The organism is Streptomyces sp. NPDC026301 (assembly GCF_055567935.1).
Window position 1 is genome coordinate 1 of sequence record NZ_JBVHPN010000017.1, and the last position, 57,671, is coordinate 57,671.

Consider the following 57,671-nt stretch of genomic DNA (forward strand, 5'->3'; position numbering starts at 1 on the left):
CGCTTCCCTTCGGTCTTGCGTTTCCGACTCTATCAGATCCTTGCGGGCCCGATTTTCGCCGGTGCGTTTCGGCCTTTCGGCTTCTTCGCGGTTCCGATCTTACCAGATCCTTTTCAGTGATCCGGCCCCCTGTCGGAGCGGGGTTGCTTTCCGGTCCGGCCCTTTCGGGCTTTCCCTTCCGGCGAGTCCGACTCTATCAGATCCTCATTCTTTCCGTGCTTCTCGAAAGTCGCAGTCGGTCCGAATTCGTTTCCGATCCCCGTCGGCGGGGTTTTTCGCGCCTTCCGGCGTGTCCACTACTTTAGCGGTTTTCGCTGCCGGTTCATAATCGAGCCGGTCGGTCGAATTTCGGCATGCCGAAATTGTTCCCGAAGGAAGGCCGTGCAGTAATGGGTTGCCGTCGGTGCGGCGCGAGTGGCTGCCGCAAAACCGTTACGGCTGTGTGGCAACTCGGAGAACACTACGGATCGGGGTGGGCCGTGTCAACCGGCTCCCGGCCCGTCCGTGGGCGCCCGTGACCACCGCGGCCGGACACCCGTGACCACCCTCGTCAGTCGAGGTCGGTGAGGCGGCCTTCCGCGTCGGGCTGGGCGTCCTCCACCCGGCGCAGCAGGCGCGTCAGTACGTCACCGAGAAGCCCTCGTTCGCGTGAATCGAGGTCCTGTAGCAGGTCCTCTTCGAATACGGACGCGAGGCGCATGGCCTCCAGCCACTTCTGGCGGCCCTCGTGGGTGAGCTCGACGATGACGCGCACCCGGTTGTTCTCGTCGCGCTCGCGGTTGACGAGCCCCTCGCTCGCCATGCGGTCGATGCGGTGCGTCATGGCGGCCGGCGTGAGACCCAGCCGCTTGGCGAGCTCGCCGGGGCCGAGGCGGTACGGCGCTCCGGAGACGACGAGGGCCTTCAGTACTTCCCACTCGGCATTGCTTATCCCCAGCGTGCCGGTCTGCCGCCCGTAGGCGACGTTCATCCGGCGATTGAGGCGCTGGAGTGCGGAGACGACCTTCTCCACCTGTGGGTCGAGGTCCTGGAACTCGCGCTGGTAGGCCGCGATCTGTTCCTCGAGGCTCGGCTCGGCCGGCCTCGGGACCGCGTCTGAGGGCTCTGACATGCGGCGCAGTATGGCACGTAACTCATTGGCGTCGAAGTCCTTGGTCATGTAGTCTTTAGCTTCGAACTTTAGAGTTGAAGTCTTCAGCTTGTGACTGTCCGGTCCCGTCCGGGCACGTTGCGCCGCTCCTCTTCCTCTGAAGTCCGCCAGTGCTGGGGGCACCAGGCTCAGGGGGTCCGAATTTCCTCGTACGCCTCATCCCGCCATGCACACTCGTACGAATCTGACGACCCTCTCGACCTAGGTAGGTGAGTGTGACCACCGCAATGGGCGCCGCGCTGCGCCGGATCCAGCTGGGCAACGCGCTGAGCGCGTTCGGCAACGGCTTCACGGTTCCGTATCTGTACGTCTATGTGGCGAAGGTGCGTGACCTTGGAGCGAGTACGGCAGGCATCGTGCTCGCGATGCTGGCCGCCGCCGCGCTCGTCGTGCTGCCCTTCACCGGTCGTGCCATCGACCGGCGGGGTCCGCTGCCGGTGGCCGTGGTGGGCACGTTCGCCGCCGCGCTCGGCTCGCTGGGCCTGGGCCTCTCGGACAATGAGCCGATGGTCATCGCCTCGACGGTGGCGCTCGGCGCGGGCATAGCGGTCATCCAGCCGGCGCTGGCGACGATGATCGTCTGGTGCTCGACGACCGTGACGCGGTCGCGCGCCTTCGCCACCCAGTTCTTCATGAACAACCTGGGCCTGGGCATCGGCGGGCTGATCGGCGGCCTGCTGGTCGACGAGCACGACCCCGCGAGCTTCGTACGGCTTTTCGCCATTGAGGCCGTGATGTTCCTGGTGCTCGGCGCGGCCGTGGCGACCGTACGGCTGCCGAAGGTGCCCAAGGTCGAGGACGAGGTGCCGGTCGAGGCGCGGGCCGAGGGCGCCTGGCGGGCGCTGCTCGCCGACCGCCGGATGATGTGGCTGTGCGCGCTGGGCTTCGTGCTGTTCTTCGCCTGCTACGGGCAGTTCGAGTCGGGCCTGGCCGCGTACGCGACCGAGGTCACCCGCATCCAGCCGTCGACGCTGGGCATCGCGCTGGCGGCCAATACCGCGGCCATCGTGCTGGCGCAGTTCGTCGTCCTGAAGCTGGTCGAGCGGCGCCGGCGCAGCCGGGTCATCGCGGTGGTCGGGCTCATATGGACCGTGGCCTGGGTCGCGGCGGGCCTGTCCGGCCTGGTGCACGGCGCGCAGGCGCTGGCCACGGGGCTGCTGATCTCCACGTACATGCTGTTCGGCGTGGGCGAGTCGATGCTGTCGCCGACGATCTCGCCGCTGGTGGCCGACCTGGCACCGAGCCGGCTGATCGGTCAGTACAACTCGGTGTTCGCCCTGGTGAAGCAGCTGGCGCTGGCGGTCGGTCCGGCCGTGGGCGCGCTCATGGTGGGTCACGGCGCGTCGGCCGCGTACATCGTGATGCTGATCCTGTGCGCGCTCGGCGTCTCGGCGCTGGCCCTGCGGCTGGGCCGGATGCTCACGGCCGCGCAGGACAACCCGCAGGCCGTGGCCGCGCCGGCGGAGGTTGCGGAGGTTCCGGTGCGCGACGAGGTGGCCTGCGTCGCGTAAGCGGCGTGACCGGCGGGGCCGGGTCCGTACATCCGTACGGACACGGCCTCTTCCGTACGGGCCGTCAGGCCCGGACCGCTACTCCCGGGGCAGTGCGAACTCGCACCAGACCGCCTTGCCGCCGCCCGGTGTGCGGCGCGAGCCCCAGTTCGAGGCGATGGTGGCGATGATCGAGATGCCGCGGCCCGCCTCGTCGACCGGCTCGGCGCGGCGGCGGCGCGGCAGGTGGTCGTCGCCGTCGGTGACCTCGACGATGAGGCGGCGGTCCGTACGCCGTAGCCGCAGCCGCATGGGCGGCGTCCCGTGCTGGAGCGAATTGGCGACCAGCTCGCTCGCGGCCAGGACGCCGAGGTCGTGCAGCTCCGGGGAGAAGCGCCAGGAGGCGAGCACTCCGGAGGCGAAGGCGCGGGCGCGCGGCGCCGCCTCCGTACCGCCGTGCAGTTCCAGTGCGGCGTTGTGGAAGAGCTCGGCCTCTGGACCTGTGCGGTCCGGGTGCTGGAGGACCAGGACGGCGACGTCGTCGTCGTGGTCGTTGGAGATGCCGAGCGCGCGCAGCAGGCGGTCGCAGATGATGTCGGGCGCGCCGGTGGCGCCCGCGACGGCGTGCTCCAGTGCGGCGATGCCCTCGTCGATGTCCTTGTCGCGGCGTTCGACCAGGCCGTCCGTATAGAGGACAGCGGTGGAGCCGGGGACGAGCGGGACGCTGCCGGAGGTGTGCAGCCAGCCGCCGGTGCCGAGCGGCGGTCCTGTCGGCTCCTCGGCGCGGTGGACGGTGCCGTCCTGGTCGCGCACGAGGATGGGCAGATGGCCCGCCGAGGCATAGACCAGCCGGCCTTCGTTGGGGTCGTGCACGGCGTACACGCAGGTGGCGATCTGGCTCGCGTCGATCTCCGCGGCGAGGCCGTCCAGGAGCTGCAGGACCTCGTGCGGCGGGAGGTCGAGCCGGGCGTAGGCGCGGACGGCCGTACGGAGCTGGCCCATGACGGCGGCGGCGCGCACCCCGCGGCCCATGACGTCGCCGATGACCAGCGCTGTGCGCCCGGCGCCGAGGGTGATCACGTCGTACCAGTCGCCGCCGACCGCGGCGTCCGTGCCGCCGGGGTGGTAGATCGCGGCGACTCGGAGGTCGTCGGGCTGCTCCAGCTCCTGGGGCAGCAGGGAGCGCTGGAGGGTGACGGCGGCCTCGCGCTGGCGGCGTTCGGCGGCGCGCAGCCGCTCGGCGGCCTCGACCTGGTCGGTGACGTCGGCGGCGAAGACGAGGACGCCCTTGTGCGGCGCGACGCAGGCGATCTCGGGGTCCGGGGCCGGGGTGCTGGTGGCGGCGACCTCGATGGGCGTGCAGGTGAAGGTGTAGTAGCCGTCACGGCTGAGGTCGGATCCGGCGCCGCCGGGGACCTTGCGCGCCTTGACCGTGCGCGGCTTGCGGCTGCGCAGTACCTGGTCCATCAGCGGCAGCAGGCCCAGCTCGGTGAGCTCGGGGAGGGCTTCGCGCGCGGTCAGTCCGGCCGGGCGGGCGCCGAAGACCTTGGCGTACGCGCCGTTGACGTACGCGATGCGGTGCTCGGGGCCGTAGACGACGGCGACCAGGGCGGGGATCGTGCCGAGGATCTCGTGTGCCGAGAGCACGTCGACGGTGGGCGGCTGCGCACCGAACGCGCTGCCGAGCGCGGTGCCCGAGGGCGGGGTGTGCGCTTCGGGGCGCTCGGCGCGGGCGGCGGGGACCGCGCTTGCGGGGGCCGCGCCCGGTGGCGCGCCCGTGCCGCCCGATGCGGTGCCTGCCGTGGTGGGCGCCGCGGGGTCGGCGTCCGGCCGCTCCGCGTCGTCGGCGGGCGGGGGTGCGGGGGCGCCGGAGGGCGCTGCGGGCTGCGCGGCTCCGGGGGCGGGGGATCTCCGCGGCGGCTTGGGGGACGACGCGCCCGGCGCCGCACCGCGGTCGGACCGCGCGGCGCGGCGCTGCGTGCCGGGGAAACGGGCGCTCCAGCGAGTGAAGTTCACGGAGGTGTACCTCTTACTTCGCGTCGCGGCGCCGAGTCGGTCCGGCGGCCAGAAGGTACCTCCCGGCCGTTGGCTGGCGGAAGGTCGGGCGGGGGCGCGCCGAGCGCCCTCTGGCGTGATGCAGCAAACGTCCCAATTCCTCGCGCTTGTCACTCTTTGCAGATACGAGCCCACCCATGGTCACACGTCCAGTGTGGCCGACCGGACTGACATACGTCAGACGCCGGGGTGGCGGGTGGAGTTCCTGACCGCGTACTTGACCGCCCGTTCGACTGAACGCAACGGTGAACGTATGACCGACGGGGGCATATGGTCCAGGGCCATGCCCGGCCGACACCGTACGCGCGGCATCCCTGCACCGCGCTCCGGGCCACCCGAAGGGGCGTCGGCCCCGCGTCAACCCCGCGCCGGTCCCGCCGTCAACTCGCTTCGTTGTGGCGCCCCGTGCCCGCCGCGAGTTCGAACTCCGCCCTCGGGTGCTCCAGCGAGCCCAGCGAGACGATCTCGCGTTTGAAGAACGCGGCGAGCGACCATTCGGCGAGCACGCGGGCCTTGCGGTTGAAGGTCGGGACGCGGCTGAGGTGGTAGGCGCGGTGCATGAACCACGCCGGATAGCCCTTCAGCTTCCGCCCGTACACGTGCGCCACGCCCTTGTGCAGCCCCAGGGAGGCGACCGAGCCGACGTACTTGTGGGCGTAGTCCTCGACGGGCTCGCCCCGTATGGCCGCGGCGATGTTCTCCGCGAGCACCTTGGCCTGACGGACGGCGTGCTGGGCGTTGGGCGCGCACTCCTTGCCGGGCTCGTCGGCGGTCACATCCGGTACGGCGGCGGCGTCACCGGCGCCCCAGGCGTGCTCGACGCCCGCCACCCGGAGCGCGGCGGTGCACTTCAGACGGCCGCGCTCGTTGAGCGGGAGATCGGTCGCGGCCAGGATGGGGTGCGGTTTGACGCCGGCCGTCCACACGAGGGTGCGGGTCGGGAAGCGTGACCCGTCGTCCAGTACGGCGACGCGGTTCTCGCACGTCTCCAGGCGCGTGTTCAGCCGCACATCGATGTTGCGGCCGCGCAGCTCCCGTACCGCGTACTCGCCCATCTCCTCGCCGACCTCGGGCAGGATGCGGCCGGTCGCCTCGACCAGCAGCCACTTCATGTCCCCGGGGCGGACGTTGTGGTAGTACCGCACCGCATAGCGGGCCATGTCCTCCAGCTCGGCGAGCGCCTCGACGCCCGCGTAACCGCCGCCCACGAAGACGAACGTCAGCGCGGCGTCCCGGACTGCCGGGTCGCGAGTGGAGGAAGCGATGTCGAGTTGCTCCAGTACGTGATTGCGCAGGCCGATGGCTTCCTCGACGGTCTTGAAGCCGATACCGAAATCGGCCAATCCCGGCACGGGCAGGGTGCGCGAGATCGAGCCGGGTGCCAGCACCAGTTCGTCGTACCGCGTCTCGACGGCGCCGGTGCCCTCCTCCTCGGTGGCCAGCGTCTTCACCGTGGCCGTGCGCTTGGCGTGGTCGATGCCCGTGACCTCGCCGATGACGATGTGGCACAGGGGCAGCACACGGCGCAGGGGTACGACCACATGACGCGGCGAGATGGAGCCGGCCGCCGCTTCCGGCAGGAACGGCTGGTAGGTCATGTACGGCTCCGGACCGACCACCACGATCTCGACCGTGCCGCCCTGCAGTTCCTTCCTGAGCTTCCGCTGCAGGCGGAGGGCGGTGTACATGCCCACATAGCCGCCGCCGACTACGAGAATGCGCGCCGGGTGCTTCACAGAGGATCTCCTCGCGACGTCGCCCGTGGCCCGTGGGGTGCGTCCGGAGCCGTCGGTCCGGCCCGCGGCGGAGCCACGATCAGGTGCCGTGTACCCGCTTCGGGACACAGCATTTCTCCATGACGCACCCCCGCCGCCTCTTTGTCCACAGGACAGGCGAAATACGGTCGGTGCCCGGCACCCCCTGTTGGAACCTCCCCTTCCGCCGTTGTGGAATGAGGTCCGCAGGTCAGGCGGGGGGTGCGAGATGGTGGGAGTGTACGGAAACGGGATGGAACGGGCGCGTACTCCGTTCGAGGGGCGGACTGTACGGAACTGCCCCCTTCATTCTTGACCTGCGCTCAACTATGTTCGTACCTCGTCGGGGTGGAGCCTTTGTCGGCTGCCCCGGCAGTCAGGGCGGGGAGTCTCCGGGGGGAGACGTCATTACCGGGGGATCATCTATGCACATGCAGAGTTCTCATTGGCCGGCGGCTGTGGCGCCCGTGCCGGGTGACCGGACCGGCGGCGTGGGCGAGGCCGGCGTGTCCGGCCGGACCACACCGCTCCGGGTGGACGCACAGCGCAACTTGGAACATGTTCTGCGAGCTGCCCGTGAAGTCTTCGGCGAGCTGGGATACGGCGCGCCCATGGAGGACGTGGCCCGTCGGGCCCGGGTCGGGGTGGGCACGGTCTACCGCCGTTTTCCGAGCAAGGACGTGCTGGTCCGCCGGATAGCGGAGGAGGAGACCGCACGGCTGACGGACCAGGCGCGCACCGCGCTCGGGCAGGAGGACGACCCGTGGTCGGCCCTCTCGCGCTTCCTGCGCACGTCCGTGGCGTCCGGCGCCGGCCGCCTGCTGCCGCCCAGCATCCTTCGGGTGGGCAGCGGCGTGGACGGGGCCGACGGGCTCACGGGGGCGCGGGTGCCGCAGCAGCGGACGGCTCCCGAGCCGCCCGTCGCGCCCGGCGAGCTGCGCATCGTCGCGCAGCGCACGGCGCCGGACGACGAGCCGGCCCAGTCGCACTCCAACGGGCAGGCCCCGGACGGGCCGACGGCGGACAGCGGGGCGCCCAGGCGCTCCTGGACGTCGTCGGGCAGCTCGTGGAGCGGGCGCGCGAGGCCGGGGAGCTGCGCGCCGACGTCACGGTGTCGGACGTGCTGCTGGTCATCGCGACGGGCGCGCCCTCGCTACCGGACGCGGCGCAGCAGCAGGCCGCCTCCGCGCGGCTGCTGGAGATCCTCCTGGAGGGTCTGCGGTCACGGCCGATGGCCTGACGACGGCTTGCGGGGCCGGCCGGGGCAGTGGCCCCGGCCGGCCCTTTGCCTTGCGGCCCGCAGGTCACAGTCCATACACGCTTCGGCGTACCCCTAAGCCTGCAAGCATGCCCCGAAAGGGCGAGGGCTAGAGCTGTTAGACGATAAGTCAATCCGGATGAGTGATTGCGCCGCTGCCCCGTAAGGGTTCGGCCATCCTTGTGACAGGCTTGCGCGATGTTCAGATGCGGGAGCGTGGTCCGGGGGCCTCGGCGATGACATATGAGGGGCGCGACGAGCGCGACGGCGGCGGCGTCGGCGCGGAATCCACCGCCTCCGGCAGCGACAGGAACCGACCGGAAGCCGTGCCGCAGCAGCGCGTGCCCGAGGACGTCGGTGCCCAGGCGGCCGGGCAGCATCCTTCCGGATCTTCCGGAGCTTCCGCAGCGGAGCCCGGTACGCCCGGTACGCCCCCGTCCGACGCCGAGCTCATCGCCCGTATGCGCACCGGTGACGACAGCGCGTACGAAGAGCTGTACCGCCGGCACGCCGACGCGGTACGCCGCTACGCCCGCACCTGCTGCCGGGACGCGCACACCGCTGACGACCTGACCGGCGAGGTCTTCGCGCGCACGCTGCAGGCGGTGCGCCGCGGGGCCGGCCCGAAGACCGCGGTGCGCGCCTACCTGCTCACCACCGTGCGCCGGGTGGCCGCCAGCTGGGGCAAGACCGCCAAGCGCGAACACCTGGTCGAGGACTTCGCGGTCTTCGCGTCCTCGGCGGCCGGCTCCTCCATGGACGACGACACGCTCGACCTGGGGGCCGACGTGCGCGCCATGCACGAGGCCGAGCAGACCATGGCCGTCCAGGCGTTCCGCAGCCTCCCCGAGCGCTATCAGACGGTGCTGTGGCACACGACCGTCGAGGAGGAGTCCCCGAGCGAGGTCGCGCCGCTCCTCGGGCTGTCCGCCAACGCCACGGCCGTCCTCGCGCACCGGGCCCGTGAGGGCCTCAAGCAGGCGTACCTCCAGGCGCACGTCAGCCAGTCCCTGACGGCGGGCGGCGACTGCGCCCGGTACGCGGACCAGCTGGGCGCCTACGCGCGCGGCGGCCTCCGGATGCGGGCCGAGCGCGGGCTGCGCAAGCACCTGGAGGAGTGCCCGCGCTGCCGGCTGGCGGCGCACGAAGTCGCGGACGTCAACCAGCGCATCCGCGCGGTGCTGCCGGTCGCGGTCATCGGCTGGTTCGCCGCCGGGTACGCGGTCAAGGCCGCGGCCGCGGTCACCGGGATCGCCGGAGCGGGCGCGGCGGCCGGTGCCGGGGCCGCCGCGGCCGCCGGGGGCTCGGGGTCCTCCACGGGGGCCGGAGCGGCCGCCGAGGGGCTCGGGACGCCCGCGAAGGTCGGTATCGGAGCCGGCCTGACGGTCGCCGCCGCCGGCCTGGCGCTGGCGCTGGCCGGCACCCAGGAGCCGCCGAAGCCGCACGCCGAGCGGCCCCGCCCCGCCCCGTCGAGCCCGCTGCCCCAGAAGCCGAAGCCCTCGCCCACCCCGAAGCCGGCGCCCAAACCCGCGCCGCCCGCTCCGAAGCCCGCGCCGCCGGCTCCGAAGCCGACGCCGACCCCCAAGCCGAAGCCCGCGCCCCCGAAGCCCGCACCCACGCCGAAGCCGAAGCCCACTCCGACCCGGACTCCGAAGCCCCCGAAGCCGAAGCCGGCGCCCCCTCCGCCGCCGGCCGCCCCGTACCCCGTCAACACCCTGAAGTGGGACTTCACGGGCAACGGCAGCGATCCGGAGGTGCGCACCACGGAGAGCAGCTTCCTGTGGCAGCGCCAAGGGGGCGTCAGCATCGGGGGCAAGCAGTACTCCCACGGTGTGACGACGCACGCCCCGTCCTCCGTGACGATCGACCTCAACCGGGAGTGCACGGCCTTCGACGCCTTCGCGGGCGTGGACGACCTGGCCCTGGGGCGCGGCGCGGTGCGCTTCTCGGTGTACGCGGACGGGGTGCGGCAGTGGCGCTCCGGTGTGGTGCGGGGCGGCGACCAGGCCGTACCGGTCCACGTTCCGCTGGCGGGCCGCACGTCCCTCCGGCTGGTGGCCGACCCTCAGACGCCCGCTGACGCCCTGACGTTCAGCGACTGGGCGGAGTCACGGATCAGCTGCCGCTGAGGCGCTGAGGGGGCCGGGCGGGCTACAGCGCCAGCCGTTCGACGCCCGTCGACACGGCGCGCTGGCGGGGTGCCGCCGCGCCCGTCCAGCACGTGCCGCGCCGGGCGAGCAGCCGGCGCAGCCACAGCTCCGTGGAGACCAGCTCCGCCAGGCCGTCCAGGGGCAGCGGCGCGCCGTCGGCGGCGGCACGCAGCGCCTTGCGTACGACGCGCGCCTCCACCAGCCCCGCGTCGGCGAGCAGCGGCGCGTCGAAGAGCCGCACGAGGTCGTCCACGGAGGCGCGCAGCCCGGCCCGTACGGCCGCCGCGTGCGTCACGTGCGAGGTCGCGCCCCAGCCCGGTGGCAGGTCGCGGATGCCCGCCCCGGAGAGTACGGCGCGCAACACCGAGGCACGCGCCCCCGGTTGCACCCTGAGCGTGTCCGGGAGCGCGCGGCAGGCGAGTACCACCTGGTTGTCCAGGAAGGGCGCGTGCAGTCGCTGGTTCCGTACCTCCGCGGCCTGCTCGAAGACGCGGTGATCGGCGGCGTGCCGGGCGAGCGCCGCGCGGGCCCGGCGTTCCCCGGGGCGGCCGACGGCCGGCGCCCGTAGGGCCGCGTCGCTCAGCCGAACCGATACTTCAGCGAGCGCTTCCCCCGTGAGCCAGCGCGCGGCGGGCCCGGGGCGGCACCACGCGAGCGCCGCCAGCGAGGCTTCCACGGCGCTGCCCGCCACCGGCTCGTCCGCGAACTCCCGCCCCAGCAGCCGCGCGGCGGCAGCGGAGATGCCCGCCCCGTAGGGCGTGCGGGCCAGCTTCCGCGCGGCCCGGTAGACCGTGAACGGTATGAACACCGAGTGCGTGGCCGCGCCGTCGGCCTTCGCCAGCGCCGTGACCGGGCGCAGCAGGTGCCTGCGCCGCCGGTCGAGCAACAGGTCGGCCAGGCGCGCCGGATGGGCGTCCAGTACCTGGCGCGCGCCGTGGCCCACGAAATGGTCGGCGCTCCCGGAGAGCAGCCTCCTGCGGTGCCGTTCGGCGGCGACCATCGAGGGCCCCGGCTCGTCCGTGAGCGGCCCCGCCCCCAGGTCCGCGTACGGGAGCGCCTCTTCGCCCGCCGCGACCACCACGTGGTGCAGCCGCGGGTTGTCCGCGATGCTGCGGGCGCGCTCCAGTTCGGCCTCCCGGTACGGCTGGCCCCCGTTGCCGGCCCGGTCGTTGAAGGTGACCGCGAGGAGCCGCTCGCCCTGCCCGTTGAGCCGCCCGGGCTGGCCCGGCAGGCCGGCCGCGAGCAGCGCCAGCGTCCCGGAGGCGCTGCCGCCGGACAGGTCGGCGCCGACGCCGGGCGCCGGTGCGCCGCGCGCGGCCCGCCGGTCCTCCGGGCCCATGCCGGGCACCGGGCCGGGGTCGAGGCCGCCCGCGGCGCCCGGGCCGCCGTGCGGGTCGGGCGCGTGCCGCGGGGCCGCCAGCCGGGCCCGTACGGCGTCCACGAGCGCCTCCCGCACGCCGTCCACGGCCTGTTCGGGCGCGAGCTGCGGCGCCGAGACGGCGAGCGAATGGGTCTGTTCGTACGAGGTGATCTCGCTGGAGCCGCCGCGCAGCACGAGGGCGTGGCCGGGCGGCACGCGCCGCACGCCCATGTACGGCGTGCCGGTGCCGAGCGCCTCGGGGGCGTCCGGGCAGGCCAGCAGTGCCGCGAGGTGCCCGACGTCGAGGCTCGCCTCGATCAGGTCGGCGAGCGGCAGCGCGGCGGTCGCGTAGGCCGTGCCGCCCGCCCACCGGGTGTGGAACACCGGGCGCGCGCCCGCCAGATCGCCGGTGACCGTCAGCCGCCGGCCCACCTGGGCGACGGCGGTGTAACTGCCGGGCCAGGCGGTGAGATGGCGCAGCGCACCGCCTCGTGCGGCGAGGAGGCCCACCCGCAACTGGTCGTCGGTGGCGCCGCACACCCCGAAGACCGCGATCCGGGTCTCGGGGTCGGCCTGCACGATGCGTACTTCATCGGGGCGCCAGTCGCCGACCGCCCACAGCGGATCGGGGTCGCCCCACAGGAGTTGGGCCCCTACGGGGAGCACCGTACGGCTGTCGTCGATGGGGTCCGGGCCCGTGGCGGTACTGCTCCACCCCACCAACCAGCGCATCGCGGCCTCCGCCCGTCTCCCCGTCGCTCCGTACGCCGGTCACGGGGCACTCGTCCGCCCCGCACAGCGCGTGGCACAGCAGTTGTGCGGACCACTCTGCCACGACAGGGGCGGGTGGGAGGCGGCATGAGGACGGCGTGTACGCGCGGGCGCCCTCTGGAGCCGCGACACCGCTCCGAAGAGCAGCGCGCACCCACCTTCAGGAGCCGCGCGGGCCGCTTCTGGGGGCTGCGCGGTCCGCTTCCCGGGGCTGCGCGCCGCCTACGGCGGAAAAACGGCGGGTGACGGTATTCAGCCAAAGTCCGTTCCGTACCGATACGTTGCGGGCGGAAGCGCTCTCGGCGCGTACCCGGCGCATTCAGGGGCGGCCGTTGGGGCGCGCGACCCGGGCGGCGGACCGTACGGACCGCCTGGCGGTCCCGTTCCGATGCGTTGCGTAAGTGATCGCGACAGTCCGGGAGGTGGGACTCACCCCCCGGACCGGACCGCCACCCGCGGGGAATGAGGTGGCGGTGTCCCCCAGCCCACTGGATCCAGTGCAGCGGGCCGACCCACGCAAGTCCCATGGAAACGTGCCCGCCATGGAGCGGCCAGCGCGCACGGACGGGCGCACGGCAACACGTACCCGGAGCACATGCCCACGCGCGTCCTCCTCTCCAGACACGAATCTCGCCATCCGGGACACCGGCCCTTAACGGTCGGGATTCAGCGAACTACTCTGGGTGGACGCATGCCCCGGGGAGTACGGGGTGGCCGTCGCTTGGTCGAGGGGTGCGCATGTCCAGGGATACTCGCGGGCCGAACGAAAAACTCGGCACCGTTCTCGCCCTCGCGGGGATCAGTAACGCCGGGCTCGCCCGCCGGGTCAACGACCTCGGTGCGCAGCGTGGCCTGACGCTCCGCTACGACAAGACTTCGGTCGCCCGGTGGGTGTCGAAGGGCATGGTGCCGCAGGGAGCGGCGCCGCACTTGATTGCGGCTGCGATCGGCAGCAAGCTCGGCCGGCCGGTGCCTCTGCACGAAATCGGGCTGGCCGACGCCGACCCCGCGCCCGAAGTGGGCCTGTCCTTCCCACGCGACGTGAACGCGGCCGTACGGTCCGCGACCGAGCTGTACCGGCTGGATCTGGCCGGACGGCGGGCGGGCGGCGGCGGCATCTGGCAGAGCCTGGCCGGTTCCTTCTCCGTCAGCGCATACGCCACTCCGGCCTCCCGCTGGCTCATATCCCCGGCCGACAGCTCGGTGGCGCGGGGCGTTCCCGAGGCGAGAACGGGCCGGGGCGGACCGCAGGACACGGAGGCGGACGCGGGCCCCGAGGGCAGCCCTTCGGGCCCGGTCGCCGCACCTGGTGGCGCGCCGACGGCCTCCGGGGTCCCCAGTACGTCCGTCCCCTCGGGCAAGGACCCGGCCGGCAAGGACGACCCGAAGGACGCGGCGGTCGCCGGCGGCGAGCCGCTGCCGCAGCACGTCGGCCACAGCGACGTCTCCAAGCTGCGCGAGGCGGCCGAGGACGCGCGCCGCTGGGACTCCAAGTACGGCGGCGGCGACTGGCGTTCCTCGATGGTGCCCGAGTGCCTCCGGGTGGACGCGGCCCCGTTACTCCTCGCCTCGTACAGCGACGAGGTGGGACGCGCGCTGTTCGGGGCGACGGCCGAGCTGACCCGGCTGGCCGGCTGGATGGCGTTCGACACGGGCCAGCAGGAGGCGGCGCAGCGGTACTACATCCAGGCGCTGCGCCTCGCCCGCGCCGCCGCCGACGTACCCCTGGGCGGCTACGTCCTGGCCTCGATGTCGCTGCAGGCGACCTACCGCGGCTTCGCCGACGAGGGCGTCGACCTCGCCCAGGCCGCGCTGGAGCGGAACCGGGGGCTGGCGACCGCCCGCACGATGAGCTTCTTCCGGCTGGTCGAGGCGCGCGCCCAGGCGAAGGCCGGCGAAGGCCGCGCCTGCGAGGTCGCCCTGAAGGCGTCCGAGGGCTGGCTCGAACGGTCCCGTGAGGGCGACCCGGACCCGTCCTGGCTGGACTTCTACTCGTACGAGCGGTTCGCGGCCGATGCCGCCGAGTGCTACCGCGACCTGAGACTTCCGCGCCAGGTACGGCGCTTCACGGAACAGGCCCTGTCCCGCCCGACCGAGGAATTCGTGCGCTCGCACGGCCTGCGGCTGGTGGTGTCGGCGGTGGCCGAGCTGGAATCGGGCAATCTGGACGCGGCCTGCGCGGCGGGCACCCGCGCGGTCGAGGTGGCCGGGCGCATCTCTTCCGCCCGCACCACGGAGTACGTGCGCGACCTCCTGCACCGGCTGGAGCCGTACGGCGACGAGCCACGCGTGGTGGAGCTGCGGGAACGGGCGCGGCCGTTGCTGGTGGCGCCGGTCTAGGCGGTCGCCCGCCTGCCCGCCCCCTCCCGGTGCGCTCTTTCGGGCGGCTCTTCCCGGTGCGCCGCCCTGGTCAAGGCCCGGGCGACGGAGCCGGTGCGGGACGGATGTCAGTGCCCCCCGTCATGATGGGTATGTCGGTCGTGACGTGACGTTGCTCGTGATGGGGAGGTGCTGCCGCGATGACGTTCGAGCAGGCGGAGGGGCGGCCCGCGGGGCAGGCCCCGGGTGAGGGCGCGGGGGCCGCGCGGCGTGCGGAAACAGGGGCGCCGGAGCCCGCGGGCGCAGGAGGGGACGACGCGCGGACCGTCGGCGATCCCCGGCCCGCCGACGCCTCCAGGCCTGTCGACGCCTCCTGGCCCGCCGGGACCCCCGGCACCGCTCCCCGCTCCGACTGCGACGTCGTGATCATCGGCGCCGGCATCGTCGGCCTCTCGACGGCGTACGCGATCACCCGGGAAGCGCCCGGCACCCGAGTCGTCGTACTGGAGAAGGAGCCCGGCCCCGCCCGCCACCAGACGGGCCGGAACAGCGGCGTGATCCACAGCGGCATCTACTACCCACCCGGCTCCCTCAAGGCCCGCTTCGCGCTCGAAGGCTCGGCCGAGATGGTCAAGTTCTGCGCCGAGCACGACATCCCGCACGACATCACCGGCAAGCTGATCGTCGCCACCGACCGCGCCGAGCTGCCCCGCCTGCACTCCCTCATCCAGCGCGGCCGCGAGCACGGCATCCCCGTCCGCGAGCTGGGCCCCGCGCAGATCCAGGAGTACGAGCCGGAGGTGCGCGGCCTCGCGGCCATCCATGTCGGCACGACCGGCGTGGCCGACTTCGGCGCGGTCGCGGAGCTGCTGGGCCGGCTCGCGACGGAGGGCGGCGCGCGCATCGAGTACGGCGCGGACGTGCGGACGATCGGCCGGCGCGGCGGCCGCGTCGCGGTGCGTACGGCCGGCGGCCGGGTCGTCCGCGCCCGCACGCTGGTGAACTGCGCGGGCCTGCACTGCGACCGCGTCGCCCGGCTGGCCGGTGACGCCCCCGGGATGCGCATCGTCCCGTTCCGCGGCGAGTACTACTCCCTCTCCCCCGCGCGCGACTCCCTGGTCCGCGGCCTGGTCTACCCCGTCCCCGACCCGGCCTTCCCGTTCCTCGGCGTCCACCTCACCCGCGGCGTACACGGCGAGGTCCACCTCGGGCCGAACGCCGTCCCGGCGCTGGCCCGCGAGGGGTACGACTGGCGGACGGTCCGGCCCGGCGAGCTGGCCGGCACCCTGGCGTATCCGGGCGCCTGGCAGATAGCCCGCCGCCACTGGCGGTACGGCGTGGGCGAGCTGCACCGCTCCCTCTCCAAGCGCGCCTTCACGGACGCGGTGCGTCGCCTGCTCCCGGCGGTCACGGCCGACGACCTCACTCCCTGCCCGGCCGGCGTGCGCGCCCAGGCGGTGCTGCCCGACGGCACCCTCGTGGACGACTTCCTCATCACCGAGGGCCCGCACACCATCCACGTCCTCAACGCCCCGTCCCCCGCGGCCACGGCGTCCCTCCCCATCGGCCGAGAAATAGCAGCCCGAGCACTGCGGTCCCTCGGGTAACCAGCGCACTACCACTGTGGGCCGCCCGCTACCACTGCGGACTGCCCGCCGCCGCTGCGGACTGCCCGCCGCCGCTGTTGGCCCCGCCGCCGCTGTGGGCAGTCGTGCCGCTAGGGGCGGCACGGGTGGGCACAGCGGCACCCGGCCACCGGCGGGCAGCCGGACAGCCCTCCCCGGCCACCGACCACCGACCCCGTCGGCCCCGCTCCCCCGCCCGTAGAATCGACCCACTGTGTCCGAGAACCCCGTCACCCCAGCCGACGCCGCCCCCACCGCACCCGAGGGATACGCGGGCGCCTCCGCCATCCCCCAGACGCACCCCGTCGCGCCCCAGACGCCCCCCGTGCGCCAGGCGCACCAGGCGCACCAGACGCGCCACCGCGGCGAGCCGATGTTCCCCGACGGGACCGGACCGGCCGCCGACCCGGCGGGCTCGCACCACGAACGGCGCATCCGTTCGTTCCAGCCTCGCCGCAGCCGCGTCTCCCCCACCCAGGCCGACGCGCTCCGCCGCCTGTGGCCCAAGTGGGGCCTGGACATCGACGGCCTCTCCCGGATCGACCTGAACGAGCTCTTCGACGGTCACGACCTGCCCGTCGTCCTGGAGATCGGCTTCGGCATGGGCGAGGCGACCGCCCAGATGGCCGCCGCCGACCCGGACACCGGCATCCTCGCCTGCGACGTCCACACCCCCGGCCAGGGCAACCTCCTTGCCCTGGCCGAGCGCAACGGCCTGTCCAACGTCCGGGTGGCCAACGGCGACGCGATCATCCTCCTCCGCGAGATGCTCGCGCCCGCCTCCTTGGCCGGTCTGCGCGTGTACTTCCCGGACCCGTGGCCGAAAAAGCGCCACCACAAGCGCCGCCTGATCCAGCCGGAGTTCCTCTCCCTGGTCAGCACGCGGCTCGCCCCGGGCGCGACCGTCCACTGCGCCACCGACTGGGAGCCGTACGCGGAGCAGATGCTCGAGGTCCTGAGCGCCGAGCCGACCCTGGAGAACCTCCATCCGGACTCCGGCTACGCACCCCGCCCGGAATTCCGCCCCCTCACCAAGTTCGAGGGCCAGGGCCTGGACAAGGGCCACGTCGTCCACGACCTCCTCTTCCGCCGCCGCACGGACTGAGCCGACGGACGCCGGAGTCTCCGCGATCCGTACCGGCCCAATCCGTACACAGGTACGGGCAAAACTGGCCCGTACCGACCGCCCCACCCATCGGCTCTCAGCCCCGGTGCACGACTGCGCGCGCCGCCGCCACCTCGTGGTTACTGTCGAAGAGTGCACCCGTCCAAGCCGTCACCGGACCGCCCCTCGGGCCCCCAGTACGGACCCCCGAGCGGTCCACCGCCTCTGCCCCAGCCCCCCGCCGGCGCAACGACGGACACCCGCCGCAGAGGCATACAGGAACACGGCAGAGGCATACACGAACACGGCAGAGGCGCGCTCGAGCACGGCAGCGGCGTACGCGTAGGCAAGCAACGCGCCCCCCGCCGGGCGGTGCTCCGCATCGCTTCCCTCATCACCCTCATAGCCCTGCTGACGCTCTCCGGCATAGCCATCCTGACCCTGGTCCGCCGCCAGACCGGCACGGAAGGGTTCCTGGTCGGCTTCGCCCTCGCCGTCTTCCCGGTACCGATCCTCGTCACGGCCTTCCGCTGGCTGGACCGCGTGGAACCGGAACCCTGGCGCAACCTCGCGTTCGCCTTCGCCTGGGGCGCCTGCGCCGCGACCCTCGTCGCGATCACCGCCAACGGCTTCGCGACCCAATGGCTGAGTACGAACATCGCCAGCGTCTCCCCGACCGACGCCGAGACCTGGAGCAGTACGGTCGTCGCCCCGGTCGTCGAGGAGACGGCGAAGGCGGCCGCCGTCCTCCTCCTCTTCCTCTTCCGCCGCCGGCACGTCGACGGCATCACGGACGGCATCGTCATCGCCGGCCTCACCGCCACCGGCTTCGCGTTCACCGAGAACGTCCTCTACCTCGGCAACGCCGTCGGCCGCGACCTCTCGCTCGGCTCGTTCAGCCTGCACTCACTGGCCGGCCTCGCCGACTCGCTCACCGCCGGCACCTTCTTCGTACGCGTCATCATGTCGCCGTTCGCGCACCCGCTCTTCACGGTCCTCACCGGCCTGTCCTTCGGCATAGCTGCGACCCATTACCCCCACCACCGCTCGCTGCGCCTGGCGCTCCCCGCCCTCGGCCTCACGACGGCGATCCTGCTCCACTCCATATGGAACAGCGCCTCGTCCCTCGGCAGCTTCGGGTTCCTGGCCGTCTACGGGCTCTTCATGGTCCCGGTCTTCGCCGCTCTCTCCTGCCTCGCCGTCTGGTCCCGCCGCCAGGAGCTGCTCTCCTTGCGCACGTACCTCCCCCCGTACGCGGCCGCCGGCTGGCTCACCCCGACCGACCCGCTCACCCTCTCCTCCCTCAGGACGCGCGCCCTCGCCCGCTCGATAGCCCGCCGCACCCACGGCCCGGCCGCCGCCCGCGCCGTAACGGAATACGCCGCCCTGGCCACCTCCCTCGCCTTCCTCCGCCGCCGCGCCCACCGCACGGGCCCCACCCCCGACTTCCACACCCGCGAACGCGCCCTCCTCCACCACCTCTGGCAAACCAAACCCCTAGCCCACCCAGCCCTCACCCACGCCCACCAGCACATCCACCGTCCCCACTGATGGGCCCTCTGATTGCACGACAGCGCGCGCTATGACGCGGAAAGCTTCTTGTCCCACCACTTCCGGTGGTACTCGGTGTAGTCCGTGCCAATGTTGTGTTCAGGGAATCGGGTGAGCTCAGGGAAGACCGCACCCGGTTGCAAGACAGCCCCTCGTTCCACAACACGCCAGTCATCGGAAATGTAGATGGCGCCCTTATCGAGACGCACGTGACAGTTGGCGCAGAGACAGAGGACGTTCTGCTCTACGTCGGGTCCACGATGCAGCTTCCCCAGCGGGCGAATGTGGGCCCCTTCGCTGTACGCCTTGCCATCGCCGCCCACCAGGCGGAAGCCACACACCTGGCATTCGTGGTCGTACATGCCCTTCACTCGCCGTACGACCGCGGTGTCCCGCACGATGCGCTGCACGGTCGTCGTACGCGTTTCGGGGAACTTCTCTTCCGCGTCGAAGTCAAAGAGCGCGGCGATCTTCTGCTCGGGCTCCGTAAGCTCCTGCTTCGAGTCCGTCAGGCGATGCAGATCGAACTGGCAGATCTGCCACCCAGACTTCCCTTCCACCATGCGGATGTCTGTGATTCCGTAAAGGCCGTCATAGCGGTAGCCGTTCTTCGGCGAGTACCGCTTATCGCCTTCATGCCCGCGGATGATGCGGATGGGGTGACCACGCTCGTAGCTCAGCTTCAACGCCGCATTGGTCTGCTGCTCCCAGTCCTGGTCAGCAACTTGATTCTTCTTGGAGTCGTTCCGACCGCCAGCACCGGTGTAGCGGATCCAGTGCCAGTGATCTTCGTCGTCTTCGTATCCACCGTTGAGGACGATCGCATTTGCCACCCGTTGGCCGTCCGAGTCCTTGTTGGTGGAAATCCCCGCCTGATTCTGCGAGTGCAGATTCGCCGCCTTTACGGCATCCCTGCTCTCGAAGGAGGAGCCTGGGATCGCCCCGTCCACATGCCCAATGAACGTTTCATTCGCCATCGACCCATCGTGGCAACCTTTGATCACTTTCGATCGAACCTAGACGCAAAGTGATGGGCGTCACTCAACCCCCTCGCTGCCGTCAAGGCGCTTAGTCATAAGGTCGATTGAAAGATCCCTTGATGTGGAGGTTGTCGTGATGGCTCGGGTTCCGGCGGGTGTGGTGGCGGCTGCGGGGCTGGTCGCGGGGTATGGGGTGGCTCGATGGACCAAGAAGCGGCCGCTTGGTGGGGTGGCGTTGGCGGCGGCCGGGGCTGTGGCTGCTCGGGAGTGGCAGCGGAAGGGTGGGAACGGGACGGCGGCGGCGTTGAGCGGGCTGTATGTCGCGGCGTTCGCCGGGTCGCATCCGTTGGCGAAGAAGGTGGGGGCCTGGCCGTCGGTGTTCGCGGTGGCGGGGGCCGTGGCGGCGGCTTCGTGGGTGGTCGTCGACCGGAAGTGAGCATGGGGGAGGGAGAAGACGAGGGCGGCTGCGTACTACCCGTACGCAGCCGCCCTTGGTGTGTAGCGCGGGTCTCGTGGACTACGCCGAGGCGTCCGTCAGGAGGGTGAGGTCCTCGTGGGTGAGGGGGAGGGTGCCGAGGGCCAGGAGGGCCGGGAGCTGGGCGACCGTGCGGGCGCTGGCGATCGGGGCCGTGACGGTGGGCTGGGCGGCGAGCCAGGCGAGGGCGACGGTGGCCTGTTCGGCGTCGTGGCGGGCCGCGACCTCGTCCAGGGCGGCCAGGACGCGGCGGCCGCGCTCGGTGGCGAGGTGTGCGGCGGCCTTGCCGGAGCGGGCGCTGTCCACGTCGGTGCCCGGACGGTACTTGCCGGTCAGGAAGCCGGAGGCAAGGCCGTAGTACGGCATGGCGCCCAGACCGTGGCGGGCGGCGATGTCGCGCAGCGGGCCCTCGTACGTGTCGCGGGAGACGAGGTTGTAGTGCGGCTGGAGGGCGACGTACTTGGCCAGGCCCTCGCGTTCGGAGAATTCGAGTGAGGCCTGGAGCCGCTCGGGCGAGATGTTGGAGGCGCCGATCTCGCGGACCTTGCCGGCCTTCACCAGGTCGTCGAGGGTGGAGATGATCTCGGAGACCTCGACGGACTCGTCGTCGTAGTGGGTGTAGTAGAGGTCGATGTGATCGGTGCGGAGGCGGGTCAGGGACTCGTCGACGGCCGCCTTGATGTTGGCGGCGGACAGGCCCTTGCGGTCGGGGAGGGCGCCGACCTTCGTGGCGATGACGAGGTCGGAGCGGTTGCCGCGGGCGGTGTGCCAGTCGCCGATGATCGTCTCGGATTCGCCGCCCTTGTTGCCGGGGGCGAAGACGGAGTAGGCGTCGGCCGTGTCGATGAAGTTGCCGCCGGCCCCGGTGAACGCGTCCAGCACCTCGAAGGACGTCGCCACGTCGGCGGTCCAGCCGAAGACGTTGCCGCCGAGGGAGAGGGGGGAGACCGTGAGCGAGCCCAGGGGCTTGGTGGCGGCGACGGGGACGGGGCCGTGGCCGGGCGTGGGGGCGGAAGAAGCGGAAGACGTGGACATGTGAGCGTCAGCGGGGTTGGGAGGCGGAGTTATTCCGGGACGTGACGGGGCGTCACTCGAATGCCGACTGCCTGCCGCCCTAGCGGTTACTGAGCGGGGACGGTGCCTCCTGGACCGTCCAGCCGTTGCCGTCGGGGTCCTTGAAGAACATGAAGGAGTTCCACGTCTCGCCGCGGCCTTCGGCCCAGCCCTCGGCGCCGAGATGCTGTACCGGACCGACCTCCACCCCGCGCCGTACCAGCTCCGCGTGGGCCGCTTCGATGTCCACCACGCACAGCTGCAGGCCCTGGAGCGAGCCCGGGGCCATGGCGGACTGGCCGGGTGCCGGCGGCAGGCCCTGGATGAGGGCGATCGAGCAGCGCGAACCGGGCGGGGTCAGCTGGATGATCCGTACCCCTTCGGCGACTTGCGAGTCCACGTCGGCCTTGAAGCCGCACTGTTCTTCGTAGAAGCGCTTCGCACGGTCCTGGTCGGTGACGGGGACGGTGACAACTTCGAGGGTCCACTCCACTGGGGCCGTCCTTGGCTCGGCGCCGTTCTTCTTGGGGCGCGGTGGCGGGGGCCCGTTCATTCTGCGGGAGCGGGATGGGTTGCGCTCGCCGGACGGCCGAAGATACGCCCGGCGGCCCGATGGCCCCCGCGGTGTGCGGGTGGCCATCAGGGCCGCCGTGGTGTGCGGGCCCGCGCTACGCGGAGACCCGGCCGTCGGCCACCGCCTCTCCCCTCCTGCTAGTACGCCCGGTTCCCGGTCGCGGCGGAGCGGGGCGCACGAGGCGGCGGCGACGGCGGACAAGTGCCCCGGACGGGCGGACGGAAGCCCGGCGGGCGGAGGATGGCCCGAAGGCGCGCCCGAAGACGACCCCGAAGGCGACCCCGGAGAGCGGGCGTTCTCAGACCTTCACGCCATCGTCGTCATCAGACGTCGTCATCAGACGTCGTCGTCAGGCGTCGTCGTCAGGCGTCGTCGTCAGGCGTCGTCGTCAGACCTTCAGCCCGTGGTCGCGCAGCCACGGCATCGGGTCGACCGGCGTGTCCGGGCTCGGGCGGACCTCCAGGTGGAGGTGCGGGCCCGTGACATTGCCAGTGGCGCCGACCCGGCCGATGACGTCGCCGGCGTTCACCTTGCCCGAGGTCTTCACCATCGAGGAGAGGTGGCAGTACCAGAGCTCGGTGCCGTCGTCGAGGGTGACGACGATGCGGTAGCCGTACGAGCCCGCCCAGCCGGCCTGCGTGATCGTGCCGCCGTGCACGGCCTTGGCCGGGGTACCGGTCGGGGCGGCGAAGTCCAGCCCTGTGTGGTCGGCGGCCCAGCGGTCGCCGCCCTGTCCGAAGGTGGCGGTGATGGTGAAAGAGGAGACCGGGAGGGTGTAGCTCTTGGCCAGTTCGGCGAGCTCGGCGGCGCGGGCGGCGGCCGCCTTCTTGCGCGCCTCTTCCTCGGCCTTGGCCTTGGCTTCCGCCGCGGCCTTCTTCTTCGCGCTCTCGGCGTGCTTCTGGCGCTCGGCCGCGTCCGCCTCGGCCTGCTGGACCGCGGCCTGTTCGGCGGTCTCGCGGGCCTCCTGGTCGGCGGAGCTCTGCGCCTGTTCGGCCTGCTCCAGGATGCGGGCGCGGAGCGCCTCGCCGCCGCCCTGCGCGGACTCGCCGCCGCCCGCCCGGGTGAACGGGCCGCCCTGCGCACCGTCCGCGCCCGTACCGGAGGAGTCGTGGGAGACCAGACCGCCGATGCCCGGCAGGCTCTCCGCCGCGGGGAGTTTCTCGGATACGTGTTCGGCCATGCTGCCCAGGTCGGGCATGGATATGGAGACCTGCGGCTTGCCCTGCGCGGAGGCCATGCCGCCCGCGCCGACCGCCGCGATGACGCCGACGCCCAGGACCGTACTGCTGCGGGCGAGGCCGCCGCCGCGCTGCTTGGCCACGCGGTGCCGGCCGCGTACGGGGCGTACGGACTCCTCGGTGGGGTTCCACTCCTCCCACGGGCCGCCCGCCGCACCCGGATCGCTCACGGCGGGGAAGGTGGCGGTGTCGGCGGGCGCCGGCTCGGCGTGCGTCCTGGGGGACTCGTGGGTGCCGTGCGCCGCGTACGCATCGTGGGTGCGGTACGAGTCGTGCGCGAGGTGCGGGGACCCGGGAGACGGGTCGGGGGCAGGCTTGTTGGACGCCACGGGGGCGCACTCCTTTCCTTCCTTCTCGCCTACCGGGTTAGCTGACGGGTTCGGAGCAGGAAGGTCTCCTACGGGCGGCTCCGGGGGGAGTCGTCCGATTCACCCCAAGGTGGTGGTTCCCCGGTTCCCTGGGCAGGTGGTGCGGTGGTGAAGTGCGCTTATGGGATTCGGCGTCGGCCGCGCGGTGCCGCCTCTTGCGACGGCTGGTCCGACCGCGCTGCGTTATCGGACAGTAATGGACGGGACGGCCGGATTCCAAGCGTTCCCCGGAATCCGTACGCCCGCTGAGCTGGACTTATGCCACCAGTCATGACCAAATGGGGGCGAGTTGACCGGGCATCGGAAACCCGTAGCGGACTGATCGTTTGTCAGTTGTTATGCGGAGGGGTGCGCAGCGATTACGTACAGTGAGAGCAGTAACGTCTGATCATGGTCGTCAACAGCGCGCAGGCAGTGGCGGATCGGTACGCGGAGTTCTCGTGGCAGCAGGCGCGGGGCGAGTCCGAAGCGCATGAGGAGCTGACCGCCCGCATCAGCCAGGACCCGGAATTCTGCGACTTCCTGGGCGCCTCCCTGCCGCCCGGCAACAAGCAGCAGCCCAATCTCCTGCTCGCCGCCGTCCGTTACCTCGACGGCCCGCACGCCGACCAGGGGCCGCGCGGCGACTTCGCGTACCGCACGTGGCGCGAGTGGACGATCCGGCACTGGGACGACGTACGCGACGTCATGATGCGGCGGCTCACGCAGACCAACGAACCCGCGCGCTGCGCCACACTGCTGCCGCTCCTCGCCCGGCTCCCCCAGCCGCTCGCGCTCCTGGAGGTCGGCGCGTCGGCCGGGCTGTGCCTGCACCCGGACCGGTACCGCTATCGCTACGACGACGGACCGGAGTTCGGCGCTCCGGACAGCCCGGTCGTCTTTTCCTGCCGTACGTCCCCGGGCACGCCGGTACCGACCGGGCTGCCCCGGATCGCCTGGCGGGCGGGGATCGACCTGAACCCGCTCGACGTGGCCGACGCCGACGACGTGCGCTGGCTCCAGGCGCTGATCTGGCCCGGGTCGACGCCCGATGCGGCGGAACGTCAGCGGCGTCAGCGCGACGCCATCGAGGCCGTACGGCAGGCACCGCCGGCTCCGCTCGTGCGCGGCGACCTCCTGGACGAGCTGCCCGCGCTGGCCGCGCGGGCGCCGCGCGACGCGACGCTGGTGGTCTTCCACACGGCCGTGCTGACGTATCTGCCGCTGGAGCGCCGCGAGGAGTTCGCCCGGGTCGTACGGTCGGTCCTGGTGGACCGGGCCGGGCACTGGGTCTCCAACGAGCACCACAGCGTGCTGCCGTGGCTGCCCGGACCGCGCCCCGCCGACGCGCACCAGCTCACCCTCGCGCTCGACGGCCACCCGGTCGCCCTCACGGGCCAGCACGGACAGAGCGTGCAGTGGCTGGAGGAGGCACCGTCCCTACCCCTCCGGTCTTCGTAGCGCCAGCAGGGCCATGTCGTCCGCCGTCTCCCCTCCCGTGTGCCGTGCCACGTCGTCCACCAGGGCGTCCAGCAGCGCGTCGGGACCGGTGAACAGCCGGCCGGCCAGCCGGACCGCCGGCTGGTAGAACACGCCCCCGCTGTCCCGCGCCTCGGTCACCCCGTCGGTGAACAGCAGCAGCATCGCGCCGGGCGGGAAATCGGCCTGGTCGGCCCGGTCCGGCCAGCCCGCGACCTCGCTCAGCCCGAGCGGCAGCGCCGGGGCCCGCGGCTCCAGCTCGCGCAGCGTGCCGTCCGCGCACAGCAGCAGCGGCGCCGGATGGCCGCGGTTCAGCACCCGCAGCACGCCGCGATGCTCGGACGGCACCTCGGCGAGCACCGCCGTGGTGAACCCCTCGAACTGGTCCAGCCCCGCCCGCCGGCTCCCCTCGCGCTGCAGCGCCCGCTCCAGCCGCCCCGCCACCGCCTCCAGCGTGGCCTCCTGCTCCGCGGCCTCCCGGAAGGCGCCGATGACGATCACGGCGGCCTCCACCGCCTCCAGGCCCTTGCCCCGCACGTCGCCGACGATGAGCCGTACGCCGTGCGGGGTGTCCTGCACGGCGTACAGATCGCCCCCGATACGGGCATCCGCCTGCGCCGCTTCGTACCGCGCGGCGACGTCGAGCCCGCTGATGCGGTCCGGCGGCAGCGGCAGTACGGCCCGCTGGGCGGCCTCCGCCACGTCGCGCACGGAGGCGAGCCGGGCGTCGGTCATCCGCACGGCCCTGTTGATACCGAGCGCCAGGAGGGCGACGACCAGGACCGTCACCGCTTCGGTGTACGACTCGTAGCCGCCGGTCCGGCCGTGGAAGACGGCCACGCCCAGCTCCGCCAGTACGGACAGGACGCTGACCAGCGCCGTGTTCCGCAGCGAGTACAGCGGCGCGGCGACCAGCGGCGCCGCCGAGAAGAACGGCGCGGCGGTGTACCGGGTCGGCGTCAGGAGGTCGAAGGCCAGCCCGCCGATCAGGAGCACAGCGGGCAGCCAGCAGACCAGCCGGCGGCTGACCGGCGACAGCCCGTCCCGACGGGCCCGCCGCTCCCGGTCGCCCGGCACGCCCACTCTGCCTCGCCCCATCCGCACCGGCCTCCTTCCCCCACCGCTCTCCGTACCGCCGTACCGCCGTCCCAGGGTGTCCGCCGCGGCACCGCGCGGCGACTCTTCGAGGGCCGGACGGGTCACGGTCACGGTCACGACCACGAGCCCCCTCCGGATGCCACCGATGCGTTCGGATACCTCTGGATGTGTCTGGACACTCTTTCAACTCCTGACCGGCGTACAGGCGTTCCCGGCCGGCGGAAGATCCGCGGAAGAAGGGTGTGCGCAGCTGCGGCGCGCGCCCATCCATCACGGGCGCGCCCCGACCATCACGGGCGCGCCCCGGCCTTCCGCCGGGCAGCCGGAGCCGGGTTCAACGCCCGCGTCGGACAGCAGTGAGGCCGTCGTCCATACCGCTCTCCAGGCCCTTGCGGAAGGCTGCCTCGTACGCCGCTTCGCCAAGGGCTCGCCGGGCGCGGTCCTCGCAGGACCGGCGAACGGCGGCGAGTCCCGGCGAATCCATCTGCGCGCTGCCGACGACCTGCCAGACCTGCTGGCCAAGGCCCAGCAGCCACGCCGACTGCTCCCCGTCGCCGTCGGCCAGGACCGCCGAAGCCAGCGCGTCCAGGGCCACCGCGGTTCCCGTGGTGTTGTGGAGCGCCCAGTGCCCCCTCATCGCCTGGCGGGCATGGCCCGTCGCCGAGTGCGGGTCTCCCTGCGCGAGGTCCACCAACGCCCGCATGTAGTCCGCGTAGGCACACACCCAGCGCTCGCCGTATCGCCGGCATTCCGCCCGCAGCTCATCGGCCACGACCCGGGCGTGGGCGAACTCCTTCATCAGCACGTGGGTGAACAGGCGGCACAGGCGGACCTGGAGCTCGGCGATCTCGTAGCGTGCCTCCCGGACGCGTCGGTGCAGGACTCCGTCGAGTACCTCGGCCGCGCGGACAAGCTCTCCCCTCATCGCAAGGCTCATCCCCAGGACCCCGGCACCGGCGGCGACAGCTCCGGTGTCCTCCTGGCCCGGCTGCAACGCGGCGGCCGCACAGGCCGCTCCGCAGCGGCCCGCCGCCTCCAGGTCTCCTTGGGAGAAGGCGATGGATCCGCGGGCGAAGAGCGCCCAGGTCCGCGCCGGGCCGGGCTCGGGTTCCGGATCGAGTACCAGGTCCAGGTACCGCTGTCCGTCCCGGCTGAACCCGCAGTAGCGCCAGAGGAAACCCAGACACCCGGCCATCTCCACGGCGGTGTGGCGTTCCTGTCCGGTCAGGCAGAAGTCCATGGCGGCCCGCATGTTGGCGTGCTCGGCGATGACGCGCTCGCACCACAGCACCTGGTCGGGCCCGACCCACTCGTCGCAGCCCCGCCGTGCCACACGCAGGTAGTGATCACGGTGCCGACGGCGCGTCTGCCGCTCCTCGTCCAGCTCGTGCAGCCACTGCCCGCCGTACTCGCGGACGGTGTCGAGCATCGCGTACCGGGGGCCGTGCGGGGTCTCCGTACGCTGCAGGACGGACTTGTCCACCAGGCGGGACAGGAGCTCCGGCACCTGGTGACCGCTGAGCGGACCCCCTTCGCAAACCCGTTCGGCCGCCTCCTGCTCAAAACCGCCGGCGAACACCGAGAGCCGGGCCCACGCCAGCCGCTCCAGCGGGGCACACAGCTCGTGGCTCCAGCCGATCGTGGTGCGCAGCGCCAGGTGCCTGCGCTCGCCCTCGCCGTGCCACGGGTCGGGGGAGGTCAGGGTCTCGAAGCGGGCGTGCAACCGCTCACGGAGCCGGTCCAGGGGCATCTCCGGCAGCCGGGCGGCAGCGAGTTCGATGGCGAGGGGAATGCCTTCCAGGCGTGCGCAGATCTCGGCCACCGCCGCGCCGTCCCCCGCCGCGAGGACCGTACCGGGTGCGGCTTCGGCGGCGCGCTCCATGAACAGCACCGTCGCATCGGACAGCACCGTCGCATCGGACAGCACCGCAGCGTCGGACAGCACCACCGCATCGGACAGCACCGCAGCATCGGGCGGTACCGACCCGTGGGAGCTTCCCGCCGTACTGACGGGCAGCGGCGGTACGGCCATCACGCGCTCCCCCTGGGCCTTGAGGGGGCAGCGGCTGGTGGCCAGGAAGTGCGCCCCGGGAGCCGCGGCCAGCAGCGCCTCGACGAAGTCGGCGCACCCGGCGGCCAGGTGTTCGCAACAGTCCAGGATCAACAGCAGCCGCTTGTCGGCCAGCCATTCGGCCACCACCTCGATCGCCGGCCGCGTGGTCTGGTCGGCCAGCCGCAGCACTTCATACACAGCGAGCGGAATCGAGGTCGCCTCGTGCAGCGGTGAAAGTTCGACCAGCCGTACCCCGTCGGGGAAGGCGTCCCGCATCTCGGCCGCGGCGCGCTTGGCCAAGCGGGTCTTGCCCACTCCGCCCACCCCGGTCAGCGTCACCAGCCGAGCGCCGACCACCAGGTCCGTCAAGGCGCTCAGTTCCCTGCCGCGCCCGACGAAACTCGTCGCTTCGGGCTCTGGGCTCCCCGCCGCTCGTCCCGGCCCCGTCTCCTCCACGGTGGGCTCCCATCCGGTACTCCGGCCGCTGTCCGCCGCCCGCGCCCGAGTCTCACCCCGGCCACCGCCCCGTACCCGTGAATGCCATGAGCTGCCCGCTTCTTCCTGCGGGACGGACATACGACCGCACCACCGGGACACACCTGGTCATCTCCCGCCCCGCTTCGATCAACGGAGGTGTACGAGCCTGATCCCCGAGGCGGAAACGACCCTGAGGCGGAAACGACCCTGAGGCGGAAACGACACAGCGCTCCGGCCGGCCTGAGCCGACGGAGCGCTGCACTACAGGTCGGAGGGGCTTCCTCCGACCCACCACGGTGGGCCATCAGGGGCTCGAACCCTGAACCAATGGATTAAAAGTCCACTGCTCTGCCAATTGAGCTAATGGCCCGCACCGAGCAGCATAGCCCGCGCTCGCACCACAACTGGAAGGCATCAGGGGTCGGCGGGGTCGGAGTGGCTCGGAGAACTCCGTTATGAGGGTGCGCGGGACGGTATGAACGCGCCGGTGGGCCCGTCCTGGGGAGGACGGACCCACCGGTCTGTCAGCGGCGCACGGACGTTTCAGCGGTACGTGCTGCGCTTCTTGGATCAGCCGTTGCGCTTCCAGCGCGGCTTGTCGGCGCGGCGGTCGAAGGAGCGGCCACCGGCGTTGCCGCCGCGGTGGTCGTCCCGGCGGCCGTGCGGGCGACGGTCGTTGTCGCGGTCACGGCCGAAGGACGACGGGCGGTCGTCGCGGCGGTCGCGGTTGAACGGGCGGTCGCCGCCACGGTGGTCACGGCGCTCGAACGAACGGCCACCGGCGTTGCCGCCACGGTCGTCACGGTTGAAACCGCCTCGGTCACCGCCGCGGTCGTCGCGGCTGTTGAAGGGGCGGCCACCGCGGTCGTCCCGACGGTCACGGTTGAAGCCACCACGGTCGCCGCCACGGTCGTCGCGGTTGAAGGGGCGGCCGCCACGGTCGTCCCGACGGTCACGGTTGAAACCGCCCCGGTCGCCACCGCGGTCGTTACGGTCGTTGCGGTCGAAGGAACGGCCGCCACGGTCGTCCCGACGGTCACGGTTGAAGCCACCACGGTCGCCACCGCGGTCGTTACGGTCGTTGCGGTCGAAGGAACGGCCGCCACGGTCGTCGCGACGGTCACGGTTGAAACCGCCCCGGTCGCCACCGCGGTCGTTACGGTCGTTGCGGTCGAAGGAACGGCCACCACGGTCGTCCCGACGGTCACGGCGCTCGTAGTTGCCGCGGTCGTCGCGGTACGAGGAGCGGCGCGGCGCCTCGTCGGACTCCGGGGTGCGCGCGGCCTGGGCCGGCAGCGACACCTCGGCCTGTGCGGCGCCCTCCGCCTCGGCGGCAGCGTCCGCCTCGGCCTTGGCCTGCACCGCGGCCTCCGGGTCCTCGCCCCGCTCGCGCGCGGCACGGGCGGTCAGCCGGTCCGCGTCCTCGCGCAGCTCGACGGCGCGGCGCTGCAGCCGCTCCAGCTCGCGGGTCAGCTCGGCGACCTCGCGCTCCGCCTGCTTGGCGGCGTTCGCGGCCGAGTCGGCCTGCACCTCGGTCAGCGAGCGGGCGCCGGTGATCTGGGCGACCTCGTCGTCGAAGACGCCCGCGCCGCCGACGATGTGGCGCGAGGCGTCCACGCCCGCGTCCTCCATCAGGCGGAAGATCTGGCGACGCTGGTGCGGCAGGGCCAGGGAGACCACCGTGCCGGACTGGCCGGCGCGGGCGGTACGGCCCGAGCGGTGCAGGTAGTCCTTGTGGTCGCCGGCCGGGTCCACGTTCAGGACCAGGTCGATGCCGTCGACGTGGATACCGCGGGCGGCGACGTCGGTGGCGACGAGCGCGTTGACGTAACCGTCCTTGAAGTCCGCGAGGACGCGGGTACGGGCGCCCTGCGTCATGCCGCCGTGCAGCGCGTCCGCCTGCACGCCCGCTTCCACGAGCTGCTCGGCGATACGGTCGGCGCCCAGCTGCGTACGGACGAAGATGATCGTGCGGCCCTTACGGGCGGCGATGGCGGCGGTGACCGGCGCCTTGTCCTTCGGCTTCACGACGAGGACGTGGTGCGTCATGGTCGTGACGTTGCCCTGGGCGCTGTCGACCTCGTGCGTCGCCGGGTCGGTCAGGTAGCGCTTGACCAGCGTGCCGATCTCGTTCTCCATCGTGGCGGAGAAGAGCATCCGCTGGCCGCCGGCCGGCACCAGGTCGAGCAGCTCGGTGACCTCGGGCAGGAAGCCCAGGTCGGCCATCTGGTCGGCCTCGTCCAGGACCGCGACCTGCACCTTGTCCAGGGAGCAGGCGCCGCGGTTGATGATGTCGCGCAGTCGGCCCGGGGTGGCGACGAGGATGTCGACGCCGCGCTCCAGGGCGTAGATCTGGTTGCCCATGGACGTGCCGCCGCAGACGACCTTGATCTTGAGGCCGAGGACGTCACCGTACGGCTGCAGCGCGTCGGCGACCTGCATGGCCAGCTCGCGGGTCGGGGTGAGGATGACGCCGCGCGGGCGCTTCTTCTCGGTGGAGCCGCCGGACAGCTGGGTCAGCAGCGGGAGACCGAAGGAGAGGGTCTTGCCGGAGCCGGTGCGGCCGCGGCCGAGGATGTCGCGGCCCGCGATGGCGTCCGGGATGGTCGCCGCCTGGATCGGGAACGGGGTGGTGACACCGTTCTGCGCCAGCTTGCGGACGATCTTCTCGTCCAGACCCAGGTCCGCGAAGGTGACCTGCGGCTCTTCGGGGGCCTGCGGCTCGTCGGCGACGGCCTCGGTGGACTCGACGGCCTCGGTGCCCTCGACGGCGGCGGTGGCCTGCTCGTCCTGGTGCACGGCCTGGTCGTCGGTGCGGGGGGCCTGCTCGTCGTGTGCGGGCATGGCGGACTGGTCAGTGGAAATGGACATGCGAAATGCGAAACCTTCCGGAGTCTCGGCACGCGCCCAAACTCCGTGTTGTTTCACAAAAGACCGCCTCTATGCGGTCAGCCACGGCAAGGAGAGAACGCGCCACGCGACGCGCTTCGTCCTCTTCGACGAAGAGGATCCGGTGGGCGCCGGGCAAATGGGATCAAACGATCTACCACCATACGCACCCCATCCCCCCGAAGGCAAATGCGGTACCGGGCGGCCCTGGCCCGACACCGCCGGCCGTCCGCCGATCGGCCGGTTTTCGCCGGTCAACGGCCGGTCCCCGCCCCTGCGGCGCTGCGGCCCAGGAGGCTGCCGACCACCCAGTCGTGATGACGAAGCCGATGACGAAGCCGATATCGAAGCCGACTACGAAGCGTCGCCGCCGCCGGGCTGTGCGGAGTCCGGGGTGCCCGACTGCGGGTCGGTCTGCGCGGGGCTGCTCGGGGGCGGGTCCTGGCTCGGCGTGGGCGTCGGGTCCGGCGCCGGGGTCGTACGGGAAGGGGTGGGCGTCGGCTTCGGGTAGCCGGACGGCCGGGGCGGGGCCGGGCGGGGCGGGCTGCCCTCCGTGGGGCTCTCCGACCCCGGACGCCCGCTGCCCGTCGTCCCGCCGCTCCCCGGGGCCGCCGGAGTCCGCTCCTCGTCCGCCGACGGGTCCGCGCCGTCCGAGGGCGCGGCGCGACTGCCGTCCTCCATCGGGCCCGAGGACCGGCCCATCCGGCGCGGCCCGCCACCGGGCGCGTCGGCCGATCCGCCGTCCGGCTGGGCGTCGCTGCCGTGGTGCCCGTCGACGCGGCCGGAGGGCTTGGGCTTCGGCGCGTCCTCGCTGACGCTCATGCAGCCGGTGAGCGAGACGGCGAAGGCGGACGCGGCGGCGACCGCGGCGGCCGTACGGGCCAGGGAGCGGGCCGTGCGCGCCGCCGTACGGGGCGAGACCGAGCCGTCGGGGGACGCGGGCGAGGAGGCGGAGGACACGGAGGGCGGGGGCGGGGCGTGCAGGGCGGGGGGCGGCACGGTGGCCGGGGCGGCGGGCTGGGACGGGCGACTGGCGGGGAGCGGGCGACGCACGGGCGGGACCTCCGGATCCGGAGCGGACACGCGGGACAGGTGCACTGCCCAACTCCCGCCGCCCACCGGAGGACACGCGCGGGACGCCGGCCGTCGTACGCGCCCGATCGCACGGCCCGGCCGCTAGGGGGTGTCTTACGGATCAGGCCGGATCAGGGAGCGGGGTCTGGTGCGTGCAGATGCAAGGCGGAGGAGGGAGTCGACGCGGAGCGATGGGGGTCCCCCCGCGCCGTTCAGGCGTGGGGGAGAGTGACGACAACGCCGCAGATGTGCGTGCCAGGCCACACGAGCCCGGCCTGATCCGTAAGACACCCCCTAAGCCCTCAGCCGCACCCGAGCACGTACAGCCGCCGCCCGCCGCGCCTCACCCGAGCACGTACAGCCGCGGCCCGCCGCCCCTCACCCGTACCCGAGCGCGTGCAGCCGTTCGTCGTCGATGCCGAAGTGGTGGGCGATCTCGTGGACGACCGTGACCTCGGTCTCGGCGACCACGTCCTCGCGGCTGTCGCACATCCGGAGCGTCGGGCCCCGGTAGACGGTGATCCGGTCCGGCAGCACGCCCGCGTACCACTCGCCCCGCTCCGTCAGCGGCGTCCCTTCGTAGAGCCCGAGCAGGTCGGGGTCGTCCGCCGGGGGCTCGTCCTCGACGAACACGGCAACGTTGTCCATCAGTCGGGTCAGCTCCGGCGGAATCCGGTCCAGCGCCTCGCCGACCAGTTCCTCGAACTCCTCGCGCGTCATCTCCAGCACGCGCCCATTGTGGGTCACGGAGCCGCTCGGAGCGGCCGCCCTCGCGCCGGCCGCGTCCACCACGTTCCCGCGCGCACTCCGGTACTCCACCCCCGCCCGCACTCCGGCACGCCACCACCGCGTACGCCCCGGCACGCCCACCCGTTCCGCATCACCACCCCACGTATGCCCCAACCCCCGGCATAACGGGCCCGGCATGTGGGCATACGGGCACAATGGCCCGCACCGCGCCGTCCGGGGGGCCGCCCCCCGTCTCCTCCGTGCTCCGGCTGCTCCGCGCCGCGTACGACCGCGTCCGGAGCGCCCCAGCCGCCGCCCTGCGTCACTACCGCGCCCACCACCAGGCCCCCACCTTCACGCTGACGCGCCCGCCGCACCCGTATGCCCGCACCCTCGGGCTGATCGTCGTGACCCTGCTCGGCGCCTGGCTCGGCCTGCTGATCGTCGGCAGCGTCCGCGCCCCGGTCGGGCCGGTGGACACGACCATGACGCTGCGTCCGTCGCTCAGCGGCGGCACAAAGATCAGCGTTTCCCCGCTGGGCGCGCTGGAACTGCGGAGCCACCACGCCCCGATACGGCTGGACGTGGACGTGGACCAGCTGGACCCGGCGCGCGCGCAGGCCCTGGTCGACCACCCGGAACGGTTCTCCGGACTGCAGGCCGAGGTCACCCGGGACGTCGAGCGCGGCACCGCCGACCTCGCCTTCCGCTCCTGCGTGGCCGTGGTCTCCGGCGCGACCGCGCTGGGCCTCGCGGTCTACCGCAGGCCGCGCCGCGCGCTGGCCGCCGGCGGCCTCGCCCTCGCGCTGCTCGCCGCCTCCGGCGGAGCCGCGTACGCCACCTGGAACCCCAAGTCCGTGCTGGAACCGCGCTTCTCCGGACTGCTCTCCTCCGCGCCGTCCGTGGTCGGCAACGCCCGCAGCATCGTGAGCGAGTTCAACGTCTACCAAAAGGAGCTGGCCCGCCTGGTCACCAACGTCACCAAGCTCTACGACGTGACCTCCACGCTGCCCGCCTACCAGCCGGACCCCACCACCGTCCGCGTCCTGCACGTCTCCGACATCCATCTGAACCCGGCCGCCTGGCAGATCATCAAGTCCCTGGTGAAGCAGTACGACATCGACGTGATCATCGATACCGGCGACACCATGGACCACGGCACGGCCGCCGAGAACCACTTCCTGGACCCGATCGGCACGCTCGGCGCCCCGTACGTCTGGGTGCGCGGCAACCACGACTCGATGAAGACGCAGAAGTACCTCGCGCAGGGCACGAAGCAGAGCAAGAAGCTGAAGAACGTGAAGGTCGTGGACGAGGGCACCTCGGTACGCGCCGGGGGGCTGCGCATCGCGGGCGTCGGCGACCCGCAGTTCACCCCGGACCGCTCGGTGGCCGCCTCCGGGGACGGCGCGGAGCGCGCCGCGGGCCGGCGGCTGGCCGAGTCCCTGCGCACTCTCTCGCGAGCCCGCACCCCCGCCGACATCGCGCTCGCGCACAACCCGGTCGCCGCCGCCGAGACCGACGGCCTGGTCCCGCTCGTCCTCTCCGGGCACGTCCACCACCGCGACAACAAGACCCTGCCGCACGGCACCCGGCTGATGGTCGAGGGCTCCACGGGCGGCGGCGGGCTGCGGGCTGTCGAGGGCGCGACCCCCGAACAGGTGCAGGCGTCGGTGCTCTATCTGGACCGGGAGACCCGGCACCTGCAGGCGTGGGACGAGATCACGCTCGGCGGGCTGGGCCTGTCGAAGGCCGAGGTCAGCCGCCATCTCCCGGCCGACAACCGGCCCGGCGCCACCCCGTCGCCCACCCCTTCGCGGAGCTCACCGACCCCCCGTTCGTAAACCGTTTTGGCGAACCGTCCCCCCATCCCATATGCTTCTCACGTCCCCGACGGCGCCGACAAAGCGCCCAGGTGGGCCATCAGCCCTCATCGTCTAGTGGCCCAGGACGCCGCCCTTTCAAGGCGGTAGCACGGGTTCGAATCCCGTTGGGGGCACGCAACACCATGTGCGAGACTAGTGCTCGCACAAGCTTGGTCCTGTGGAGCAGTTTGGAGTGCTCGCCACCCTGTCAAGGTGGAGGCCGCGGGTTCAAATCCCGTCAGGACCGCTGCAGCCTTTCTGAGGCTGCGTGGCTGGGTAGCTCAGTTGGTACGAGCGTCCGCCTGAAAAGCGGAAGGTCGCCGGTTCGACCCCGGCCCCAGCCACTCCGCGAGAACCCCGGAAAGTTCGCTTTCCGGGGTTTTTCTGTTTCTTCTCCGGGCCCGGCTACGTGGCCGCGTGTGCGGGGCCCGTGGGGCGGCCGCCCGGGTGGTGGTGGCGCCAGAGCCAGAAGACCGTGCAGGAGAGCAGGGACCAGCCGACCAGCACCAGGTACGGGAAGAGGTGCTGGTGGCCGGGGAAGTAGACGGCCGTGTGCTGGGCGTTGACCGAGGCGCCCGGGGGCAGCCACTGGCCGATGTGGCCCAGTACGGACGGCAGCAGGGGCCAGGAGACCGCGCCGCCGGACGAGGGATTGCCCAGCAGCACCATCAGGCCCCAGGTCGGCACCATCGCCCAGCGCCCGATCAGGGTGTTGAACATCGTGAAGACCATGCCGGACGTGAACATCGTGAACGCCAGGATCAGCCAGGACTGTACGAAGGGCAGCCGCAGCGCCCCGAGCAGCCAGTCGACCACCGCGGCGATGGTGAACGCGCCGAGCAGGCTGTACGCCGCGGTGAAGGCGATCCGCTCGGCCGGATTGAGCGCGCGGGCGTGCACGCTCAGCTGGATGGCGCCGACGAAGCCGACGATCACCGCGGCGAGCGAGATGTAGAAGAGCGCCAGGCCGCGTGGGTCGCCCGGCTGCACCGGCTTGATGTCCTTGATCGTGACGGGGACGCCGGTCTTCTTGCCCACCTGCGGCGCGGCCTGCTGGAGGAGCTGGGCCACCGAGGCGCCGGTGGCGCTGGAGAGGTCCATCCGCACGCCGGACCCGTCCACGCTGATGATCGAGAAGACCTTCTGCTCGTCGACGGCCTCGCGGGCCTGCGCGTACGTCCGGTACTCGTGCAGCCGCAGCGAGGCGTTCAGGGCCTGCTCCATGCCCTGGACGAACTTCTTGCCGTGCGCGTCGTCCGGGGGGCCGACCAGGGCCGTGGGGACGCGGTGCGGGGTCGGGTCGGCCATGGAGAAGGTGTACGAGCCGGCGAAGAGGCCCGCGGCGGCCGCCAGGATGAAGATCAGGACGGTCGCGGGCAGGAACGGCGACTTCTTGAAGGCCTTCCACTTCTCGGCCGCGGTCCGCTGCCGGGCGTGCGCGCCGTGTGCGACGGGCGCGTCGGGGTCGGCACGACCGGCGGGGCCGGCGGGGTCGGCACGATCGGCGTGCGCGGCGTCGTGATCATCGGACATGGAAACACGCTAAAACACTCATCGGAGACATTCTCCTCGGCCACCGCTGGGCTCCCGCCGAGCGGCCGCAGAAGGTGCAGATCCGGCCGTACCCGACCGCCTCCGGCCCCTCCCGGCCGCAATTCGTTCGCCAGTCGTTTCGGCGAGGTGAGATCCTGGATCGCGTATGTCCAGTCAGCCTGCCTCCGCCGCGGCCCAGGGCGCCACGCCCCAGGGCACTTCGCCCACCCTGTCCGCCCTGGGAGCGCAGCTCCCCGAGCTGATGCTGCGCGACCAGCAGCGGCTCGGCCGCCGGCTCGACGGCGCGCGCAGGATCCGCAAGCCCGAGGCCCGGGCCGCCGTGCTGGCCGAGATCGCCGAGGGCGTCGACGAAGCCCGGCTGCGCGTCGAGCAGCGCCGGGCCGCCGTTCCGGAGATCACGTATCCCGAGCAGCTGCCGGTCAGCCAGAAGAAGAACGACATCCTGGAGGCGATACGTGACCACCAGGTCGTGATCGTCGCGGGTGAGACCGGCTCCGGCAAGACCACCCAGATTCCGAAGATCTGCCTGGAGCTGGGCCGTGGCGTGAAGGGCCTGATCGGGCACACCCAGCCGCGCCGGATCGCCGCCCGTACGGTCGCGGAGCGGGTCGCCGAGGAGCTGAGGACCCCGCTGGGCGAGGCGGTCGGCTGGAAGGTCCGCTTCACCGACCAGGTCGGCGGCGACACGCTCGTGAAGCTGATGACGGACGGCATCCTGCTCGCCGAGATCCAGACGGACCGCGAGCTGCGCCAGTACGACACGATCATCATCGACGAGGCGCACGAGCGCAGCCTCAACATCGACTTCCTGCTCGGCTATCTGGCGCAGCTGCTGCCGAAGCGGCCGGACCTGAAGGTCGTCATCACGTCGGCCACGATCGACCCGGAGCGGTTCTCGCGGCACTTCGGGGACGCGCCGATCGTCGAGGTCAGCGGGCGCACGTATCCGGTGGAGGTGCGGTACCGCCCGCTGCTGGAGGAGGGCGGCGACGACGCCGACCGGGACCAGATCACCGCGATCTGCGAGGCCGCGGACGAGCTGCAGGCCGAGGGCCCCGGCGACATCCTGGTCTTCCTCTCCGGCGAGCGGGAGATCCGGGACACGGCGGACGCGCTGACCAAACGCCTGAACAGGGGCGGCGCGGTGGCGCAGAACACCGAGGTACTGCCGCTGTACGCGCGCCTCTCGCACGCCGAGCAGCACCGCGTCTTCCAGCGTCACTCCGGCCGCCGCATCGTGCTCGCGACGAACGTCGCGGAGACCTCGCTGACGGTCCCGGGCATCCGGTACGTCATCGACACGGGCGTGGCGCGCATCTCGCGGTACAGCTACCGCACGAAGGTGCAGCGGCTGCCGATCGAGCCGATCTCGCAGGCCAGCGCCAATCAGCGCAAGGGCCGCTGCGGCCGGCTCAGCGACGGCATCTGCGTCCGGCTGTACTCGGAGGAGGACTTCGAGTCCCGGCCGGAGTTCACGGACGCGGAGATCCTGCGGACGAACCTGGCGTCGGTCATCCTGCAGATGACCGCGGCCGGCCTCGGCGACATCGAGAAGTTTCCTTTCATCGACCCGCCGGACCGCCGCAACATCAAGGACGGCGTGCAGCTCCTGGAGGAGCTCGGCGCGGTCGACCCGAAGCAGAAGGACCCGAAGAAACGGCTCACCCCGATGGGCCGGAAGCTCTCCCAGCTGCCGGTGGACCCGCGGCTCGCGCGGATGGTCCTGGAGGCCGACAGCAACGGCTGCGTACGCGAAGTCATGGTCATCGCCGCGGGCCTGTCCATCCAGGACCCGCGCGAGCGGCCCGCCGACAAGCAGCAGCAGGCCGACCAGCAGCACGCCCGCTTCAAGGACGAGACCAGCGACTTCCTGGCGTACCTGAATCTCTGGCGGTACGTCAGGGAGCAGCAGAAGGCGCTGTCCTCCTCGGCGTTCCGCCGCATGTGCCGCAATGAATTCCTGAACTACCTGCGGATACGCGAGTGGCAGGACATCTATACGCAGCTGCGCACGGTCGCCAAGACGATGGGCATCCATCTCAGCGAGCAGGACGCGGCGCCTGATCACATCCACACGTCCCTGCTCGCCGGTTTGCTCTCGCATATCGGGCTCAAGGACACTGACGCCAAGAACGAGTACCTGGGCGCCCGCAGCGCCAAGTTCGCGGTCTTCCCCGGCTCGGCGCTCTTCAAGAAGCCACCGCGCTGGATCATGTCGGCGGAGCTGGTCGAAACGTCCCGCCTGTGGGCGCGGGTGAACGCGAAGATCGAGCCGGAGTGGGTCGAGCCGCTCGCCCAGCACCTGGTGAAGCGGACGTACAGCGAGCCGCACTGGGAACAGAAGATGGCCGCGGTGATGGCGTACGAGCGGGTCACGCTCTACGGCGTACCGATCGTGGCCCAGCGCAAGGTCAACTACGGCCGGATCGATCCGGAGATCTCGCGCGACCTGTTCATCCGCAACGCCCTGGTCGAGGGCGACTGGCGGACCCACCACCAGTTCTTCCACGACAACCGCAAGCTGCTGGGCGAGGTCGAGGAGCTGGAGCACCGGGCCCGGCGCCGCGACATCCTCGTGGACGACGAGACGCTCTTCGACTTCTACGACCAGCGCATCCCCGAACACGTCGTATCCGGGGCGCACTTCGACTCCTGGTGGAAGAAGAAGCGCCAGGACGAGCCGGAACTGCTCAACTTCGAGCAGTCGATGCTCATCAACGAGACCGCCGAGGCCGTCACCAAGGACGACTACCCGGACTCCTGGCGGCAGGGGAAGCTGAAGTTCAGGGTCACGTACCAATTCGAGCCGGGCGCCGACGCGGACGGCGTGACCGTCCACATCCCGCTCCAGGTGCTCAACCAGGTGTCCGCCGACGGCTTCGACTGGCAGATCCCGGGCCTGCGCGAGCAGGTGGTCACCGAGCTGATCCGGTCGCTGCCCAAGCCGATCCGGCGCAACTACGTGCCGGCCCCGAACTTCGCGGCCCGCTTCCTGGACGCGACCGTGCCTCTGCAGGGCCCGCTGACCGCCTCGCTGGCGGCCGGGCTGCAGCGGATGGTGGGCGTGCCCGTCGAGGCGGCCGATTTTGACTGGTCCAAGGTGCCGGACCACTTGAAGATCACCTTCCGAGTGGTGGACGAGCGGCGGCGCAAGCTCGCCGAGGCCAAGGACCTCGAAGCGCTGCAGCTGAAGCTCAAGCCCAAGACCCGGGCGGCGATCTCCAAGGCGTTCGAGCAGGCCGCGCAGAAGCAGGGCGGGCAGCCCGGCAAGGCCGGCGCGGACGCGGGCCCGGCGGGGCCGGAGCAGCGCACGGGCCTGACCTCCTGGACGATCGGCACGCTGCCGCACACCTTCGAGACGCGGCGCGCCGGCCAGCCCCTGAAGGCGTACCCGGCGCTGGTCGACGAGGGCACCTCGGTGGCCGTACGGCTCTTCGACACCGAGGCGGAGCAGCGGAGCGCGATGTGGGCCGGCACCCGCCGCCTCGTCCTGCTCAACATCACCTCCAATCCGGCCAAGTTCGCGCAGAGCAAGCTCACGAACCAGCAGAAGCTGGCGCTCTCCCGTAATCCGCATGGCTCGATTCAGTCGCTCTTCGACGACTGCGTGACCGCCGCGGCGGACCGGCTGATCGCCGCGCACGGCGGCCCGGCCTGGGACGAGGAGGGGTTCAAGAAGCTCTTCGACGCAGTGCGGGCCGACCTGGTCGACGCCACGATGAAGACCGTGCAGCAGGTCCGCGAGGTACTGGCGGCCTGGCAGGCGTGCGAGCGGCGGCTGAAAGACACCACCTCGCCGGTGCTGCTGGCCTCGGTCGCGGACGTCAGGGAGCAGCTGGCACGGCTCATCAAGCCGGGCTTCGTCACCGAGCACGGCGCCAAGCGGCTGCCGGACCTGATGCGGTATCTGGTCGCCGCCGACCGCCGGCTCCAGCAGATGCCCACCAGCGCCGAGCGGGACCGCTCCCGGATGGCGAAGGTCAAGGAGATGCAGGACGAATTCGCCTGGCTGCTGGAGCAGTTCCCGGCGGGGCGGCCGGTGCCGCAGCAGGCGCTGGAGATCCGCTGGATGATCGAGGAGCTGCGGGTGAGCTACTTCGCGCACGCGCTGGGCACCGCGTATCCGATCTCCGACAAGCGGATCGTGAAGGCGGTGGACGCGGCCGCTCCGTAGGCGGCCGGGGCCCGTTCCGGTGTGCGCCGGGTCACCGCCGGGCGCCGGCCAGGGCCTCCCCCGGCAGCGAGTTCGACTCACCCCCTGACCTGCTGTAGAGTCTTGCTTCGCAGCCACCGCGCAAGCGGAGGAAGCAGCAAGGTCCTGTGGAGCAGTTTGGAGTGCTCGCCACCCTGTCAAGGTGGAGGCCGCGGGTTCAAATCCCGTCAGGACCGCAGCAGAAAGGGCCCGCATCCGATCCGGATGCGGGCCCTTTCGTCGTACTCGGCTCGCAGTCGGCGCTCGTACTCGGCCGTACTCGGCGACCGTTTCCGGCCCCCGCCGCCGGCGGCCGGTTCCCGTCCCGTCTCGTGGCGCACGCCCGATCCGGCTCCTTGACTGCGCCTCCCACCGCCGGTACCCACGAAGCAGGGGCGGGCTGCGGAGGTGCGGGCGATGGCGGCAAGGGGGAGACACGGGACCGGCCCACCGTTCCGCGCGGCCCGGCGACCAAGATCGTCTCTGCGGGGCCGCCAGCGGCCGCTCCACGCACTGGCCGCTCTTCGGCACTCGGGGACGCCTCCGCGGCCCGTACGCGGCGCGTGACGGCCTCTTCGCGTCCATCGGCGCCGAGACCGGCCCCCCGCGTCCTCATTTCCGCGCCCGCGATCCGCAGTGAGGACGAAAGTCCGCTGCCGAGGTGACCAATGACGCCTCCCTCATCGCCCGTGCGGTGAGAGGCTGTTGAGGAGCGGGATGACCGCTGTGCACTACCGCAGCGGCCGCCAATGGGACAACCACTGGCGGCTGTGACGGGTGTCACCGCACGAGTTTTGGGATCAGGGGAACTTACGCCCTGCCTACAGGCAGTCAATTTAATATGTGCAATTGCACCGCCCACCCGGTGGCCTTCCGGCCGTACCGGCGAGTACGGGGGCCCGGGTTCCGGAGCCCCCGTGGGCGGTGACCACGAGCGACGCTCCGGCCTGCGGGAGCGGCGTCCGCGACACGCCCGGCCGGCGGGGGCGGACGAGCGGCCCAAGGGCACATGAGCGCACAAAAAAGATCGCGCTGGACCCGGCGGAGTCCAGCGCGATCGATGACGTACCTCTGTGCCGCAGGTGCGGCGCCTGTTGGGGCAGGCGCCTCGTCATATGGAGCTTTGTGGTGCTCTATGGGCATACCGCGGGTTGGGGGACCCGGAAATGCCCGGTCATGCGTGTTTTCAGGCCTCGCTGCGCTGCTGGGGGATGCCCGCCAGCAGTGCGCGGACCTCAGCCTCGCGGTAGCGCCGATGTCCACCGAGAGTCCGGATGGACGTGAGCTTGCCTGCCTTGGCCCAACGGGTCACCGTCTTGGGGTCGACACGGAACATCGTGGCAACCTCGGCAGGGGTCAGCAGCGGCTCGGCGTCAGGGGTGCGAGCGGTCATGAGCGGCCTCCTCGGGAGAACCGAACCATCACGGTTCTTTCCTCTAAATTCTGCACCTTGACCCGCGTTGCCCGAAATGGCGGACGCGGGCCGAGTCGGTTATAGGACGAACGGCTTGTCCTCGGCACTACAACTACACCATCTGTCCAGCCGCGTCGGCCAAACCGATGGAATTGCCCTCTCAGGTGTTCAACCTCGGCGGAAGCCGATGGACCGTGCCATAGCGGACAGTCACGCCCCTGTGACGATCAGTCACATCGTGATCAGGCGTCACCAGTCCCACCAAGGAGTGCAATACCGATCTATCCGCCCTTAGTTGGACGGAAGGAGCCCCAGTCAGGCTCCTTGTCCTATTTTGGCACGAGGGTGGTAGTTGGTGGCAAGGCCCGAAGTCAGTGCTTTAGGTCACTGTTGTGCGAAAAGACCGGATCGGGACCTACGTCCCCTACATCCGAACCACCGCACCGTGATCACACAGCACCGCACAGAAAACCCTCAACCACCGCACAGGGATCGCCTGCAGCCCACCACCCGTAGGCACGCGCCGGTACGCCCGCCGGGGGCGCACAACGGAGGCGCGCGTCATGGCGACACGTGCCTCCGAAGATGATCACCCAAGCCCGCGGTCAGCTCGCGTACTGCCGCTCCCGGACCGCACGCCAGCGGTCCGACAGCTTCTCGTACGCCGCGCCGGCGCGCTCCCCGTCCCCCTCGCGCAGCGCCGTGAGCCCCTCCGCCACCTCCGCGGCGGAACGGTCCTCGGCGAGCTGCCCCTCGGGGACGGCGTGCACCAGCCCCCCGTAGTCCAGCTCGACGAGGGCGCGCGGGTGGAATTCCTCCAGCCAGCGCCCCACATCTACCAGGCCGTCGATGAGCGGGCCCTCCTCGAGGGCGTCCCGCAGCGTGCGCAGGCCGCGCGCGACCCGACGCCTGGCCTCGACCATCGGCGTGCGGTAACGCAGTACGAGCCCTTGGTCACCCTTCGTGTACTCCCGCTCCGCGTCGTTGAAGAGCACGAACCAGCGCACCGGTACGTGCCAGGTCGCCGTGCGGATCCAGGGGCGCGCGTCAGGGTTCATTTCAAGCCACCGCTCATAGTCGGCGGCGGCCTGCCGGCGGACGACCGGAGGCAGCGCGGCGTCCAGCACCGGCGCCGGCAGCCGCTCGGGCAGCTCCTCCAGCGCCTGCCAGCCCCGCAGCCGCGTCCGCCAGGGGCACACGCACGTCACGCCGTCCACGACGGCGATGAAGGCGTCACCACTCTCGTGCACGGGGACCGCGACGGGCGGGGTCGCCAGCAGATCGGCCAGCGAGCGCCGCAGCTCGTCCTGGGCGGTGGGCGTGGCGTCCCGCTTGGCGTACCGCGCCCAGTGGGAGCGCTCCGGCTCGGGGAACGCTGCCAGCGGTTCGTAGACCCGTAGATACGCCGCATACGGGACCATCACCGACGACGCCAAGGCCACGCCCGCTCCATTCTTCTGTCGGTCCCTCTTCGGAGGACCGCAAGGGAAGTCCGCCGCAGAGGAGTCTGCCAAGGGGCAGCACACCGCCGGGAATTGCCCCCGTCGAGCGGCCCGGCATGCGCAAATCGTCCCATGCCCGTCCCCCACTAGGGGGTGATCCTCCGCACTGTGCCGATCAGCGGGCGTCGAAGGTCATACGCTTCCCCCGACCGGCCCTCCCCCCGCTTCTCCCTGCCACAAGCGGGAGGGAACGACCCGAGGGCGTCCACCGCGACTATGGGAGTCACCACAGTGACCGACGTACGTCCCTCCCCCGAGCACTCCGTGCCGGGGGCCTCCGCAGTCCACGCCGACGGCGGTGTCCTGCACACCCTGTTCCGGTCCGATCAGGGCGGCCACGAGCAGGTCGTGCTCTGCCAGGACCGTGCCAGCGGCCTCAAGGCCGTGATCGCGATCCACAGCACCGCGCTCGGCCCCGCCCTGGGCGGCACCCGCTTCCACGCGTACGCCTCCGAGGAGGAGGCCGTGCTGGACGCGCTGAACCTCTCCCGCGGCATGTCGTACAAGAACGCGCTCGCGGGCCTGGACCACGGCGGCGGCAAGGCCGTGATCATCGGTGATCCCGATGTGGTCAAGACCGAAGAACTACTGCTCGCCTACGGCCGCTGCGTGGCCTCCCTCGGTGGCCGTTACGTCACGGCCTGCGACGTCGGTACGTACGTCGCGGACATGGACGTGGTCGCCCGGACGAACCGCTGGACCACCGGCCGCTCGCCCGAGAACGGCGGCGCCGGCGACTCCTCCGTCCTCACCGCGTACGGCGTCTTCCAGGGCATGCGCGCCGCCGCGCAGCACCAGTGGGGCGACCCGAGCCTGCGCGACAAGAAGGTGGGCATCGCGGGCGTCGGCAAGGTCGGCCGCCACCTCGTCGAGCATCTGCTCGAAGACGGGGCCGAGGTGGTCATCACGGATGTACGGGCCGAATCGGTGGAGCGGATTCTGGCCACGCATCCGCGGGTCCGCGCGGTCGCCGACACCGAGGCGCTCATCCGTACGGAGGGCCTCGACGTGTACGCGCCGTGCGCGCTGGGCGGCGCGCTCAACGATCACTCCGTACCGGTCCTGACCGCGAAGGTGGTCTGCGGCGCGGCCAACAACCAGCTCGCCCATCCGGGCGTGGAGAAGGATCTCGCCGACCGCGGAATCCTTTATGCGCCCGACTATGTGGTCAATGCGGGCGGTGTCATCCAGGTGGCGGACGAGCTGCACGGGTTCGACTTCGACCGGTGCAAGGCCAAGGCCGGAAAGATCTTCGACACAATGCTTTCAATATTCGCGAATGCGAAGACAAACGGCATTCCGCCGGCCGCGGCGGCGGACCGGCTGGCCGAGCTCCGGATGGCGGAGGCACGCTCCGCCTGACCGCCGCCACCCTCCGCGGCCGCACCCGGTGACCGTGGGGTTCCTACAGTGACACGCTCGGTGGGCGGTGAAGGAGACATCCCTCACCACCCACCGGCGGGTCGCCGGACGTGACACGTTAAAATCGCAGCTGACCAGCGGGTACGGGGCGTCCCGCGGGTCATGCCGGGCGGCCGGTGGTGCGGGCGACGTACCGTATGGCCGCGGAAGCAGGTACCGTTAAAGCCCTACGGGCCGGACTCTCCGTCGAGAGTCCGCTCTGAACCATGAACGCGTGTCAAGACTCTGGGGCCGTCGAGCCCCGTCGTTGAGGGGGTCGAGCCATGGGGCGCGGCCGGGCCAAGGCCAAGCAGACGAAGGTCGCCCGCCAGCTGAAGTACAACAGCGGTGGGACTGATCTCTCACGCCTGGCCGAAGAGCTGGGTGCATCGCCGCAACAGCCGGCACAGCAGCCGCCGAACGGTGAGCCGTTCGAGGATGACGAGGACGACGACCCGTACGCACGGTACGCCGACCTGTACAACAACGATGACGATGAGGAGGACGAGGGCGACTCGTCCGACCAGCGTCGTCGCGCCTGACGCCGCCGCGCGTTCAAGGCAACAGCAGCATCACGGACCCGGTCCGGCGCATCGCCCGGACCGGGTTCTGTGCTGCCCTGCTGCCGTGCGGGGCCTGCGTCAGCCGGCGTAGTCACCGGTCAGGGCCGCGGCCTCGGCCTGGTCGCCGCGCTCGACGATCTCACCGCTGACCCAGGCGTCCATGCCGCGGTCCGCGAGGGTGGCGAGCGCCACGTCCACCGATTCCTGGGGCACGACGGCCATCATGCCGACGCCCATGTTCAGGGTCTTCTCCAGCTCCAGGCGCTCGACCGAGCCGGCCGTGCCGACCAGGTCGAAGACCGCGCCGGGGGTCCAGGTGGAACGGTCGATCGTGGCGTGCAGGCCGTCCGGGATCACCCGCGCGAGGTTGGCCGCGAGGCCGCCGCCGGTGATGTGCGAGAAGGCGTGCACGTCGGTGGTGCGGGTGAGCGCCAGGCAGTCCAGCGAGTAGATCTTGGTGGGCTCCAGCAGCTCCTCGCCCAGGGTGCGGCCGAACTCGGCGACCTCCTGGTCCAGGGCCATGCCGGCGCGGTCGAAGAGCACGTGGCGAACGAGCGAGTACCCGTTCGAGTGAAGACCGGAGGACTCCATGGCGATCACCACGTCACCCTTACGGATACGATCCGCGCCCAGCACGCGGTCGGCCTCGACCACGCCCGTACCGGCCCCGGCGACGTCGAAGTCGTCCTCGCCGAGCAGGCCCGGGTGCTCGGCGGTCTCGCCGCCGACCAGCGCGCAGCCGGCCAGCACACAGCCCTCGGCGATGCCCTTCACGATCGACGCCACCCGCTCGGGGAAGACCTTGCCGACGCAGATGTAGTCGGTCATGAACAGCGGCTCGGCGCCGCAGACGACCAGGTCGTCCACGACCATGCCGACCAGGTCGTGGCCAATCGTGTCGTACACGCCCATCTTGCGGGCGATGTCGACCTTGGTGCCCACGCCGTCGGTCGCGGAGGCGAGCAGCGGGCGCTCGTACCGCTTGAGCGCGGAGGCGTCGAAGAGGCCGGCGAAGCCGCCGAGCCCGCCGACGACCTCGGGCCGGGTGGCCTTCTTGACCCACTTCTTCATGAGGTCGACGGCGCGGTCGCCCGCTTCGATGTCGACGCCCGCGCTCGCGTAGCTGGCACCGGTGCCCGCGTGCGGCGCACGCTGAGGAGATTCAGCAGACATGGCTGAGAGCTTTCGTGTCGTCTTGCAGGGGTTCTACGGGCGACGCAGCGCGTCGGCGCCGCCGACCCCGGCGGTGAGCGTCTGCACACCGTCCACGTCGGACGACGTCCGGCCCTCGGTCTCCGACTCCAGCAGGTGCTTGCCGAGCAGCTCCGGGTCGGGGAGGTCCATCGGGTACTCGCCGTCGAAGCAGGCGCGGCACAGGTTGGGCTTGGCGATCGTGGTCGCCTCGACCATGGCGTCGGTGGAGATGTACGCGAGCGAGTCGGCGCCCAGGGACTTGCCGATCTCCTCGACCGAGAGACCGTTGGCGATCAGCTCGGCGCGGGTGGCGAAGTCGATGCCGAAGAAGCACGGCCACTTGATCGGCGGGGAGGAGATCCGCACGTGGACCTCGGCGGCGCCGGCCTCGCGGAGCATCCGTACCAGCGCGCGCTGGGTGTTGCCGCGGACGATCGAGTCGTCGACGACCACCAGGCGCTTGCCGCGGATGACTTCCTTGAGCGGGTTGAGCTTCAGGCGGATGCCCAGCTGGCGGATGGTCTGCGAGGGCTGGATGAAGGTCCGGCCGACGTAGGAGTTCTTGACCAGTCCGGTGCCGAACGGGATACCGCTGGCCTCGGCATAGCCGACCGCTGCCGGGGTGCCGGACTCGGGCGTCGCTATGACCAGGTCGGCCTCGGCGGGCGCCTCGGCGGCCAGCTTGCGGCCCATCTCCACGCGGGAGAGGTACACGTTCCGGCCCGCGATGTCCGTGTCGGGACGGGCGAGGTAGACGTACTCGAAGACGCAGCCCTTGGGGCGGGCCTCGGCGAAGCGGGTCGCGCGCAGGCCGTCCTCGTCGATGGCGACCATCTCACCGGGCTCGATCTCCCGGATGAAGCTGGCGCCGCAGATGTCCAGCGCCGCGGTCTCGGAGGCGACCACCCAGCCGCGCTCCAGGCGGCCGAGGACCAGCGGGCGGATGCCCTGCGGATCACGCGCCGCGTACAGGGTGTGCTCGTCCATGAAGCACAGCGAGAAGGCGCCCTTGACCTTCGGGAGGACGCGCGGCGCGGCCTCCTCGACGGTCAGCGGCTTGCCGTCCTCGTCGACCTGGCCGGCCAGCAGCGCCGTCACCAGGTCGGTGTCGTTGGTGGCCGCGACCTGCGTCGCCCGGCCGCCCTCGCGGGGCAGCTCGGCGACCAGCTCGGCCAGCTCGGCGGTGTTCACCAGATTGCCGTTGTGACCCAGCGCGATCGAGCCGTGCGCGGTGGCACGGAAGGTCGGCTGGGCGTTCTCCCACACGGACGCACCGGTGGTGGAGTAGCGGGCATGGCCCACGGCGATGTGGCCCTGGAGAGAGCCCAGGGAGGTCTCGTCGAAGACCTGGGAAACGAGCCCCATGTCCTTGAAGACCAGGATCTGTGAGCCGTTGCTCACTGCGATGCCCGCGGACTCCTGCCCACGGTGCTGCAGCGCGTACAGCCCGAAATAAGTGAGTTTGGCGACCTCTTCTCCCGGGGCCCAGACACCAAAGACGCCGCAGGCGTCCTGGGGACCCTTCTCACCAGGGAGCAGGTCGTGGTTGAGTCGTCCGTCACCACGCACATCAATGAGTCTAGGGCAGGTACGGGATTCATCCGAACCGGGGATGGCCGTGAACCTGGACGATGTGCTTGACGTGAACACACGGTCGGCACCCGGGTCGGGGCCGCACAGAGCCTGCAGCCCCTGGTACAGGGCGCGCCACGGCAGCGGGCGGGACGAGGATCCTTATCCGTGCCTCACATCGGGTGAGAAGCGTCACTTCTCCGCCATTGTCGGATCGACCGAAAGAAGAGTCCCCATTTAGCGGGATTTCGGAGTCGAGCCCCGCGGCTCACACGTCACATCTTTCCCGACAGTTTCCCGTCAGCAAACAAGGCTCTCAGGACAGTACCGGCAGGTACTCCCCCAGATCGGCCCGCTCGCCGCTCGCGCTGACCGCCGCGTCCGCCACCGCGTCGGCCCAGGCCGTACGGCCCGTCGCCAGCCGCAGCCAGGTCAGCGGGGCGGTCTCCACGACGTTCGGCGGGGTGCCGCGGGTGTGCCGCGGCCCCGCCACGCACTGCACGACGGCGAAGGGCGGCACGCGTACCTCCACGGAGCCGCCCGGCGCCTTCTCCGCCAGCGCGTCGGCGAGCAGCCGGGTCGCGGCGGCCAGCGCCTGCCGGTCGAACGGGATCTCCGTACCGGTCGCGGCGGCCAGGTCGTCGGTGTGCACGACCAGCTCGACACAGCGGGTCACCAGCACCTCGTCCAGCCGCATCGCCCCGGTCCTGACCGGCAGCAGCCGGTCGTCGGCGGCGCCGGCCACCAGCGTGGCGTACCGCTCGGCGGCGCGGTCCAGCAGGGCGACCGGGTCCTGCTCGGCGGCCGTCTCCCGCACGTACGCGTCGATCTTGTCGGCGTGCGGCGCGGTGGCGAACGGCCACTGGGCGAGCGTCGTCTCCTGGCGCGCCGGCGCGGGCCGCTCCAGGCCTGCCGCGACGTGCTCCAGCGCCATGGAGAGGTGCACGACGAGCTCCCGTACGGTCCACTCCCCCAGCCGCGTCGGCCGCGCGAACTCCTCGGGACCGAAGCCCCGTACGGCCTCCCGTACGTGCGCGAACTGCGCCGTCACCGCGGCCCGGGTCTTGGCGGAGTCGTACTTACGAGGACGCTTCTTGGCCGGTGGCATGACCGCGAGCCTAATGGCAACGGGCGGTGGCCCCGGCGGACGGCAACGGGCGGTGGCCCCACCGGATTTCTCCGGCGGGGCCACCGCCCGTGACAGGGAAAGCGATCAGGCGAAGATGCCCGGGAGGGTCTCCTCGTGCGCCGTGCGCAGCTCGCTCAGCGGAATGCTGAACTGGCCCTGAACGTCCAGGACATCACCGTCGACGACGCCGATGCGGGTCACCGGGAGGCCGCGCGCACCGCACATGTCGGTGAAGCGGAGCTCCTCGCTGCGCGGCACCGAGACGACCGCGCGGCCCGCGGACTCGGAGAACAGCGTGACGAAGGGGTCCTCGCCGTCGGGGACGACGACGCGGGCGCCCTTGCCGCCCTTGAGGCAGGACTCCACGAGCGCCTGGACCAGTCCGCCGTCGGACAGGTCGTGCGCCGCGTCGATCATGCCGTCGCGGGAGGCCGAGATCAGGATCTCGGCGAGCAGCCGCTCGCGCTCCAGGTCCACCTCCGGCGGCAGGCCGCCCAGGTGGTCGTGGATCACCTCCGCCCAGGCCGAGCCGCTCAGCTCGTCGCGGGTGTCACCGAGCAGGTAGAGGAGCTGGCCCTCTTCCGCGAAGGCGACCGGCGTACGGCGGGCCACGTCGTCGATCACGCCGAGGACGGCGACGACCGGCGTCGGGTGGATGGCGGCCTCGCCCGTCTGGTTGTACAGCGAGACGTTGCCGCCGGTGACCGGCGTACCGAGCTGCCGGCAGCCGTCCGCGAGGCCGCGGACGGCCTCGGCGAACTGCCACATGACGGCCGGGTCCTCGGGCGAACCGAAGTTCAGGCAGTCCGAGACGGCGAGCGGCTTGGCGCCGGTCGCGGCCACGTTCCGGTACGACTCGGCGAGCGCGAGCTGCGCACCGTGGTACGGGTCCAGCTTCGCGAAGCGGCCGTTGCCGTCGGTGGCCAGCGCCACGCCCAGCCCGGTCTCGGCGTCGATGCGGATCATCCCGGAGTCCTCCGGGCTGGCCAGCACGGTGTTGCCCTGCACGAAGTGGTCGTACTGGGAAGTGATCCAGGACTTGGACGCCTGGTTGGGCGACGAGACCACCTTCAGGACCTGCTCGCGCAGCTCGTCGCCGTTGGCCGGGCGGGCCAGCTTCGCGGCGTCGTCGGCCTGCAGGGTGTCCTGCCACTCGGGGCGGGCGTACGGACGCTCGTACACCGGGCCCTCGTGGGCCACCGTGCGCGGGTCGACGTCGACGATCTTCTCGCCGTGCCAGAAGATCTCCAGCCGGTCGCCGTCGGTGACCTCACCGATGACGGTGGCGGTGACGTCCCACTTCTCGCAGATCTCCAGGAAGCGGTCGACCTTCTCCGGCTCGACCACCGCGCACATGCGTTCCTGCGACTCGCTCATGAGGATTTCCTCGGGCGAGAGCGTGGAGTCGCGCAGCGGCACGTCGTCGAGCTCGACGCGCATACCGCCGGAGCCGTTCGAGGCCAGCTCGGAGGTGGCGCAGGAGATGCCGGCGGCGCCGAGGTCCTGGATGCCGACGACGAGCTTCTCGGCGAACGCCTCCAGGGTGCACTCGATGAGCAGCTTCTCCTGGAAGGGGTCGCCGACCTGGACGGCGGGGCGCTTCGAAGGCTTCGAGTCGTCGAAGGTCTCGGAGGCCAGGATGGAGGCGCCGCCGATGCCGTCGCCGCCCGTCCTGGCGCCGTACATGATGACCTTGTTGCCTGCGCCGGACGCCTTGGCGAGGTGGATGTCCTCGTGCCGCATGACGCCGATGGCACCGGCGTTGACCAGCGGGTTGCCCTGGTAGCAGGCGTCGAAGACGACCTCGCCGCCGATGTTGGGCAGGCCCAGGCAGTTGCCGTAGCCGCCGATGCCCGCGACGACGCCCGGGAGGACGCGCTTGGTGTCGGGGTGGTCGGCGGCGCCCATGCGCAGCGGGTCCACGACGGCGACCGGGCGGGCGCCCATCGCGATGATGTCGCGGACGATGCCGCCGATGCCGGTCGCGGCGCCCTGGTACGGCTCGACGTACGAGGGGTGGTTGTGCGACTCGACCTTGAAGGTGACCGCGTAACCGTTGCCGACGTCCACGACGCCCGCGTTCTCGCCGATGCCGACGAGCAGCGCGTCGGTCTCCGGGGCCTTCTCGCCGAACTGCCGCAGGTGGACCTTGCTGCTCTTGTAGGAGCAGTGCTCGGACCACATGACGGAGTACATCGCGAGCTCGGCGCCGGTCGGGCGGCGGCCGAGGATCTCGCGGACCCGCTCGTACTCCTCCTGCTTCAGGCCCAGTTCGGCCCAGGGCTGGTCGACGTCGGGCGTCCCGGCGGCGTGCTTGACCGTGTCCAGCGTCATGCGTTGACCAACTTCTTCAGGATCGAGGTGAAGAATCCGAGGCCGTCGGTACGCCCCGTACCGATCAGCGGCTCGACGGCGTGCTCGGGGTGCGGCATGAGGCCGACGACATTGCCGGCCGCATTGGTGATGCCGGCGATGTCCCGCAGCGAGCCATTGGGGTTGACGTCCAGATACCGGAAGGCGACGCGGCCCTCGGCCTCCAGCTCGTCGAGGGTGTGCTCATCGGCGACGTAACGGCCGTCGATGTTCTTCAGCGGCACGTTGATCTCCTGGCCGGCGGTGTAGTCCGCCGTCCACGCCGTGTCGGCGTTCTCCACCCGCAGCTTCTGATCGCGGCAGATGAAGTGGAGGTGGTTGTTCCGCAGCATCGCACCGGGCAGCAGGTGCGTCTCCGTGAGGACCTGGAAACCGTTGCAGATGCCGAGGACGGGCATGCCCGCCTTGGCCTGCTCGATCACCGTGTCCATGACGGGCGAGAAGCGGGAGATGGCACCGGCGCGCAGGTAGTCGCCGTAGGAGAAGCCGCCGGGCAGCACCACGGCGTCGACCTGCTTGAGGTCCTTGTCCTTGTGCCACAGCGGCACGGCCTCGGCCCCGGCGAGCCGGACGGCGCGCTGGGTGTCGCGGTCGTCCAGCGTGCCGGGGAAGGTGATGACTCCGACGCGAGCTGTCATGAGTCGACCCGTACGACGAAGTCTTCGATGACGGTGTTGGCGAGGAAGGTCTCGGCCATCTCGCGGATGCGGGCGAGGGCGGCCTCGTCGACCGGGCCCTCCACCTCAAGTTCGAAACGCTTGCCCTGACGTACGTCGGAGATGCCCTCGAAACCCAGACGCGGCAGTGCACGCTGCACCGCCTGTCCCTGCGGGTCGAGGATCTCGGGCTTGAGCATGACGTCGACTACGACGCGTGCCACTGGCACTCCCGGTTGTGTGGTGCGTAAGGCGGTTCCTTCACAGTACCTTGCCGAAAAATCTACGCGCATAGATCTGTACTCGGCCGATCACGTTCCGGTATCGGCGGTTGTGAACACCCGGGAAAAATCCTCGAAAAGATCGGCAGTCCCGATTGCGCGGGGACACGCTGAGGAAATTAACTGGGCTTCACAATGCATTGCTCATCGCTGTACAAATGAAAAAGCATTGATCCCAGCCATCCGGATCTGTGGCATCTCCCCATGTCAGCACGGAGATGTCACGCGAAAGGACCGATATCCGTGGCGCAGCGCGTAGTAGTCACGCTCTCCGATGACATCGACGGCGGAGAAGCCGCAGAGACGGTCACCTTCGGATTGGACGGGAAGACGTACGAGATCGACGTCAATCCCGCCAATGCGAAGAAACTGCGCGAGGTGCTCGCGCCGTACGTCGAGGCCGGGCGCAAGCGTGCGAAGTCCGGCAAGGCCTACCGGCACACCTCCGTGGCGGCCGACCCTGCCGCCGTACGGGCCTGGGCCCGCTCGCACCAGATGGACGTGCCCCCGCGGGGCCGCATCCCGAAGAAGGTCTACGAGGCGTTCGAGGCCGCCAACAGCTGAGTCCGTTGCCGGCCGGAAGCCCCTGCCGGCAGCGGACTTGCGCTGCACCCCCCTTGATCAGCTAAAGTCTGGAGCACGCCGAGGGGCGAGGCCGAGAGGCCGGGCCCCGAGGAGTCACGCGGGTGTAGCTCAGTAGTAGAGCGCCCCCTTTCCAAGGGGGAGGCGCAGTGTGCAATCCCTGTCACCCGCTCTGACGGTCTCGACCAGTCCTCCGGATCAGGTAGAGTAGCTGTCGCGCCGCCCGGTGAAAGCCGGACGGATGCATGCGGACGTAGCTCAGTTGGTAGAGCGCAACCTTGCCAAGGTTGAGGTCGCGAGTTCGAGCCTCGTCGTCCGCTCAGGGAAAGAAGACCCCGGTCATCGCGACCGGGGTCTTCTGCTTTTCCGCCGACGCGATCACCGAGTGCGGGAACACGATCATCGAGTACGCGATCATCGAGCCGCGAGGAAATTGATCTGTGGCCGTGGCCACATTCGTCCCGCCGCCCGCCGGACGGCACGAGCACCCCACACGGTTGGCTATAGTGGTTCCCGCACCGCGCGCTTCGGCGCCGGGCAGGCGGACGTAGCTCAGTTGGTAGAGCGCAACCTTGCCAAGGTTGAGGTCGCGAGTTCGAGCCTCGTCGTCCGCTCCGCAGGGGAAAGGCCCCGGTCATCGCGACCGGGGCCTTTCTCGTGTGCGGGCTCGCTCAGGACCACTTGTGGCCGGTGAGCCGCTCGTACGCCTCGATGTACTTCGCGGCGGTCTGCTCGGCGATCTCCGCCGGCAGCGGGGGCGGCGGCTGCTCGCTCGTGCGGTCCCAGCCGGAGGCCGGCGAGGTCAGCCAGTCGCGGACGAACTGCTTGTCGAAGGACGGCTGGGCGCGGCCCGGCTGCCACTGGTCGGCCGGCCAGAAGCGCGAGGAGTCCGGCGTCAGCACCTCGTCGGCGAGGGTCAGCGTCCGCGTGCCGTTCTCGTCCGTCGCGTAACCGAACTCGAACTTGGTGTCCGCCAGGATGATCCCGCGCTCGCGGGCGATGTCCCGGGCGCGGCTGTAGACCGCGAGGGTCGCCTGGCGCAGCTGTGCCGCGGTCTCCGCGCCGGCCTGGCGGGCGACCTCTTCGTACGAGACGTTCTCGTCGTGCTCGCCGACCTCGGCCTTGGTGGCCGGGGTGAAGATCGGCGCGGGCAGCTCGGAGCCGTCCTGCAGGCCCTCGGGGAGCGCGAGGCCGCAGACCGTGCGGGTCTCCTCGTACTCCTTCAGGCCCGAGCCGGTGAGGTAGCCGCGGGCCACGCACTCGACCGGGACCATCTGGAGGGACTTGCAGACCAGGGTGCGGCCCGCCCAGTCGGCGGGGGCGCCGGCCGGGACCTCGGTGGAGAGCACGTGGTTGGGCGCCAGGTCGGCGAGCTGGTCGAACCACCACAGCGAGAGCTGGGTGAGGACCCGGCCCTTGTCGGGGATCTCGGTGGGCAGCACCCAGTCGTACGCGGAGGTGCGGTCGCTGGCGACCATGATCAGGTCGCCGTCGGTGTTCTCGTAGAGGTCGCGCACCTTGCCGGTGTGGAGATGGACCAGGCCCGGCACCTCCACGGGTTCGGGCTTTTCAACGAATCCGGACACGCTGCCTCCGCGTAGGTTGATCCAGGAGTCGTTCCGATTCTCGCGCATGCGGGCGCCCGGCAGCGCTTCAGGGTGGGCCGACGCGGCGCACGGCAGGCGCCGCACGCCCTCCGCCGCTTCTGTCCGCCGTCTCTGCGGTCGTCGCCGGGGTCGTCTCCGCGGTCGGTGCCGGGCGCTCGGTGTGCGGCGCGCCCGGCCTGTGGCGCCCCCGGCGCTCAGTCGCGTTTGCAGATGCGGTCGAGAAGATTGGCGGTGGCCCGCTGGATTCTCTCGTCGATGTGGCCGGGCCGGTCCAGCGCCGGCGACCAGGCGAAGGTGCCGGAGGCGAAGACCAGGGCACCGCTGGGAGCCCGGTACAGGGACGTCTCCTGGTGGCGCCGGACGCCGTCCCCGTCGCGGTACGGGGAGTGGGCCAGCAGCACCCGGCTGACGTGCTCGGGCAGGCTCGTGCGCGGGAAGTACCGGTCGGCCTCCCCAGCCACCAGCCCGGCGAGCTCGTCCCCTTCGTGCGCGCCGGTGGCCTCCCACAGCCAGTGGTCGCCGTTGCGGACCACCAGCGGCGCGGGCTCGGGCACCCGGCCCGCGTACTGAATGCCCATCAGCTGCTGCTCGGGGTGGCCCAGCTCGCGCCAGAGCGCGGGGCGCCCCGGCCCCTGGCGCTTGCGGCAGGTCAGCAGGGAGTCCGGGCCCGAGGGCGAGGGAGACAGCTCGACCTGCCAGTACATGGTGTTGGCGGAGAGGAAGACCAGGGACGTGCCGGTGTCGCGGGCCCGCTCGACCGTCCGGCGCATGGGGACCGACCAGTACTCGTCGTGGCCGGGGAAGACCAGGCCGCGGTAGCGCGTCGGGTCGACCCGCCCCGCGTGCAGGTCCCGCGCGTCGGCGTACGCGAGGTCGTAGCCGTACCGTTCCGCCCAGCGGATGAAGTCGTACGCGTGGCCGACGTGCAGCGGCAGGCCCGCGCCCGCGAACGGGCGGTCGAAGGAGACCGTGACGGCCGCGTCCGCCTCGCCGAGCAGCGCGCCCTCCTCGTCCCAGGCGTGGTACAGGCTGGCGCCCGTCCGGCCGTCCTCGGGATAGAGGTTGTACGCCTGCCACGTGACGTCCGGGAGCAGCAGGAGCAGGTCGGCGGGGCGGTCGTCGCGGACGGTGAAGGGGAGGTGGCTGCGGTAGCCGTCCTCGGTGGTCAGCACGGCGACGTACGCACCGACGTTCCAGTACTCGGGGATCTGCAGCCGCCAGGAGAGCCACCAGTGGTGGCAGGAGACCGTGCGGTCGGCGGTGAGCGGGGGCGGCTGGACGATGCCGGAGAGCCGGGGGCTGGTGGTGATCTTGGAGGCGCCGGCCGCCGCGTAATGGCCGATGCGGTAGACGTCGATGCTGAACGGCTGCGGCGGGTCGACGGTGATCCGGAAGTCGATGGCCTCGCCGGGGGCCACCGCGCCGGTCGCGGCGAAGCCCTTGATCTGGCGGTGCACGTCGTCGGCCGTGCGCGGGCCCGCGCAGGAGCGGGGCAACGGCAACCGGATGGGCGCGTCGTCATGGGCGAGGACCGGATCGACGTACCAGGGGACGACCTGGCCGGAGTCGAAGTAGTTCTCGCTGCCGCGCAGCCAAGGAAGCGGACCCTGACCGAACGGGTCCGTCACGGCATGCGCGAGCGCCCCGGACTCCCAGCGCCGGATCTGCTGTGTGCCCACGCTCCCACTCCCCTCCCTCGCCCACCGGTCGGTACGCCGTCGGGTTCCTGCTGGCCTCTGCCCTGCTGTGTCGCTGTTTTGTTGTGCTGTTGGTCCGCGAGTTCGTTCGTACGAGAAACGGCGAGTACCCCCAGCACATCACATTACGCACTTGGGCCGTCACCCTTCGTCGTGAATTTACGGGCGGAAACGACCGAAAGGTGAACTGGGGCAGAACACCCGGCCGGGGTCAACGGACAGATCGGGTGTCCGATGCGGCGGAGACGAACAGGGGGTGAGCTGCGCACATCGTGGCGGCGTGCGGAGGCGCGGAACCGCGCAGGCCGGCTCCCCCGGCGGGTGGGGCGGTGGCCGGTATGCGACGGCCTTGGGCGCCGGTGCCCCGGGGCGGCCGGGGGCCTTGGCGCCCCGTCGTCAGACGAGACGCACGGGCTTGTCGGGGCGTACGCCCAGCTCGCCGAGCCAGTCGCGGAGCGGCTCGGCGTCGCCGTCGTCCACCAGGCTGCGGACCGGATGACCGACATCGGTCCGGCGGGCCCCGCCGACCAGCAGCGCGGGCCCGTCCAGCCAGTCCAGCCCCGGAGCGGCGCCCGCGGTGTCCACGGCGGCGCAGCACACCATCGCCGTGACGTGGTCGGCGAGCAGCTCGCGGCCCGAGCGGGGCGCTTGCAGCGGGAACAGCGGTACACCGCCGTCGACCAGCCCGTCGCCCCACGGCACACCGGGGCCCGTGGCCTCGGCGGTATCAGGGCCGGCCGGGCGGGCGGCGGCCCGGCGGTCGGCGGTGGCCCGCTCCTCCCGCTCCAGCTCGGTCACCAGACGCGCGGCGATCCGGTCGCTCGCCCCGGAGTCCCGCCCCAGCCGCTCGATGATCCGCGTCAGCGTGGGCCCGGCGACGGCGGACTCGGCACCGGCCCTGGGGGACTCCTGCACGCGCACCGGTCCCCTCGTACCCACCGATTCCCCCGCGCTCAGGGGCTCCCTCGTGCTCAGGGGTTCCGCCGCGGCCAACGGTTCCTTCGGCCGCACGGGCTGTGCCGCTGCCGCTCCGTC

39 protein-coding genes, 8 tRNA genes, 1 pseudogene and 1 riboswitch (1 of these 49 running past the window's edge) are annotated in these 57,671 nt (G+C 71.5%); of the genes and pseudogenes, 21 read left to right on the forward strand and 27 right to left on the reverse strand.

Annotation, left to right across the window (positions count from 1 at the left end; translation table 11 throughout):
• Positions 1–550: 550 nt before the first annotated feature.
• On the reverse strand, positions 551–1,111 hold the full coding sequence (locus tag ACZ4MH_RS26720) for a MarR family winged helix-turn-helix transcriptional regulator (protein ID WP_351602036.1): 561 nt from the start codon (positions 1,109–1,111) through the stop codon (positions 551–553).
• 254 nt (positions 1,112–1,365) lie between these two features.
• Here ACZ4MH_RS26720 and ACZ4MH_RS26725 point away from each other — a divergent pair, with 254 nt between their 5' ends.
• The gene (locus ACZ4MH_RS26725; protein WP_351602039.1) at positions 1,366–2,661 is read left to right on the forward strand and encodes an MFS transporter; all 1,296 of its coding nucleotides are present in this window, start codon (positions 1,366–1,368) and stop codon (positions 2,659–2,661) included.
• Positions 2,662–2,739: 78 nt separating this feature from the next.
• Here ACZ4MH_RS26725 and ACZ4MH_RS26730 read toward each other — a convergent pair whose 3' ends face one another.
• Complete coding sequence (locus ACZ4MH_RS26730; RefSeq protein WP_467754728.1) at positions 2,740–4,656, reverse strand: ATP-binding SpoIIE family protein phosphatase; 1,917 nt, start codon at positions 4,654–4,656, stop codon at positions 2,740–2,742.
• A gap of 419 nt (positions 4,657–5,075) precedes the next feature.
• On the reverse strand, positions 5,076–6,431 hold the full coding sequence (locus tag ACZ4MH_RS26735; RefSeq protein WP_351602033.1) for an NAD(P)/FAD-dependent oxidoreductase: 1,356 nt from the start codon (positions 6,429–6,431) through the stop codon (positions 5,076–5,078).
• A gap of 443 nt (positions 6,432–6,874) precedes the next feature.
• Between ACZ4MH_RS26735 and ACZ4MH_RS26740 the strand changes: the two are divergent.
• Positions 6,875–7,689 (forward strand): annotated as a pseudogene (locus ACZ4MH_RS26740) (TetR/AcrR family transcriptional regulator).
• A 254-nt stretch (positions 7,690–7,943) separates the two neighbouring features.
• Entirely contained in the window at positions 7,944–9,836 is a 1,893-nt protein-coding gene (locus tag ACZ4MH_RS26745; RefSeq protein WP_467754729.1) for a sigma-70 family RNA polymerase sigma factor, read from the forward strand.
• 22 nt (positions 9,837–9,858) lie between these two features.
• Here the strand turns inward: ACZ4MH_RS26745 and ACZ4MH_RS26750 are convergent, their stop codons facing one another.
• Positions 9,859–11,949 carry an asparagine synthase-related protein gene (locus tag ACZ4MH_RS26750; protein WP_467754730.1) on the reverse strand — a complete coding sequence of 697 codons (2,091 nt, stop codon included), beginning with the start codon at positions 11,947–11,949 and terminating at the stop codon, positions 9,859–9,861.
• 777 nt (positions 11,950–12,726) lie between these two features.
• Between ACZ4MH_RS26750 and ACZ4MH_RS26755 the strand changes: the two genes are divergently transcribed.
• From ACZ4MH_RS26755 to ACZ4MH_RS26770, 4 genes are all read left to right on the forward strand, one after another.
• Positions 12,727–14,328, forward strand: coding sequence for an MFS transporter (locus tag ACZ4MH_RS26755; RefSeq protein WP_351599281.1), 1,602 nt, complete (start codon positions 12,727–12,729; stop codon positions 14,326–14,328).
• Between the two features lie 179 nt (positions 14,329–14,507).
• Complete coding sequence (gene lhgO / locus ACZ4MH_RS26760; RefSeq protein ID WP_351599280.1) at positions 14,508–15,914, forward strand: L-2-hydroxyglutarate oxidase; 1,407 nt, start codon at positions 14,508–14,510, stop codon at positions 15,912–15,914.
• A gap of 343 nt (positions 15,915–16,257) precedes the next feature.
• Entirely contained in the window at positions 16,258–17,037 is a 780-nt protein-coding gene (trmB, locus tag ACZ4MH_RS26765; RefSeq protein WP_351599284.1) for a tRNA (guanosine(46)-N7)-methyltransferase TrmB, read from the forward strand.
• 153 nt (positions 17,038–17,190) lie between these two features.
• Positions 17,191–18,588, forward strand: a complete 1,398-nt coding sequence (locus ACZ4MH_RS26770) for a PrsW family intramembrane metalloprotease (protein WP_351599279.1) — start codon at positions 17,191–17,193, stop codon at positions 18,586–18,588.
• Positions 18,589–18,617: 29 nt separating this feature from the next.
• On the opposite strand, the gene ACZ4MH_RS26775 is transcribed toward ACZ4MH_RS26770, so the two are convergent.
• Positions 18,618–19,565 carry a YDG/SRA domain-containing protein gene (locus ACZ4MH_RS26775; RefSeq protein WP_351599278.1) on the reverse strand — a complete coding sequence of 316 codons (948 nt, stop codon included), beginning with the start codon at positions 19,563–19,565 and terminating at the stop codon, positions 18,618–18,620.
• 139 nt (positions 19,566–19,704) lie between these two features.
• On the opposite strand from ACZ4MH_RS26775, the gene ACZ4MH_RS26780 reads away from it, so the two are divergent.
• The gene (locus ACZ4MH_RS26780; RefSeq protein WP_351599283.1) at positions 19,705–20,004 is read left to right on the forward strand and encodes a hypothetical protein; all 300 of its coding nucleotides are present in this window, start codon (positions 19,705–19,707) and stop codon (positions 20,002–20,004) included.
• Positions 20,005–20,085: 81 nt separating this feature from the next.
• On the opposite strand, the gene ACZ4MH_RS26785 is transcribed toward ACZ4MH_RS26780, so the two are convergent.
• The 3 genes from ACZ4MH_RS26785 to ACZ4MH_RS26795 all read right to left on the reverse strand — a co-directional run bounded on the left by ACZ4MH_RS26785 (position 20,086) and on the right by ACZ4MH_RS26795 (position 23,237).
• Positions 20,086–21,078: an aldo/keto reductase gene (locus ACZ4MH_RS26785; protein WP_351599277.1), complete on the reverse strand. Its 993-nt coding sequence runs from the start codon at positions 21,076–21,078 to the stop codon at positions 20,086–20,088.
• 79 nt (positions 21,079–21,157) lie between these two features.
• Complete coding sequence (locus tag ACZ4MH_RS26790) at positions 21,158–21,589, reverse strand: VOC family protein (RefSeq protein ID WP_351599276.1); 432 nt, start codon at positions 21,587–21,589, stop codon at positions 21,158–21,160.
• A 469-nt stretch (positions 21,590–22,058) separates the two neighbouring features.
• A complete protein-coding gene (locus tag ACZ4MH_RS26795; protein WP_467754731.1) occupies positions 22,059–23,237 on the reverse strand; it encodes a M23 family metallopeptidase in 1,179 nt (392 codons plus the stop codon).
• 11 nt (positions 23,238–23,248) lie between these two features.
• A riboswitch (cyclic di-AMP (ydaO/yuaA leader) is annotated at positions 23,249–23,391 on the reverse strand.
• Positions 23,392–23,666: 275 nt separating this feature from the next.
• Between ACZ4MH_RS26795 and ACZ4MH_RS26800 the strand changes: the two genes are divergently transcribed.
• The gene (locus tag ACZ4MH_RS26800; protein ID WP_351599275.1) at positions 23,667–24,716 is read left to right on the forward strand and encodes a DUF2332 domain-containing protein; all 1,050 of its coding nucleotides are present in this window, start codon (positions 23,667–23,669) and stop codon (positions 24,714–24,716) included.
• Here ACZ4MH_RS26800 and ACZ4MH_RS26805 read toward each other — a convergent pair.
• From ACZ4MH_RS26805 to ACZ4MH_RS26830, 6 genes are all read right to left on the reverse strand, one after another.
• Complete coding sequence (locus ACZ4MH_RS26805) at positions 24,696–25,832, reverse strand: PP2C family protein-serine/threonine phosphatase (RefSeq protein WP_351599274.1); 1,137 nt, start codon at positions 25,830–25,832, stop codon at positions 24,696–24,698. The genes ACZ4MH_RS26800 and ACZ4MH_RS26805 overlap by 21 nt on opposite strands.
• A 334-nt stretch (positions 25,833–26,166) precedes the next feature.
• Positions 26,167–28,254 (reverse strand): ATP-binding protein, encoded by a 2,088-nt coding sequence (locus tag ACZ4MH_RS26810; RefSeq protein WP_351599273.1) that lies wholly within the window; start codon positions 28,252–28,254, stop codon positions 26,167–26,169.
• Between the two features lie 405 nt (positions 28,255–28,659).
• Positions 28,660–28,732: transfer RNA gene (locus ACZ4MH_RS26815), tRNA-Lys, on the reverse strand.
• A gap of 200 nt (positions 28,733–28,932) precedes the next feature.
• Entirely contained in the window at positions 28,933–31,233 is a 2,301-nt protein-coding gene (locus tag ACZ4MH_RS26820; protein WP_351599272.1) for a DEAD/DEAH box helicase, read from the reverse strand.
• Between the two features lie 372 nt (positions 31,234–31,605).
• Positions 31,606–32,304 (reverse strand): hypothetical protein, encoded by a 699-nt coding sequence (locus ACZ4MH_RS26825; protein WP_351599271.1) that lies wholly within the window; start codon positions 32,302–32,304, stop codon positions 31,606–31,608.
• A gap of 399 nt (positions 32,305–32,703) precedes the next feature.
• Entirely contained in the window at positions 32,704–33,054 is a 351-nt protein-coding gene (locus ACZ4MH_RS26830) for a metallopeptidase family protein (RefSeq protein WP_351593047.1), read from the reverse strand.
• A 215-nt stretch (positions 33,055–33,269) separates the two neighbouring features.
• On the opposite strand from ACZ4MH_RS26830, the gene ACZ4MH_RS26835 reads away from it, so the two are divergent.
• The 4 genes from ACZ4MH_RS26835 to ACZ4MH_RS26850 all read left to right on the forward strand — a co-directional run bounded on the left by ACZ4MH_RS26835 (position 33,270) and on the right by ACZ4MH_RS26850 (position 35,263).
• Entirely contained in the window at positions 33,270–34,898 is a 1,629-nt protein-coding gene (locus tag ACZ4MH_RS26835) for a metallophosphoesterase family protein (protein WP_351593044.1), read from the forward strand.
• An 82-nt stretch (positions 34,899–34,980) separates the two neighbouring features.
• Positions 34,981–35,053, forward strand: a tRNA-Glu gene (locus ACZ4MH_RS26840).
• A gap of 38 nt (positions 35,054–35,091) precedes the next feature.
• A tRNA-Asp gene (locus tag ACZ4MH_RS26845) sits at positions 35,092–35,166 on the forward strand.
• Positions 35,167–35,189: 23 nt separating this feature from the next.
• Positions 35,190–35,263: transfer RNA gene (locus ACZ4MH_RS26850), tRNA-Phe, on the forward strand.
• A gap of 61 nt (positions 35,264–35,324) precedes the next feature.
• Here the strand turns inward: ACZ4MH_RS26850 and ACZ4MH_RS26855 are convergent.
• Positions 35,325–36,452 (reverse strand): ABC transporter permease, encoded by a 1,128-nt coding sequence (locus ACZ4MH_RS26855; protein ID WP_351593041.1) that lies wholly within the window; start codon positions 36,450–36,452, stop codon positions 35,325–35,327.
• Positions 36,453–36,618: 166 nt separating this feature from the next.
• Here ACZ4MH_RS26855 and hrpA point away from each other — a divergent pair, with 166 nt between their 5' ends.
• Complete coding sequence (gene hrpA / locus ACZ4MH_RS26860; protein ID WP_351593038.1) at positions 36,619–40,647, forward strand: ATP-dependent RNA helicase HrpA; 4,029 nt, start codon at positions 36,619–36,621, stop codon at positions 40,645–40,647.
• Between the two features lie 140 nt (positions 40,648–40,787).
• Positions 40,788–40,862, forward strand: a tRNA-Asp gene (locus ACZ4MH_RS26865).
• Positions 40,863–41,851: 989 nt separating this feature from the next.
• On the opposite strand, the gene bldC is transcribed toward ACZ4MH_RS26865, so the two are convergent.
• Complete coding sequence (gene bldC, locus ACZ4MH_RS26870) at positions 41,852–42,058, reverse strand: developmental transcriptional regulator BldC (RefSeq protein WP_003949541.1); 207 nt, start codon at positions 42,056–42,058, stop codon at positions 41,852–41,854.
• Between the two features lie 626 nt (positions 42,059–42,684).
• The gene (locus ACZ4MH_RS26875; RefSeq protein ID WP_351593035.1) at positions 42,685–43,521 is read right to left on the reverse strand and encodes a DUF8083 family protein; all 837 of its coding nucleotides are present in this window, start codon (positions 43,519–43,521) and stop codon (positions 42,685–42,687) included.
• A 276-nt stretch (positions 43,522–43,797) separates the two neighbouring features.
• Here ACZ4MH_RS26875 and ACZ4MH_RS26880 point away from each other — a divergent pair, with 276 nt between their 5' ends.
• Both ACZ4MH_RS26880 and ACZ4MH_RS26885 read left to right on the forward strand, forming a co-directional pair.
• Entirely contained in the window at positions 43,798–44,943 is a 1,146-nt protein-coding gene (locus tag ACZ4MH_RS26880; RefSeq protein WP_351593032.1) for a Leu/Phe/Val dehydrogenase, read from the forward strand.
• Between the two features lie 323 nt (positions 44,944–45,266).
• Entirely contained in the window at positions 45,267–45,524 is a 258-nt protein-coding gene (locus tag ACZ4MH_RS26885) for a DUF3073 domain-containing protein (RefSeq protein ID WP_031050486.1), read from the forward strand.
• A 99-nt stretch (positions 45,525–45,623) separates the two neighbouring features.
• On the opposite strand, the gene purM is transcribed toward ACZ4MH_RS26885, so the two are convergent.
• The 6 genes from purM to purS all read right to left on the reverse strand — a co-directional run bounded on the left by purM (position 45,624) and on the right by purS (position 52,693).
• Positions 45,624–46,718: a phosphoribosylformylglycinamidine cyclo-ligase gene (gene purM, locus ACZ4MH_RS26890; protein ID WP_351593029.1), complete on the reverse strand. Its 1,095-nt coding sequence runs from the start codon at positions 46,716–46,718 to the stop codon at positions 45,624–45,626.
• Positions 46,719–46,751: 33 nt separating this feature from the next.
• Positions 46,752–48,308, reverse strand: coding sequence for an amidophosphoribosyltransferase (purF, locus tag ACZ4MH_RS26895; protein WP_351593027.1), 1,557 nt, complete (start codon positions 48,306–48,308; stop codon positions 46,752–46,754).
• 319 nt (positions 48,309–48,627) lie between these two features.
• Complete coding sequence (locus ACZ4MH_RS26900) at positions 48,628–49,419, reverse strand: sterol carrier family protein (RefSeq protein ID WP_351593024.1); 792 nt, start codon at positions 49,417–49,419, stop codon at positions 48,628–48,630.
• Positions 49,420–49,524: 105 nt separating this feature from the next.
• Positions 49,525–51,774: a phosphoribosylformylglycinamidine synthase subunit PurL gene (purL, locus tag ACZ4MH_RS26905; RefSeq protein ID WP_351593021.1), complete on the reverse strand. Its 2,250-nt coding sequence runs from the start codon at positions 51,772–51,774 to the stop codon at positions 49,525–49,527.
• Positions 51,771–52,451, reverse strand: a complete 681-nt coding sequence (purQ, locus tag ACZ4MH_RS26910; protein WP_351593018.1) for a phosphoribosylformylglycinamidine synthase subunit PurQ — start codon at positions 52,449–52,451, stop codon at positions 51,771–51,773. Before purQ ends, purL begins: the two co-directional genes overlap by 4 nt.
• Positions 52,448–52,693 carry a phosphoribosylformylglycinamidine synthase subunit PurS gene (gene purS / locus ACZ4MH_RS26915; RefSeq protein ID WP_351593015.1) on the reverse strand — a complete coding sequence of 82 codons (246 nt, stop codon included), beginning with the start codon at positions 52,691–52,693 and terminating at the stop codon, positions 52,448–52,450. Before purS ends, purQ begins: the two co-directional genes overlap by 4 nt.
• Positions 52,694–52,993: 300 nt before the next feature.
• Here purS and ACZ4MH_RS26920 point away from each other — a divergent pair, with 300 nt between their 5' ends.
• The 3 genes from ACZ4MH_RS26920 to ACZ4MH_RS26930 all read left to right on the forward strand — a co-directional run bounded on the left by ACZ4MH_RS26920 (position 52,994) and on the right by ACZ4MH_RS26930 (position 53,652).
• Positions 52,994–53,314: a histone-like nucleoid-structuring protein Lsr2 gene (locus ACZ4MH_RS26920; RefSeq protein ID WP_351593012.1), complete on the forward strand. Its 321-nt coding sequence runs from the start codon at positions 52,994–52,996 to the stop codon at positions 53,312–53,314.
• Between the two features lie 118 nt (positions 53,315–53,432).
• Positions 53,433–53,504, forward strand: a tRNA-Gly gene (locus ACZ4MH_RS26925).
• Positions 53,505–53,579: 75 nt separating this feature from the next.
• Positions 53,580–53,652, forward strand: a tRNA-Gly gene (locus ACZ4MH_RS26930).
• Here the strand turns inward: ACZ4MH_RS26930 and ACZ4MH_RS26935 are convergent.
• Positions 53,652–53,786 carry a hypothetical protein gene (locus ACZ4MH_RS26935; RefSeq protein ID WP_351593009.1) on the reverse strand — a complete coding sequence of 45 codons (135 nt, stop codon included), beginning with the start codon at positions 53,784–53,786 and terminating at the stop codon, positions 53,652–53,654. The genes ACZ4MH_RS26930 and ACZ4MH_RS26935 overlap by 1 nt on opposite strands.
• An 87-nt stretch (positions 53,787–53,873) precedes the next feature.
• Between ACZ4MH_RS26935 and ACZ4MH_RS26940 the strand changes: the two genes are divergently transcribed.
• Positions 53,874–53,946, forward strand: a tRNA-Gly gene (locus ACZ4MH_RS26940).
• A gap of 57 nt (positions 53,947–54,003) precedes the next feature.
• Here ACZ4MH_RS26940 and ACZ4MH_RS26945 read toward each other — a convergent pair.
• The 3 genes from ACZ4MH_RS26945 to ACZ4MH_RS26955 form a co-directional block, all read right to left on the reverse strand.
• A complete protein-coding gene (locus tag ACZ4MH_RS26945) occupies positions 54,004–54,918 on the reverse strand; it encodes a phosphoribosylaminoimidazolesuccinocarboxamide synthase (RefSeq protein ID WP_351593007.1) in 915 nt (304 codons plus the stop codon).
• Positions 54,919–55,133: 215 nt separating this feature from the next.
• Positions 55,134–56,618: a N,N-dimethylformamidase beta subunit family domain-containing protein gene (locus tag ACZ4MH_RS26950; protein ID WP_351593005.1), complete on the reverse strand. Its 1,485-nt coding sequence runs from the start codon at positions 56,616–56,618 to the stop codon at positions 55,134–55,136.
• Between the two features lie 414 nt (positions 56,619–57,032).
• Positions 57,033–57,671 carry the end of a hypothetical protein gene (locus ACZ4MH_RS26955; protein WP_467754732.1) on the reverse strand. Its footprint extends 1,242 nt past the window's final position, so the window shows 639 of its 1,881 coding nt (coding positions 1,243–1,881); its start codon lies off the right edge, out of view — the gene reads right to left on this strand; the stop codon is at positions 57,033–57,035.

What these genes read in the sequence shown, in the direction of transcription:
- bldC (WP_003949541.1), bottom strand. Translation starts at nt 42,058, where the DNA reads ATGACCGCTCGCACCCCTGACGCCGAGCCGCTGCTGACCCCTGCCGAG.
- ACZ4MH_RS26785 (WP_351599277.1), bottom strand. Translation starts at nt 21,078, where the DNA reads ATGTCCACGTCTTCCGCTTCTTCCGCCCCCACGCCCGGCCACGGCCCC.
- ACZ4MH_RS26720 (WP_351602036.1), bottom strand. Translation starts at nt 1,111, where the DNA reads ATGTCAGAGCCCTCAGACGCGGTCCCGAGGCCGGCCGAGCCGAGCCTC.
- ACZ4MH_RS26855 (WP_351593041.1), bottom strand. Translation starts at nt 36,452, where the DNA reads ATGTCCGATGATCACGACGCCGCGCACGCCGATCGTGCCGACCCCGCC.
- purM (WP_351593029.1), bottom strand. Translation starts at nt 46,718, where the DNA reads ATGTCTGCTGAATCTCCTCAGCGTGCGCCGCACGCGGGCACCGGTGCC.
- hrpA (WP_351593038.1), top strand. Translation starts at nt 36,619, where the DNA reads ATGTCCAGTCAGCCTGCCTCCGCCGCGGCCCAGGGCGCCACGCCCCAG.
- ACZ4MH_RS26750 (WP_467754730.1), bottom strand. Translation starts at nt 11,949, where the DNA reads ATGCGCTGGTTGGTGGGGTGGAGCAGTACCGCCACGGGCCCGGACCCC.
- ACZ4MH_RS26900 (WP_351593024.1), bottom strand. Translation starts at nt 49,419, where the DNA reads ATGCCACCGGCCAAGAAGCGTCCTCGTAAGTACGACTCCGCCAAGACC.
- ACZ4MH_RS26745 (WP_467754729.1), top strand. Translation starts at nt 7,944, where the DNA reads ATGACATATGAGGGGCGCGACGAGCGCGACGGCGGCGGCGTCGGCGCG.
- ACZ4MH_RS26885 (WP_031050486.1), top strand. Translation starts at nt 45,267, where the DNA reads ATGGGGCGCGGCCGGGCCAAGGCCAAGCAGACGAAGGTCGCCCGCCAG.
- purL (WP_351593021.1), bottom strand. Translation starts at nt 51,774, where the DNA reads ATGACGCTGGACACGGTCAAGCACGCCGCCGGGACGCCCGACGTCGAC.
- ACZ4MH_RS26880 (WP_351593032.1), top strand. Translation starts at nt 43,798, where the DNA reads ATGGGAGTCACCACAGTGACCGACGTACGTCCCTCCCCCGAGCACTCC.
- ACZ4MH_RS26800 (WP_351599275.1), top strand. Translation starts at nt 23,667, where the DNA reads ATGGTCGTCAACAGCGCGCAGGCAGTGGCGGATCGGTACGCGGAGTTC.
- ACZ4MH_RS26775 (WP_351599278.1), bottom strand. Translation starts at nt 19,565, where the DNA reads ATGGCGAATGAAACGTTCATTGGGCATGTGGACGGGGCGATCCCAGGC.
- ACZ4MH_RS26780 (WP_351599283.1), top strand. Translation starts at nt 19,705, where the DNA reads ATGGCTCGGGTTCCGGCGGGTGTGGTGGCGGCTGCGGGGCTGGTCGCG.
- purQ (WP_351593018.1), bottom strand. Translation starts at nt 52,451, where the DNA reads ATGACAGCTCGCGTCGGAGTCATCACCTTCCCCGGCACGCTGGACGAC.
- ACZ4MH_RS26835 (WP_351593044.1), top strand. Translation starts at nt 33,270, where the DNA reads ATGGCCCGCACCGCGCCGTCCGGGGGGCCGCCCCCCGTCTCCTCCGTG.
- lhgO (WP_351599280.1), top strand. Translation starts at nt 14,508, where the DNA reads ATGACGTTCGAGCAGGCGGAGGGGCGGCCCGCGGGGCAGGCCCCGGGT.
- ACZ4MH_RS26805 (WP_351599274.1), bottom strand. Translation starts at nt 25,832, where the DNA reads ATGGGGCGAGGCAGAGTGGGCGTGCCGGGCGACCGGGAGCGGCGGGCC.
- ACZ4MH_RS26820 (WP_351599272.1), bottom strand. Translation starts at nt 31,233, where the DNA reads ATGTCCATTTCCACTGACCAGTCCGCCATGCCCGCACACGACGAGCAG.
- ACZ4MH_RS26755 (WP_351599281.1), top strand. Translation starts at nt 12,727, where the DNA reads ATGTCCAGGGATACTCGCGGGCCGAACGAAAAACTCGGCACCGTTCTC.